52 protein-coding genes, 1 tRNA gene and 2 pseudogenes (1 of these 55 only partly in view) are annotated in these 48,192 nt (G+C 61.4%); 31 read left to right on the forward strand and 24 right to left on the reverse strand.

Going from position 1 to position 48,192, the window contains the following annotated elements; genetic code table 11:
- The 8 genes from NKJ17_RS15580 to NKJ17_RS15615 all read right to left on the reverse strand — a co-directional run.
- A protein-coding gene (locus tag NKJ17_RS15580) for a BMP family ABC transporter substrate-binding protein (protein ID WP_352508441.1) crosses the window boundary here: on the reverse strand, nt 1-59 show its start. The gene continues 1,009 nt to the left of window position 1, outside the view; 59 of the gene's 1,068 nt are visible here — the first part of the coding sequence; it begins with the start codon at nt 57-59; its stop codon lies beyond the left edge, outside the window.
- Nucleotides 60-106: 47 nt separating this feature from the next.
- Nucleotides 107-1,027, reverse strand: a complete 921-nt coding sequence (locus NKJ17_RS15585) for an ABC transporter permease (protein ID WP_352508440.1) — start codon at nt 1,025-1,027, stop codon at nt 107-109.
- The gene (locus NKJ17_RS15590; protein ID WP_352478850.1) at nt 1,027-2,139 is read right to left on the reverse strand and encodes an ABC transporter permease; all 1,113 of its coding nucleotides are present in this window, start codon (nt 2,137-2,139) and stop codon (nt 1,027-1,029) included. Before NKJ17_RS15590 ends, NKJ17_RS15585 begins: the two co-directional genes overlap by 1 nt.
- Nucleotides 2,136-3,728: an ABC transporter ATP-binding protein gene (locus tag NKJ17_RS15595; protein ID WP_502896087.1), complete on the reverse strand. Its 1,593-nt coding sequence runs from the start codon at nt 3,726-3,728 to the stop codon at nt 2,136-2,138. Before NKJ17_RS15595 ends, NKJ17_RS15590 begins: the two co-directional genes overlap by 4 nt.
- 152 nt (nt 3,729-3,880) lie before the next feature.
- Nucleotides 3,881-4,858 carry a quinone oxidoreductase family protein gene (locus tag NKJ17_RS15600; protein WP_352508438.1) on the reverse strand — a complete coding sequence of 326 codons (978 nt, stop codon included), beginning with the start codon at nt 4,856-4,858 and terminating at the stop codon, nt 3,881-3,883.
- Between the two features lie 18 nt (nt 4,859-4,876).
- Complete coding sequence (pcsA, locus tag NKJ17_RS15605) at nt 4,877-5,653, reverse strand: phosphatidylcholine synthase (RefSeq protein WP_502893794.1); 777 nt, start codon at nt 5,651-5,653, stop codon at nt 4,877-4,879.
- 35 nt (nt 5,654-5,688) lie between these two features.
- The gene (locus NKJ17_RS15610) at nt 5,689-6,303 is read right to left on the reverse strand and encodes a DUF1326 domain-containing protein (RefSeq protein WP_352508437.1); all 615 of its coding nucleotides are present in this window, start codon (nt 6,301-6,303) and stop codon (nt 5,689-5,691) included.
- 13 nt (nt 6,304-6,316) lie between these two features.
- Nucleotides 6,317-7,255 (reverse strand): DUF2182 domain-containing protein, encoded by a 939-nt coding sequence (locus NKJ17_RS15615; RefSeq protein WP_352689320.1) that lies wholly within the window; start codon nt 7,253-7,255, stop codon nt 6,317-6,319.
- Between the two features lie 61 nt (nt 7,256-7,316).
- Here NKJ17_RS15615 and NKJ17_RS15620 point away from each other — a divergent pair, with 61 nt between their 5' ends.
- Together NKJ17_RS15620 and hspQ are read left to right on the forward strand one after the other, a co-directional pair.
- On the forward strand, nt 7,317-8,525 hold the full coding sequence (locus NKJ17_RS15620) for a UbiH/UbiF family hydroxylase (RefSeq protein ID WP_352508435.1): 1,209 nt from the start codon (nt 7,317-7,319) through the stop codon (nt 8,523-8,525).
- A gap of 220 nt (nt 8,526-8,745) precedes the next feature.
- The gene (gene hspQ, locus NKJ17_RS15625; RefSeq protein WP_023675043.1) at nt 8,746-9,069 is read left to right on the forward strand and encodes a heat shock protein HspQ; all 324 of its coding nucleotides are present in this window, start codon (nt 8,746-8,748) and stop codon (nt 9,067-9,069) included.
- Nucleotides 9,070-9,190: 121 nt separating this feature from the next.
- Here hspQ and NKJ17_RS15630 read toward each other — a convergent pair whose 3' ends face one another.
- Nucleotides 9,191-9,820 (reverse strand): invasion associated locus B family protein, encoded by a 630-nt coding sequence (locus NKJ17_RS15630; RefSeq protein WP_352478856.1) that lies wholly within the window; start codon nt 9,818-9,820, stop codon nt 9,191-9,193.
- Nucleotides 9,821-10,051: 231 nt separating this feature from the next.
- Between NKJ17_RS15630 and NKJ17_RS15635 the strand changes: the two genes are divergently transcribed.
- The 4 genes from NKJ17_RS15635 (at nt 10,052) to mgtE (ending at nt 16,808) form a co-directional block, all read left to right on the forward strand.
- The gene (locus NKJ17_RS15635; RefSeq protein WP_352689322.1) at nt 10,052-11,872 is read left to right on the forward strand and encodes an extracellular solute-binding protein; all 1,821 of its coding nucleotides are present in this window, start codon (nt 10,052-10,054) and stop codon (nt 11,870-11,872) included.
- Between the two features lie 23 nt (nt 11,873-11,895).
- Nucleotides 11,896-12,573 carry a DsbA family oxidoreductase gene (locus NKJ17_RS15640; RefSeq protein ID WP_254817233.1) on the forward strand — a complete coding sequence of 226 codons (678 nt, stop codon included), beginning with the start codon at nt 11,896-11,898 and terminating at the stop codon, nt 12,571-12,573.
- 709 nt (nt 12,574-13,282) lie between these two features.
- Complete coding sequence (locus tag NKJ17_RS15645) at nt 13,283-15,172, forward strand: ABC transporter ATP-binding protein/permease (protein WP_352478859.1); 1,890 nt, start codon at nt 13,283-13,285, stop codon at nt 15,170-15,172.
- 271 nt (nt 15,173-15,443) lie between these two features.
- Nucleotides 15,444-16,808 carry a magnesium transporter gene (gene mgtE / locus NKJ17_RS15650; RefSeq protein ID WP_352689323.1) on the forward strand — a complete coding sequence of 455 codons (1,365 nt, stop codon included), beginning with the start codon at nt 15,444-15,446 and terminating at the stop codon, nt 16,806-16,808.
- Between the two features lie 57 nt (nt 16,809-16,865).
- On the opposite strand, the gene gor is transcribed toward mgtE, so the two are convergent.
- From gor to rpiA, 3 genes are all read right to left on the reverse strand, one after another.
- Nucleotides 16,866-18,254: a glutathione-disulfide reductase gene (gene gor, locus NKJ17_RS15655; RefSeq protein WP_352508432.1), complete on the reverse strand. Its 1,389-nt coding sequence runs from the start codon at nt 18,252-18,254 to the stop codon at nt 16,866-16,868.
- A 118-nt stretch (nt 18,255-18,372) separates the two neighbouring features.
- Nucleotides 18,373-18,951: a DUF2059 domain-containing protein gene (locus NKJ17_RS15660; protein ID WP_352508431.1), complete on the reverse strand. Its 579-nt coding sequence runs from the start codon at nt 18,949-18,951 to the stop codon at nt 18,373-18,375.
- The gene (rpiA, locus tag NKJ17_RS15665; protein ID WP_352689324.1) at nt 18,938-19,669 is read right to left on the reverse strand and encodes a ribose-5-phosphate isomerase RpiA; all 732 of its coding nucleotides are present in this window, start codon (nt 19,667-19,669) and stop codon (nt 18,938-18,940) included. Before rpiA ends, NKJ17_RS15660 begins: the two co-directional genes overlap by 14 nt.
- Before the next feature lie 144 nt (nt 19,670-19,813).
- Here rpiA and NKJ17_RS15670 point away from each other — a divergent pair, with 144 nt between their 5' ends.
- The 4 genes from NKJ17_RS15670 (at nt 19,814) to NKJ17_RS15685 (ending at nt 21,749) form a co-directional block, all read left to right on the forward strand.
- Nucleotides 19,814-20,497 (forward strand): phosphoglycolate phosphatase, encoded by a 684-nt coding sequence (locus tag NKJ17_RS15670; protein ID WP_352689325.1) that lies wholly within the window; start codon nt 19,814-19,816, stop codon nt 20,495-20,497.
- Between the two features lie 102 nt (nt 20,498-20,599).
- Nucleotides 20,600-20,674 (forward strand) — tRNA-Val (locus NKJ17_RS15675).
- Between the two features lie 219 nt (nt 20,675-20,893).
- Nucleotides 20,894-21,145 carry a PepSY domain-containing protein gene (locus tag NKJ17_RS15680; RefSeq protein ID WP_254817240.1) on the forward strand — a complete coding sequence of 84 codons (252 nt, stop codon included), beginning with the start codon at nt 20,894-20,896 and terminating at the stop codon, nt 21,143-21,145.
- 127 nt (nt 21,146-21,272) lie between these two features.
- Nucleotides 21,273-21,749 carry a hypothetical protein gene (locus NKJ17_RS15685; RefSeq protein ID WP_352689355.1) on the forward strand — a complete coding sequence of 159 codons (477 nt, stop codon included), beginning with the start codon at nt 21,273-21,275 and terminating at the stop codon, nt 21,747-21,749.
- 11 nt (nt 21,750-21,760) lie between these two features.
- On the opposite strand, the gene NKJ17_RS15690 is transcribed toward NKJ17_RS15685, so the two are convergent.
- Together NKJ17_RS15690 and NKJ17_RS15695 are read right to left on the reverse strand one after the other, a co-directional pair.
- Nucleotides 21,761-23,653: a L,D-transpeptidase family protein gene (locus NKJ17_RS15690; protein ID WP_352689327.1), complete on the reverse strand. Its 1,893-nt coding sequence runs from the start codon at nt 23,651-23,653 to the stop codon at nt 21,761-21,763.
- Between the two features lie 223 nt (nt 23,654-23,876).
- Nucleotides 23,877-24,623, reverse strand: a complete 747-nt coding sequence (locus NKJ17_RS15695) for a 3-oxoacyl-ACP reductase family protein (RefSeq protein ID WP_352689329.1) — start codon at nt 24,621-24,623, stop codon at nt 23,877-23,879.
- Between the two features lie 98 nt (nt 24,624-24,721).
- On the opposite strand from NKJ17_RS15695, the gene NKJ17_RS15700 reads away from it, so the two are divergent.
- On the forward strand, nt 24,722-25,339 hold the full coding sequence (locus NKJ17_RS15700; protein ID WP_352689330.1) for a TetR/AcrR family transcriptional regulator: 618 nt from the start codon (nt 24,722-24,724) through the stop codon (nt 25,337-25,339).
- 35 nt (nt 25,340-25,374) lie between these two features.
- On the opposite strand, the gene NKJ17_RS15705 is transcribed toward NKJ17_RS15700, so the two are convergent.
- Nucleotides 25,375-26,283: an alpha/beta hydrolase gene (locus NKJ17_RS15705; RefSeq protein WP_352508427.1), complete on the reverse strand. Its 909-nt coding sequence runs from the start codon at nt 26,281-26,283 to the stop codon at nt 25,375-25,377.
- A gap of 47 nt (nt 26,284-26,330) precedes the next feature.
- On the opposite strand from NKJ17_RS15705, the gene NKJ17_RS15710 reads away from it, so the two are divergent.
- Nucleotides 26,331-26,783, forward strand: coding sequence for a MarR family winged helix-turn-helix transcriptional regulator (locus NKJ17_RS15710; protein WP_352689332.1), 453 nt, complete (start codon nt 26,331-26,333; stop codon nt 26,781-26,783).
- A 27-nt stretch (nt 26,784-26,810) separates the two neighbouring features.
- Here the strand turns inward: NKJ17_RS15710 and NKJ17_RS15715 are convergent, their stop codons facing one another.
- Entirely contained in the window at nt 26,811-27,422 is a 612-nt protein-coding gene (locus tag NKJ17_RS15715; RefSeq protein WP_352689333.1) for a pyridoxamine 5'-phosphate oxidase family protein, read from the reverse strand.
- 161 nt (nt 27,423-27,583) lie between these two features.
- On the opposite strand from NKJ17_RS15715, the gene NKJ17_RS15720 reads away from it, so the two are divergent.
- Complete coding sequence (locus tag NKJ17_RS15720; RefSeq protein WP_352689335.1) at nt 27,584-28,012, forward strand: nuclear transport factor 2 family protein; 429 nt, start codon at nt 27,584-27,586, stop codon at nt 28,010-28,012.
- A gap of 17 nt (nt 28,013-28,029) precedes the next feature.
- Here NKJ17_RS15720 and NKJ17_RS15725 read toward each other — a convergent pair whose 3' ends face one another.
- Nucleotides 28,030-28,383, reverse strand: coding sequence for a gamma-butyrobetaine hydroxylase family protein (locus NKJ17_RS15725; protein ID WP_023717628.1), 354 nt, complete (start codon nt 28,381-28,383; stop codon nt 28,030-28,032).
- Between the two features lie 198 nt (nt 28,384-28,581).
- Between NKJ17_RS15725 and moaA the strand changes: the two genes are divergently transcribed.
- Both moaA and NKJ17_RS15735 read left to right on the forward strand, forming a co-directional pair.
- Nucleotides 28,582-29,577: a GTP 3',8-cyclase MoaA gene (gene moaA, locus NKJ17_RS15730; protein WP_352689336.1), complete on the forward strand. Its 996-nt coding sequence runs from the start codon at nt 28,582-28,584 to the stop codon at nt 29,575-29,577.
- Nucleotides 29,578-29,683: 106 nt separating this feature from the next.
- Nucleotides 29,684-30,106 (forward strand): hypothetical protein, encoded by a 423-nt coding sequence (locus NKJ17_RS15735; RefSeq protein ID WP_352689338.1) that lies wholly within the window; start codon nt 29,684-29,686, stop codon nt 30,104-30,106.
- A gap of 51 nt (nt 30,107-30,157) precedes the next feature.
- Here the strand turns inward: NKJ17_RS15735 and NKJ17_RS15740 are convergent, their stop codons facing one another.
- Nucleotides 30,158-30,703, reverse strand: a complete 546-nt coding sequence (locus NKJ17_RS15740; RefSeq protein WP_352689340.1) for a hypothetical protein — start codon at nt 30,701-30,703, stop codon at nt 30,158-30,160.
- A gap of 16 nt (nt 30,704-30,719) precedes the next feature.
- On the opposite strand from NKJ17_RS15740, the gene NKJ17_RS15745 reads away from it, so the two are divergent.
- From NKJ17_RS15745 to NKJ17_RS15800, 12 genes and pseudogenes are all read left to right on the forward strand, one after another.
- A complete protein-coding gene (locus tag NKJ17_RS15745; RefSeq protein WP_352689341.1) occupies nt 30,720-30,923 on the forward strand; it encodes a hypothetical protein in 204 nt (67 codons plus the stop codon).
- 153 nt (nt 30,924-31,076) lie between these two features.
- Nucleotides 31,077-31,433 carry a hypothetical protein gene (locus tag NKJ17_RS15750; protein ID WP_352689342.1) on the forward strand — a complete coding sequence of 119 codons (357 nt, stop codon included), beginning with the start codon at nt 31,077-31,079 and terminating at the stop codon, nt 31,431-31,433.
- Between the two features lie 123 nt (nt 31,434-31,556).
- A complete protein-coding gene (locus tag NKJ17_RS15755; RefSeq protein ID WP_352689344.1) occupies nt 31,557-32,477 on the forward strand; it encodes a DMT family transporter in 921 nt (306 codons plus the stop codon).
- Nucleotides 32,478-32,542: 65 nt separating this feature from the next.
- Entirely contained in the window at nt 32,543-33,172 is a 630-nt protein-coding gene (gene mobA / locus NKJ17_RS15760) for a molybdenum cofactor guanylyltransferase MobA (RefSeq protein ID WP_352689345.1), read from the forward strand.
- A complete protein-coding gene (gene mobB, locus NKJ17_RS15765; RefSeq protein WP_352689347.1) occupies nt 33,169-33,678 on the forward strand; it encodes a molybdopterin-guanine dinucleotide biosynthesis protein B in 510 nt (169 codons plus the stop codon). Before mobA ends, mobB begins: the two co-directional genes overlap by 4 nt.
- A gap of 212 nt (nt 33,679-33,890) precedes the next feature.
- Nucleotides 33,891-34,673, forward strand: coding sequence for an ABC transporter substrate-binding protein (locus NKJ17_RS15770; RefSeq protein ID WP_023717637.1), 783 nt, complete (start codon nt 33,891-33,893; stop codon nt 34,671-34,673).
- Between the two features lie 118 nt (nt 34,674-34,791).
- Nucleotides 34,792-35,505, forward strand: coding sequence for an ABC transporter permease (locus NKJ17_RS15775; protein ID WP_023675013.1), 714 nt, complete (start codon nt 34,792-34,794; stop codon nt 35,503-35,505).
- Nucleotides 35,502-36,329 carry an ABC transporter permease gene (locus NKJ17_RS15780; RefSeq protein WP_023675012.1) on the forward strand — a complete coding sequence of 276 codons (828 nt, stop codon included), beginning with the start codon at nt 35,502-35,504 and terminating at the stop codon, nt 36,327-36,329. The genes NKJ17_RS15775 and NKJ17_RS15780 overlap by 4 nt, the downstream gene beginning before the upstream one ends.
- A gap of 61 nt (nt 36,330-36,390) precedes the next feature.
- A pseudogene (locus tag NKJ17_RS15785) lies at nt 36,391-37,263 on the forward strand (NAD(P)-dependent oxidoreductase); the annotation flags it as partial.
- Nucleotides 37,264-37,272: 9 nt separating this feature from the next.
- Nucleotides 37,273-37,977 carry a DNA alkylation repair protein gene (locus NKJ17_RS15790; RefSeq protein ID WP_352508417.1) on the forward strand — a complete coding sequence of 235 codons (705 nt, stop codon included), beginning with the start codon at nt 37,273-37,275 and terminating at the stop codon, nt 37,975-37,977.
- A gap of 86 nt (nt 37,978-38,063) precedes the next feature.
- Complete coding sequence (locus NKJ17_RS15795) at nt 38,064-38,507, forward strand: GNAT family N-acetyltransferase (RefSeq protein WP_352508416.1); 444 nt, start codon at nt 38,064-38,066, stop codon at nt 38,505-38,507.
- A 68-nt stretch (nt 38,508-38,575) separates the two neighbouring features.
- Nucleotides 38,576-39,148: a DUF3299 domain-containing protein gene (locus NKJ17_RS15800; protein WP_023675008.1), complete on the forward strand. Its 573-nt coding sequence runs from the start codon at nt 38,576-38,578 to the stop codon at nt 39,146-39,148.
- An 11-nt stretch (nt 39,149-39,159) separates the two neighbouring features.
- Here the strand turns inward: NKJ17_RS15800 and NKJ17_RS15805 are convergent, their stop codons facing one another.
- From NKJ17_RS15805 to NKJ17_RS15820, 4 genes and pseudogenes are all read right to left on the reverse strand, one after another.
- A complete protein-coding gene (locus NKJ17_RS15805; RefSeq protein WP_023675006.1) occupies nt 39,160-39,651 on the reverse strand; it encodes an Lrp/AsnC family transcriptional regulator in 492 nt (163 codons plus the stop codon).
- A 201-nt stretch (nt 39,652-39,852) separates the two neighbouring features.
- Nucleotides 39,853-40,470, reverse strand: a pseudogene (locus NKJ17_RS15810) (uracil-DNA glycosylase family protein); the annotation flags it as partial.
- A gap of 13 nt (nt 40,471-40,483) precedes the next feature.
- Nucleotides 40,484-41,095 (reverse strand): glutathione S-transferase, encoded by a 612-nt coding sequence (locus NKJ17_RS15815; protein ID WP_352508415.1) that lies wholly within the window; start codon nt 41,093-41,095, stop codon nt 40,484-40,486.
- 42 nt (nt 41,096-41,137) lie between these two features.
- Nucleotides 41,138-41,761 carry a thermonuclease family protein gene (locus NKJ17_RS15820; protein WP_352508414.1) on the reverse strand — a complete coding sequence of 208 codons (624 nt, stop codon included), beginning with the start codon at nt 41,759-41,761 and terminating at the stop codon, nt 41,138-41,140.
- 75 nt (nt 41,762-41,836) lie between these two features.
- Here NKJ17_RS15820 and NKJ17_RS15825 point away from each other — a divergent pair, with 75 nt between their 5' ends.
- Complete coding sequence (locus NKJ17_RS15825) at nt 41,837-43,351, forward strand: sensor histidine kinase (protein ID WP_352508413.1); 1,515 nt, start codon at nt 41,837-41,839, stop codon at nt 43,349-43,351.
- Nucleotides 43,352-43,354: 3 nt separating this feature from the next.
- Here NKJ17_RS15825 and NKJ17_RS15830 read toward each other — a convergent pair whose 3' ends face one another.
- A complete protein-coding gene (locus NKJ17_RS15830) occupies nt 43,355-44,353 on the reverse strand; it encodes a nicotinate-nucleotide--dimethylbenzimidazole phosphoribosyltransferase (protein WP_352508412.1) in 999 nt (332 codons plus the stop codon).
- Between the two features lie 174 nt (nt 44,354-44,527).
- Between NKJ17_RS15830 and NKJ17_RS15835 the strand changes: the two genes are divergently transcribed.
- Together NKJ17_RS15835 and NKJ17_RS15840 are read left to right on the forward strand one after the other, a co-directional pair.
- Entirely contained in the window at nt 44,528-44,761 is a 234-nt protein-coding gene (locus tag NKJ17_RS15835; protein WP_031193575.1) for a DUF1289 domain-containing protein, read from the forward strand.
- 13 nt (nt 44,762-44,774) lie between these two features.
- Nucleotides 44,775-45,479 (forward strand): TIGR02281 family clan AA aspartic protease, encoded by a 705-nt coding sequence (locus NKJ17_RS15840; RefSeq protein ID WP_352478885.1) that lies wholly within the window; start codon nt 44,775-44,777, stop codon nt 45,477-45,479.
- A 6-nt stretch (nt 45,480-45,485) separates the two neighbouring features.
- On the opposite strand, the gene dusA is transcribed toward NKJ17_RS15840, so the two are convergent.
- Complete coding sequence (gene dusA, locus NKJ17_RS15845) at nt 45,486-46,499, reverse strand: tRNA dihydrouridine(20/20a) synthase DusA (protein WP_352689348.1); 1,014 nt, start codon at nt 46,497-46,499, stop codon at nt 45,486-45,488.
- A gap of 112 nt (nt 46,500-46,611) precedes the next feature.
- Between dusA and NKJ17_RS15850 the strand changes: the two genes are divergently transcribed.
- Nucleotides 46,612-47,796 (forward strand): tyrosine-type recombinase/integrase, encoded by a 1,185-nt coding sequence (locus NKJ17_RS15850; RefSeq protein WP_352689350.1) that lies wholly within the window; start codon nt 46,612-46,614, stop codon nt 47,794-47,796.
- Nucleotides 47,797-48,192: the final 396 nt, after the last annotated feature.

Below are 48,192 nucleotides of genomic sequence, written 5' to 3' on the forward strand. Positions count from 1 at the left end.
GAGGCCGCCAGCGACAATGCGGCCGTCGTCGCCAGCAGGGCAATAAGCAGTTTTTTCATTTTGTTACCTCTCTGAGTTAAGCCTTGGAGCTTCCGTCTTTTTGTTGTCAACGATCCGGAACGAATGGCTGGCCCAAGGAGGCCGGCGTGTTCATCATCGTCAAACGCTTGTTGCGTGAGATTAGAACGAGAACCACGACGGTTGCCAGATAGGGCAGCGAAGAAAGCAGTTGCGAGGGGACCGGAATGCCGAATGCCTGTGCATGAAGCTGGCCGATCCAGACCGCGCCGAAAATATAGGCGCCGGCCAGCACCCGCCACGGCCGCCAGGAAGCGAAGACGACCAGAGCCAGCGCGATCCAGCCGCGGCCGGCGGTCATGTTCTCCACCCATTGCGGCGTGTAGACCAGCGATAGGTGGCCGCCGGCTAGGCCGGCACAAGCGCCGCCGAAAATCACTGAGAGATAACGATAGCGGATGACATGGATACCAAGCGCATGGGCCGATGCGTGGCTGTCGCCGATCGAGCGCAGCGTGAGCCCGGTGCGGGTTCTGAACAGGAACCACATCACGGCAGCGGTCAGCGCGATCGAGATGTAGAAGATTGGATCCTGGCCGAACAGCAGCCTGCCGACGACCGGGATTGCGGTCAGGCCGGGAATGTCGAGGTTTGGCAGCCTCTCGCCAGGCTGGCCGACAAAATTCGTCCCCATCATGCCGGAAAGCCCGAGGCCGAGCAGTGTCAGCGACAGGCCGGTTGCCACCTGGTTGGTGGCCAGCGACAGCGTCATGACGGCGAACAGAAGCGAGAACACTGCCCCCATGGTGATTGCCGCCAACAGCCCTATCCAAGGCGAGCCGGTGAGATAGCCGGCGCCGAAACCGCCGACGGCACCCATGATCATCATTCCTTCGACGCCGAGATTGAGCACACCCGAACGTTCGACCACCAGTTCGCCGATCGCCGCGATCAGCAGCGGCGTCGCCGCCGTCGCGATCGTCAAGAGGATGTTGACGGTGACGTCCATCAGCGGGCTCCCTCCAGCTTCGGCGCTGCCTCGAGCTTCGGCGCGGAAAAGCCGATCAGGCGAATGCGGTAATGGATGAGCGTGTCGCAGCCGAGCACGAAGAACAAAAGCATGCCCTGGAACACGCGCGCCACCTTGTCGGAGATGCCGAGCGCGCTTTGCACTGCCTCGCCGCCCAGATAAGTCAGCGCCAGCACAAGGCCTGCGGCGACGATGCCGAGCGGATTGAGCCGGCCGAGGAATGCCACGATGATAGCGGTAAATCCGTAGCCGGGCGAAATCACCGGCTGCAATTGTCCGATGGCTCCCGAGACCTCCGAAATCCCGGCAAGTCCGGCCAGTGCGCCCGACAGCAGGAAGGCAAAGAAGACCATACGGTTAAGGCCAAACCCGGCGAAGCGCCCTGCCCTCGGGCTTGAGCCGAGCACGCGGACCTCGAAGCCTTTCAGCATACGGCTCATCAGGATCCAGATCAGTATCGCCGCGACCAACGCGAAGACAAATCCCCAGTTTGCCCGGCCGGATTCCGGGAGGAGTTCCGGCAGTATGGCCGAGTCGTTGAACTGGATGGTTTGCGGGAAACCGTGGCCCTGCGGATCGCGCCACGGCCCGCGTACGAGCCAATCCAGGAAGAGCTGGGCGACATAGACCAGCATCAGGCTGGTCAGGATCTCGTTGGTGTTGAAGCGCGTCTTCAGCAGTGCCGGGATTGCAGCATAGGCAGCCCCACCGACCATGCCGAAAAGAAGCATCAGCGGCAGCACCAATGGGCCTTCGAACTGCGGAAACAGCACAGGGAAGATCGAGCCGACAATGCCGCCCAGGATGAACTGACCTTCGGCGCCGATGTTCCAGATGTTGGCCTTGTAGCAGACCGACAGTCCGACCGCGATCAGGATCAGGGGGGCGGCCTTGATCGCCAGCTCATGCAACTGCCACACCTGGCTGATCGGTTCGATGAAGTAGATGCGGAACGCAGTCAACGGGTTGACGCCGAGCAGCGCGAACATGATGGCACCGGCTATGATCGTCAAAACGAAAGCGATGAAAGGCGAGAGTGCCGAAAACAGCATCGAGCGCTGCGGGCGTTTTACAAGTTCGAGGCGCATCAAGCCGTCTCCAGCGTATGTTCGGCATGACCGGGTTCGGCGCCGCCCATCAGCAGCCCGATTTTCTCGAATGTCGCTTCAGCTATCGGCAGCGGCTTCGACAGTTCGCCATTGTGCATGACCGTGATCGCATCGGAAATCTCGAACAGCTCGTCGAGGTCCTGGCTGATCACCAGCACCGCCGAGCCGCTGCGCGCCAGTTCGATCAGCGCCTGGCGGATGTGGGCCGCCGCACCCGCATCGACCCCCCAGGTCGGCTGATTGACCACCAAGACGCTTGGCCGGCGGTCGAGTTCGCGGCCGACGATGAATTTCTGCAGATTGCCGCCCGAAAGGGCCGCAGCCTCTGGGTCCGGCGCGCTCTTGCGCACGTCCATTGCCTTTATGATGCGTTGAGCAGCGGTATAGATCGCATCGCTCTTGACCATTCCACCGGCGCCGACAAACATCTTGCCGTCGGTGGCGTGGCGCGACAGAAGCAGGTTTTCCGAAAGCTTCATGCGCGGTGCTGCGCCGTGGCCGAGCCGCTCTTCCGGAACGAAGGCAGCGCCCATCAGGCGCCTGCCGGTGATGGCGAGGCCGCCGGCATCCTTGCCGCGGATGCGGACCGAGCCGGTATCCTCCTGCAGCACCTCGCCGGAAACGGATTCGAAGAATTCACCCTGGCCGTTGCCGGCCACACCGGCAATGCCGATCACCTCGCCGGCCCGGACTTCAAGATTGATGTTCCTGAGCGGGATCGAGAACGGGGTCGCCGGCTTGCGGGTGAGTTCGCGGATTTGAAGCAGCACCGGCGCGGTCTCGATACCCTCGGCCGGCGCCCGCACCACGGCCTGGACCTCGTTGCCGACCATCATCCGCGCCAACGAAGACGCGGTTTCCTGGCGCGGATTGCAATGGCCGACCACCTTGCCGTGACGCAGCACGGTGGCGCGGTCGCAGATGCGTTTGACTTCTTCCAGCCGGTGCGAAATGTAGAGGATGGACTTTCCTTCCGAACGCAACCGTTCGAGCGTTTCGAACAGCTTATCGGCTTCCTGCGGCGTCAGCACCGAAGTCGGCTCGTCGAGGATGATGAGTTGCGGCGTCTGCAGCAGGCAGCGGATGATTTCGATCCGCTGACGCTCGCCGACCGACAGATCACCGACCAGCGATAGCGGGTCGAGAGGCAGGCCGTAACTGTAGGAGAGCGCCCTCGCCTTGGCCGCGATCGTGCTGATCGGCGAGCCGTCATCCAGCGACAGCGCGATGTTCTCCGCCGCCGTCAGCGCTTCGAACAGGGAAAAATGCTGGAAAACCATGCCGATGCCGAGCTTTTTTGCGGTGCCTGGGCTGGTGATCCTGACCGCCTGGCCATTCCAGAAAATCTCGCCAGAATTCGGTTCCAGCGATCCAAAAAGCATTTTCACCAGCGTCGACTTGCCGGCGCCGTTCTCGCCAAGCAACGCATGGATCTCGCCCTTGGCGATGTTGAGATCGACATGGTCGCAGGCTGTCAGCGTGCCGAATATCTTTGTGAGGCCGCGAACCTCAAGCAGGTTTGCGCCGTCCTGATCTGCACTCACGGTGCCTCCATCTGGTTTGCCAGACATGTTCTGTGTTCCCGCAAGCATCGTATGCGCGCCCTGCTCTCTACGGTAAGCGCCTCACGACTTGAAAGAGCTTCAAGAATTTCAGCGGAAACTCAAGCGGTAAAGAGCAGTTCGCAAGAACGGCGGCGTCGGCGGGCCGAAACTGCGGGCGCTCAAGGGATAAGTATCGTTGTCCCGGTGGTCCTGCGCCCTTCGAGATCGGAATGCGCCTTGCCGGCCTCGCTGAGCGCGTAACGCTGGTTGATCTTGATCTTGACGGCGCCGCTGAGCACCACGTCGAACAATGCGGCGGCGGAAGCCTCGAGGTCTTCGCGCCTGGCATTGTAGACGAACAGCGTCGGCCGCGTTGCGAACAGCGAGCCCTTCTGCGCCAGCAACGAGATGCTGAAGGGCGGGATCGGCCCAGACGATTGACCGAAGCTGACGAACGTGCCGAGCGGCCGCAGGCAATCGAGCGAGGCTGGAAACGTGTCGTTGCCGACCGAATCATAGACGACGTCGCATTTCTTGCCACTGGTGATAGCCGCGACGCCGGCAACGAAATCCTGTTCGCGATAGTTGATCACGTGGTCGAAGCCATGCGCCTTCGCGAGTTCGATCTTGTCGGTCGAGCTCGCGGTGCCGATCACCGTCGCGCCGAGATGCTTGGCCCATTGACCGAGGATCAGCCCGACACCGCCGGCCGCCGCATGAAACAGGATCGTGTCGCCGGCTTTCACCTTGAATGTACGGCGCAACAGATATTGGGCCGTCATGCCCTTTAGCATCATCGCCGCGGCCTGTTCGTCGCTGATGCCGTCCGGCACCTTCACCACTCGGTCGGCAGCGATCACGCGCTGCTCGGCATAGGCGCCGGTGGTCACGGCATAGGCGACGCGATCGCCGGGTTTGAGCCAGTCGACATCCGAGCCGACCTTCAAGACCACGCCGGCCGCCTCGCCGCCGGGGATCAGCGGAAATCCGCCCTGCGGCGGATAGAGGCCCGAGCGATAATAGACGTCGATGAAATTGAGACCGATCGCGCTGTGCTTGACCAGGATCTGTCCCGAGCCTGGCTGCCCGGGATCGGCGTCCTCATAGGTCAGGACCTCCGGACCGCCATGGGCATGGATGCGGATCGTTTTGGACATTTTCAGGCTCTCTTGGGATCAGGCTTTCTTGTCCGGCTTGGCGCCGAGATTTGGAAAGAACTGCATGATAGCGCCGATGCAGGCGAGGTAAAGCCCGGTGACCGTAATCCCGATCTTGATGAAATCGCTGACCTGCTCGCCCAGCACGCCGATCTGGTCGTAGAAGGAGGCAAGTGCCGCCTGCGCCAGCGCCAGCGCGCCGAAAGCGCACCAAAGCAGCGTCATGCCGAGATTGATTGGCCGCAGCCGCTTCACCCGCACCGGATGGATGAAATTGATCGGCACGAAGGTGAGAATGCCGGCCACCACGACCACGGCGAAGGAAACCCATTGTCCTGGTTCGATGACGAACAGCGTGAACACCACCATGTTCCAGACGACCGGAAAGCCTTTGAAGAAATTCTCCTTCGTCTTCATGCCGGTATCGGCATAGTAGATCGCGCTCGACACCACGATTATCGCCGCAGACAGGAACGACAGGCGCTCGCCCATGAAGCCGCGCTGATAGAGCGCGAAGGCCGGAATCAACACGTAGGTCACGTAGTCGATGATGTTGTCGAGCAGTTCGCCCGACCATGTCGGCAGGATTTCCTTGACGTCGAGCTTCCTGGCGATCGGCCCGTCGATGCCGTCGACGAAAAGCGCCAGGCCCAGCCACCAGAACATCGCCGTCCAGCGCTGCTCGCTTGCCGCCACCAGCGACAGAAACGCCAGGAATGAGCCCGACGCGGTCAAGAGATGGACCGAGAACGCCCGCGCCTGAGGCCATGTGACTTTCTTCTTCGGCCGCGGAATCCGGTCGGCGATTTTCCTGGCCGTCGTCTTCTTGCTCACGGGCCCCGCCAATCCAGCTTGCAGATTTCGGCCGAGCGGCCAGCAAAGTTCCAGTTGCGGCCAAAGGCCCGCATCTTGCTCTTGTCGGATTTGGCGACGATGATTTCCGGCGCAATCCAGTATTCCGAATTGCTGATGACCGTATCCTTGTCGCGATCCTTGCCGGTGATCGGCGTCACCGCACCATCGATAATCTTCGGTATCTGGAAGATGCGTGTTTTCTCACGCGTCTCGTAGGTGATCGGCACCTGCTCGACGCCGAGGAACTGTCCGACCAGGATGGAGAGCAGCGATGTGGTTCCACCGGCCTTGCCGGTGAATATCTTCGTCAGTCCCTTCACAGCGTAAACCGAGGCGCGCTTGTCGATGAAAAGGCCGGCCGTCCAGTTGCCGCGGCTCATATAGCCGGAGATTTCCATAATCAACCCAAGATTGAGACCGGACAGGTCGACCTCGCCGAAATGGCCGGCATCGATGCGGAACCCCGCCCAGGTTTGGCAATAGCCTTCCGTAGGCGGATGGTTGCCGAGCGACAGAACGCAAGGGCAAAAAACCGTGCAATTGCAGGAGAGGACGAGTTCTCCCTTCATTGCCCAGTTTTGGTCTGTCATCGAATTGTCCCCCTCATGTCGAGACTACTAGTAGCGCTGCTGCCCAGACAAGCAGTATCGCACCGGCCAGCCGCGTCGGCAGATTGCCTGCCGTCTGTTTTTCGACCAGGCTGAACAAGCCGATCAGCGCCATCCAGAACACGTTCATCACACCGACGGCAAACATTACCAGCATTAGAGCCCAGCAGCATCCAAGGCACCACAGGCCCTGCTTCATGCCGAGCCGCAAAATACGAATGGGCCTGGCGCTCCAGTTGGCGAACAGGACCGAGAACGGATTTCTGCACTTGTCCAGACAGACTCCCTTCAGCCAGCTGAACTGATAGAGACCAGCGATCGACAGCGCGGCTGCCCCGGCAATTCCAACCAGCGGATCGAGCATCTGCCCGGATGAGGCGAATGCATGGATTGCGAGCGTCAGGGCAGCGAACATTGCCGAGGCGACAAGCCAGACGCTCAAATATCCAGCGACCAGGATCAGCGGATGGACGGCCGGCTCCCTCTTGATCCGGGCGGTATCCGCGATCTCGCAATAGGTGCGGATCATCGGCGCCGCGGAGGGCAGCATGGTCGCGATGGCCATCAACAGCCACATCGCGGTGAGTGCCCCGCCTTGCGCGCCTAGGCTTGCGCGAAGCGGCGCCGGCGCAAGGCAGAGGGCGAAGAAACGCGCAAGGAAATCCGGCAACGGCAGTAGCTGCAGGTATTCCAGCACGGCGTCGCCGGGTACGTCGGCGCCCGGGAGCCGGCTCACCGCCCCCCGAACTGCCATTGCGCCGAGAAAGAGCCAGGCAAGGGCAACGCCCATGCCGGCAACAACGCTCACGGTCAGTCGAGGGCTGCGCGCAACGCTCGCCATCGCGCGGCCGGTACCGTCGAGGTGGCTGAAATCGTCTTGTTGGCCGGTCATGGCAACCGAATGGGCCGAATCGCCGCGTTGATCAAGCGGCATCACCTGACCTATATGGACCAGCAGGTCGGACAGGCCTCACCTCGCAATCCGGAAGCCGAATTTGAACCACCGGGAAACAGCACGGATACTGGTCGCCGGCAGCGGCCCTGCGGGGCTGATCGCGGCGCTTGGCTTTGCCGAGGCGGGCTTTCCCGTGACGCTCGTCGGACCCGACGCTGCCGGCCCCGACGGCCGGACGACAGCCTTGATGAACCCTGCCCTAAAGATGTTCGAACGGCTAGGGATCTTCGACGGAATCAGGCCGCACGCAGCGCCGCTCAAGGTGATGCGTATCGTTGACGCAACCAACCGGCTGATCCGCAGCCCGACAGTGACCTTTCGCGCCAGCGAGATCAACGAAGAGCAATTCGGGCTGAACTTGCCCAACAGCGTTCTCAACCGCACGCTAGCCGAGGCTGTCGCGCATTCGGGCATCGAATGGCGAAAGTCGATGGTGGAGGCATGGCGCCTCGATGCCGACCATGCACATGCCGTTCTCGCCGACGGTAGCGAGATCGAGGCATCGTTGGCAGTTGCCGCCGATGGCCGTCAATCGCCGGCCCGCGAGGCAGCCGGCATCCGGACCTCGGTCCGATCCTTTCCGCAGGCGGCGCTGGTGCTCAATTTCGGTCACCGCAGCGACCATGCATTCACCTCGACCGAATTCCACACCGAGACCGGTCCGTTCACACAGGTTCCCCTGCCCGGCAACCGGTCCAGCCTTGTCTGGGTGCTCGAACCCGAAATCGCCAAGGATCTTGCAGCACTCGACGAGGCGGAGCTTTCGACGCGGGTCGAACAGCGGATGCAATCGATGCTGGGCCGCGTGTCGGTTGAGCCCGGCCGGCAGGTCTACCCACTTTCAGCGGTGAGCCCGTGGCGGTTTGCGCATCGCCGCGTGGCACTTGTCGGTGAAGCCGCCCACGTGTTTCCCCCAATCGGCGCGCAAGGGCTTAATCTCGGCATCCGGGACATTGACGACCTGATTGGTACCGCAAGCAGAAACCGCTCGGACCCGGGCGCCGCCCAGGCGCTTGCAGCCTATGATTTCAAGCGGCGGCCGGACATTCTGGCGCGCAGCAGCGCGGTCAACCTACTGAACATGTCGTTGCTTTCCGACATGCTGCCGGCCCAGCTGATGCGCAGCGCTGGTCTTGGCGCGCTTGAGGGGTTTGCGCCGTTGCGGGCGTTTTTCATGCGCGAGGGTCTTCGACCCGGCAGCGGTTTTGCGGCGTTTTTTGGCGGATTGCGAAAAGCGGCCGCGCGATAGCGATCGTGGCGCCGCCCTTGATCCGCATCTTGTGATGCTCAAACCGGCATCAGTTGATCGGGATTGAATTGACGCGGCGTCTGCGCCAAATAATGACGATGTCGACCGTAAGGTCTGGGCCGATCTTTGCCTGACCGGTGCGTAAGAATCTAAAGTCCTGGAGCGTTTCCTTGCGTGTTCCAGGATGCGTGGCGTTCAAGAAGTTCAAGTGGTGAGTGCGATGAAGACAGCCAAATTCTCGATCGGACAGGTGGTTCGCCACCGGCTGTTTCCGTTCCGCGGCGTCATTTTCGACGTCGATCCGCAATTCGCCAATACCGACGAATGGTACGAGGCGATCCCCGCTGACGTGCGGCCGCGCAAGGACCAGCCCTTTTATCATCTGCTCGCCGAGAATTCGGAGACGGAATACATCGCCTATGTGTCCGAGCAGAATTTACTCGAGGACCGGTCGGGCGAACCGGTCCGGCATCCGCAGATTGGTGAAATGTTCGACAAGAAGCCCGACGGGCGCTACGAGCCGAAGCACCAATTGAGACATTGACTTAGTCGGGATCTGGCTGGGCTCGGACAGGCTTGAGACAAGTCTGGACCCGATAATCAGCCGATTCAATAAAAAAGCGGGGCATGAACCCCGCTTTTTGTTTTGTTCGAAAACCCGTCGATCAGTTGGCGGCCTTCGCCTTTTCCTGTTCTTCCTTGAGCTTCTTGGCAAAATCCTGATTGTTCTTGGCGACGAACTCCTGGAGCTTCTTCTGTCGGTCCTCGATGTCCGACTGCTGCAGCGGCGGGCCGTCGAAGGCGCCGCTGAAGCCGGTCAGCGCGATCTTGATCGGGTTCGGCTGGTTCTGGAAATTGACCGAGGTCAGCGTCAGGTTCGAACCTTTCTTGAAGGACGCGACGAGCTGATCGGTCAGCGGCACTTCCGCCACGCAGCGATCCGGGAAACAGATCACGTACTCGAGCTTCTGCGCCTTGCCGGCGTCGATCTGGAGGCCGATGCCGGGAGGAACCAAACGGCCGGTCGGAACCGTCACCTGGAACACCTTGCGGTTCACCTTGCCCTTCAATTCGATCAGGCTGACGCCGGTGATGAGCTGACCATTGCCGGCGGTGGTGATGTTCTGGACATTGCAAATGTCGACATCTTCCTGCTTGGTGCAGGCCTTGAACCAGCCTTGCGGAATCTGCTGTTGCTGCTGCGCGACAGCAGCGGGAATCCCGGCGCCCAGAATGCCGACCACGCCAGCGGCCATGACCGACAGGCGGTACGCGTTGCTGTTCAGGCTCGTCATGTCGTGCATTCCTCTCAAATGATCCCGGGACCGGCTTTTTTCATGCCGTGTGGTCCAGCTACCTGTTGCCGAAATGAGGCAACAGAATGACTTCGGACGGCGTGTTACACTGCAAGCGACGCCGAATCCAGCCCGGGCCACGCGAATCTTGGCCGAGGGACTGGGTTGAGGGATTGGCCGGTGCACGACCGGCTCATGTATGCTGCGCATCGAATCGGGAAGGAGACGGTCATGGGCCGCGTTGTCGTTTGGCTGATCGCCACAATCTTGTTTGTCGGCCTTTCCCTGCAGCCGGCCCTGTCGGAACCGAAGCACGCGCTTGCCATGCAGGGCGAGCCGGCGCTGCCGGCCGACTATGATCATTTCAACTACGTCAATCCCGACGCGCCGAAAGGCGGCAGCATTACCTATTGTGTCATCGGCAGCTTCGACAATCTCAATCCGTTCATCCTGAGAAGTCTGCGCACCACCGCGCGCGGCATGATGGATCAAGCTTTTGGCAATCTTGTCTTCGAGCCGTTGATGCAGCGCAACTACGACGAGGCCTTCAGTCTCTACGGCCTGCTCGCCGATACCGCCGACATGGATCCCGAGCGCAAGAGCATCGAATTCCACCTCGATCCCAGGGCCAAATGGTCGGACGGCGAGCCGGTGACGCCGGAAGACGTGTTGTTCACCTATGATGTCTTCACCGAGAAGGGTCGGCCACCTTACAGCCAGCGAATGAAAGCGATCGCCAAGCTCGAAAAGACCGGCGACCGCAGTGTGCGCTTCACCTTCAACGAAAAGGCGGACCGCGAATTTCCCCTAATCATTGCGCTGACGCCGATCATCCCGAAACACGCGTTCAACAAGGACACTTTCGACAGGACGACGCTGAAGCCGGTGATCGGCAGCGGGCCTTACACGGTGGCGCAAGTCGTGCCCGGCCAGCGCATCGTGTTCAAGCGCAATCCGGACTATTGGGGCAAGGACGTGCCGTCCAAGCGCGGCTTCGACAATTACGACCAGATCACCATCGAGTATTTCCTCAACGCCAACGCCAAGCAGGAAGCGTTCAAGAAAGGCATCTGCGCCATCGACGACGACAGCGACCCGGTCAAACGCGAGCGCGATCTCGACTTTCCGGCCTTCCACAGGGGCGAGGTCATCGCCGAAACTTTCGATACCGGCATTCCGCCGGTGTTCAACGGTTTCCTGTTCAACACGCGGCTGCCGAAATTTTCCAATCCGATCGTACGGCGCGCGCTCGGCATGCTCTACGACTTCGAATGGGCCAACAAGAATCTGTTCGGCGGCAAATACACGCGCACGATGAGTTTTTGGCAGAATTCCGAGCTGTCCGCGCTCGGCCACCCGGCCAGCGAAAAGGAAAAGGCCCTGCTGGCCCCCTACCCCGGCCGCGTGCCCGCAGATGTCATGGACGGCACCTACAGGCCGCCCGTTACCGATGGCTCCGGCCAGGACCGCAAGGTGCTGAAGGCGGCATTCGAGCTGCTGAAGAGCGCGGGCTATACGGTGCAGGACGGCGCGATGCTCGATCCCCAGGGAAAGCCGTTCGGTTTCGAGATCCTGACCGCCTCGCAGGACGAAGAGCGACTTGCCGCTATCTATCAGCGCACGCTTGAGAAGCTCGGCATCGATGTCAGCATTCGCAGCCTCGACGGCGATCAGATCCAGTCGCGCAAGCAGCGTTTCGATTTCGAGGTGCTGGTCGGCTCGACCGGTTTCAACAACTCGCTGTCGCCCGGTATCGAGCAAGCCGGGCGCTGGGGATCCGCTGCCGCCAAGGCCGAAGGCTCGTTCAACCTAGCGGGTGTCGCCGACCCAGCAGTGGACGCGGCGATCGAGGCGATGTTGAGAGCTCGCTCGAAGGAGGACTATGTCGCTGCTGTCCGGGTCCTCGACCGGCTGCTGATCTCAGGCAATTACATGGTGCCGACCCAGCACAACAACCAGCAATGGCTCGCTTATTGGAACTATCTGGAACATCCGCAAAAGACGCCCATATACGGTTATCAGTTGCCGACCTGGTGGCGCAAACCGAAGTGACCTCTTCAGAACAGGAGATCAAGATGAACGACGAGAACTCGATTACCGTCGATGTGGTCTCCGACGTCGTGTGCCCCTGGTGCTTTATCGGCCAGAAACGGCTCGACAAGGCGATTGCCGCCGTCGACATCGACGTTCACATACGTTGGCGGCCCTTCCAGCTCGACCCGACGATTCCGCCCGAAGGCAAGAACCGCCGCGACTACATGGTAGCGAAATTCGGCAGCGAGCAACGCATCCGCGAGATCCATGCCCGGATCGAGCCGTTGGGCGAGGCTGAGGGGATTTCCTTTGCCTTCGACGCCATCAAGGTCGCGCCCAATACGCTGGATGCGCACCGGCTCATTCGCTGGGCCGGGACGGCCGGCGAGGCCGTTCAGAACCGGCTGGTGCGCCGGCTGTTCCAGCTGAATTTCGAAGAAGGCGCCAATCTCGGCGATCATGCCGTGCTGATCGAAGCCGCCCGCGAGGCCGGCATGGATGCCTCCGTCGTCGAAACGCTTCTGTCGACGGACGCCGATGTAGAGGCGGTGCGCACCGAAATCGCCACTGCTTCGCGCATGGGCATATCGGGCGTGCCGTGCTTTCTGCTTGAAGGCAAATATGCGGTGATGGGCGCCCAGGACGCCGATACGCTTGCCGATGCGCTGCGCCAGGTGGCTGCGGCCAAGGCACGCGGCGAACTGGAGACGGCGAACTGAGCCGGACTATTTTCGACTATTTCACCGTCACCTTGGCCTTGCTGACGAAAAGGCCATGGCCATGCTTGCCGGTTCAGGTCAATCCCTTGGTGGAGGACTGGCAGGAAAACAGCCCCTTGCTCCAGCTGTTGCCGTAGGCCTTGCTCGCCCGGGTTCGTGATCTGTGTCGGAATCGATGTCGGTCCGCATCCTGGACGTAGGGGCAACGTCGTTGCTTGGCTGATTACGGGCTCTCCCGACAAGGCGGCTTCACCCACGAATCATACAGGTCGCGTTCTGGCCGCCAACGAGGTCGGACCTGGCCGTAAGGGCGCGCTGAAGATCGGTTCAGGCTGTGAAGATCGACCGCTGGACGGCGCTTCTACGTTCACAAAGCTGTGTGAGGGCCTTCCCCAAGGGAAGGTCCCTACTTTCTCCGGCGTAGGCAAGTAACGTATTGAAATTGCATTGATATCAAGCGCCTAGAATTCCGACGGCACAGCCCCGTGATCATCCACTCTGTTGCTCCACTGCAACGGCCGGCGAGTTAAGCCGCCCGCGGCTGGTGAAAAGCTAATGGAAAATGATCAATTGGTGTTACTGTCCGTAATAAAAGAAAAATCGTTTGGGCGGGATAGTGATTCGGGTCGATAGACCAACGCGACATTCAATATCGGAAAAATGGCTCCGCGGTGCCGCAAGGCAGTCGCCCCTTACGCCCGTATCGTCGATGCGCAGCTTCTGGGGCCTGATGCGGGCCTACTGGTTTTCGGACAAGTGGGTGGAAGCCTGGACCTTGACGCTGGTGATCGCCCTGCTCACCGCGCTCTCCAGCAAGTCAGGCGTGTGGTTTGCCGTAGCATCCGGAGAGCTGGTCAACTCGATCGCCTTTTTCCATGATGCCGCGAACACCACCCCGCTTCAGACACTGCTGGCCAATGCCGGGATACTTGTCCTCCTGGTCTTGCTCAAGGATGCGGGTTTTACCGGTATCCGCAGCCTGGTGTCCGCAACGTTGCATCGCAAGTGGCGCGGCTGGCTGGACAGCCAGTTCAACGAAGCCCTGCTTGATTCCAATCACACCCATTTCCACGCTCAGCATGGCTCGTCAGGTGCCGCCGCTCCCGACAATATCGACCAGCGCATCCAGGAATCGATCAAGGATATGACGGGCGGCGCCATCGGCCTCGCGATGGGGGTTTTGGCCGTTGCTACTTCATTGTATTTCGTCGGCCAGCAACTGCTTGCACACTCGGCGGAGGTCAAAGGGCTGGAGTTCCTCGGCAGCTATGGCAGCGCCGTCCTCGCCTTTCTGGCAGTCGCCACCTACGTGCCGTTGAACACCTGGATCGCCGTCAAGCTGGGCAGGCTGCTGGAACGGCTCAATGTCAGGATGCAGCAGGCCGAAGGCAGCTATCGCGGCGAGCTGATCACCTTTCTGCGCCGCAGTTTTCATGTCGCCGCATCGCAAGGGGAGAACGTGCAGAAGGCAGTGCACAGCCAGCGCTATGTCGACATCGACCGCACCTGGGCGCGGCTGAACATCGTCAACACAGGCTACAATTCGTTCGAGCTGATCTACAATTTCATCGGTGCCCGCATTGTCGCCTACGGGCCAGGCTTGGTTCCCTTCATCCATAACGGGTTCGATCTCAAGGGCTACATAACCGGCTCCGAGATGGTCAACTCGCTGATCAGTCAATGCTCGTGGTTCATCCATGTCATGCCTGCCATCGCCGCGCTGCGGGCCAACAGCCAGCGCGTCACCGAACTCGCAAACGCGATCGAAAACGTTCAGCACCCGCAGGAATTTTATCAGCAGACCGGCCGCTCCGATTTTCGCTACGACCGCCAAAACCCTGTTTTCGGCCTGACCATCCAGAAACTAGAGCTGGCGCATCAGGGCGAGGACGCAACGCCCTTCCTGAGTGCCGCGAACTTGCGCTTCCGGCGTGGCGAATGGACTTTCCTGAAGGGCGAATCCGGTTGCGGCAAGACCTCGCTGATCAAGGCGATCAACGGCCTTTGGCCCTATGGCCGCGGCACCATCGTCTTCCCGGAAGGGGTCAGGAGTTTCTACGCCGCCCAGGAGGTGAAGCTGCAGCAGGTTTCGCTGAAGCAATTGGTCTGCCTGCCGGGTTCCGAGCATGATTATCCCGACGTGCAGGTCGCATCCGCCCTGCACAAGGCCGGCCTCGGCGATTTCATCGAGCATTTGGCCGATGAGAGCCGTGAAGGAAAGATCTGGGATCAGGTTCTCTCGGGTGGGCAGAAACAGAAGCTGGTTGTCGCCCGTATCGTGCTGCAGCAGCCGGGATTGCTGTTCCTCGATGAAGCCACTGGCGCTCTCGATCCCGATGGACGGATCGCCTTCCACCAGGCGATCAAGGACAATTGCCCTGATGCAACTGTGATCTCGATCATGCATGAGGCGACGCCGCCGAGATCGCTCGCGGGCACCGAATTCTACCACAGCGTCGTTGCGATCGCCGACGGCGTCGCCACCAAGAAGCCGCTGGTTCCGAGCTTGCCGGTCGAGCTCACCACCATCCTCACGCAGCCGACGCGGCCGGCCGAGGACAAGTGGCTGCGCTTTCCCCGCCGGCTTAAGCAGAGATAGCTGCGGCACCGTTGCCAGCATCCAGCCAGCCTGCCACGTAGCCCGATCACAGTCTCGCGATCCAGTCGGTTTGCCGCCGTTTTAACCCGCTCTCGCGATTGACTTGGCAAGGCGCGCTCCTATGTTGCGCCGGCTTGCAGAATCTCAATCCGAACTCGCGAGCAGAAAGGTCACCGCGCCATGCCTGGCGACAGTCACAGTCGAACGCAACCGCCGTCCGCTTGACGTGATCTGACAGGCTCACGTCCTGCCGGACGGCAAGGAGTGAGCCATGAACGAGTTTTCCCCCGTTGCGGGCGGCGACGCCGTCGCCATCGCCCGCGTACTTGCCAACGAACACGTCGCCGACATGGTCGAGGCGCTGAACCAGGAGCCCCGCGAGACGGCATCGGAGCTGCTTTGCGAAGTGCCGTTCGAGCGGCTGGTCGAGATCTTCGACCAGCCGAAGCTCAACGGCGCATCCGAACTCGTCGAGGCACTACCCCGCATCAAGGCAGGCAGACTGCTTGCCGCCATGTCGGTCGACCGCGCCGCCGACATACTGCGCGATCTGAACGAACCGGCTCGTTCCGAGCTGCTCGGCGGCCTGGCGCCACCGCTGCGCGCGACGTTGCTTGCTATTCTCGGCTACCCCGAGGGCAGCGCCGCCTCGCTCATGACGACTGAATATGTCAGCGTGCCGCCGGACTGGAGCGTTGCCCGCACGCTGGATTACATTCGCAAGGTCGAGCGGACGCGCGAAACCGTCTACGCGATCTACATCGTCGATCCGCAAACGCAGGTCCTGTTGCGCTCGACCAGCCTGCGTCGACTGATCGCTGGCGAACCCGACGAACTGATCATGGCAATAGCGCCGGATCGTGCGCCTATCACTGTTTCACCGCTGACCGATAGTGAAAAGGTTGCTCAGTTGATCTCCAAATATGATCTGCTCGCCGTCCCGGTCGTGGACAACGGCAAGCTCCTCGGCATCGTCACCATCGACGACATTATCGATACGATGATCTCGGAAACGACCGAGGACGTGCATCGTTTCGGCGGCATGGAGGCTCTCGACGAGCCCTATATGAAGATGGGTTTTCTGGCGATGATCCAGAAGCGCGCCGGGTGGCTGTGTGCGCTGTTTATCAGCGAGATGTTGACCGCCAACGCGATGCAGAGCTACGAGGGCGAGCTGGAAAAGGCGATCGTGCTGACCCTGTTCATTCCATTGATCATGAGCTCCGGCGGCAATTCCGGCTCGCAGGCGACCTCGCTCGTCATCCGAGCCCTGGCGCTGCGCGAGATCGGCCTTGGCGACTGGTGGCGGGTGGCCCTGCGGGAGCTGCCCACCGGCCTGGTGCTTGGCTCGATCCTTGGCGTAGTCGGCGTCTGCCGCATCGCGCTCTGGCAATATTTCGGCTTCTACGACTACGGCCCGCACTGGCCGCTGATCGCAATGACGATCGGCGCCACGCTGGTTGGCATCGTCACCTTCGGCTCGCTGTCTGGATCGATGTTGCCGTTCGCCCTGAAGCGCATCGGCTTCGACCCGGCCAGCGCATCAGCCCCGTTCGTCGCCACGCTGGTCGACGTCACCGGGCTGGTGATCTATTTTTCTGTGGCGCTGGTGATCCTGCGCGGAACGTTGCTGTAAGAAAACTCACGCACTTCCATCGCGGCAATCTTGTTGCCGCGATGGGTCGTCGTCGCGTCAGACGCGCTCACCATCTCTCACCCGGTAAGTCGGTTTGTACATGGTGACGAGTTCTTCCGCCGCGGTCGGATGCACCGCCATGGTGCGATCGAAATCATCTTTGGTCAGCCCGGCCTTCAGCGGTATGCCGAGAAGCTGCGCCATTTCGCCGGCGTCCGGCCCGAGGATATGGGCGCCGAGGACTCTTTTCGACGCGCCGTCGACGACCAGCTTCATCAGCATCTTTTCGTCGCGGCCGGAAAGCGTGTGCCGCATCGGCCGGAAGGTGGCGCGGTAGATTTCAAGATCCGAAAAGCGCTTTGCCGCCTCATCCTCCGACAGGCCGACCGTGCCGATCTCGGGCTGTGAAAAGACTGCGGTAGCGATCGTGTCATGGTCGGGCGCCATCGGATTGTCCTTGAAGGCGGTCTCGACGAAGCACATCGCCTCGTGGATCGCCACCGGCGTCAATTGCACGCGGTGGGTGACGTCACCGATCGCCCAGATGTTGTCGATGTTCGTGCGGGAGTATTCGTCGACCTGGATTGCCCCGGTTTTGGTCATCTCGATGCCGACCCCCTCCAGGCCCATGTTCTCGGTGTTGGGAATGCGGCCGATGGCGAGCATGACCTGATCGACCGTCAACACGGTGCCGCCGGTGACAAGCGCGTCGAGCCGGCCGTCAGGGCGCTTCCTGACCCACTCGGACACGGCGTGGCAGAGGATTTTTATCCCCTTCTTTTCCATCGTCTCGTGCAGCATGCGTCTGAGGTCCATGTCGAAACGGCTGAGGATCTCCTTGCCGCGATAGACCAGAGTCGTGTCGACGCCCAGCCCATGAAAGATATTGGCGAATTCGACGGCGATATAGCCGCCGCCCTCGATCATGATTGCCTTCGGCAGCTCCTTGAGGTCGAAGGCTTCGTTGGAAAAGATGCAGTGCTCATGGCCGGGCAATGCCGGATGCGGCGCCGGGCGCCCGCCGGTAGCGATCAGGATCTGGTCGGCGGTAACGGTGCGATCCTCACCGAGAAGATGCACCACATGCGGATCGACCAGGGTGGCGCGCGAATGAAAGACCTCACCGCCGGCGCCCTGCACGTTCTTCTTGTAGACGGCCTCCAGCCGGCTGATTTCGCGGTCCTTGTTGGCGACCAGCTTCTGCCAGTCGAAATGCGCCTCAGGCACCGTCCAGCCAAAACCGGCAGCGTCGGCGAAATGCTCGGGGAATTGCGAGGCGTAGACATAAAGCTTCTTCGGCACGCAGCCGCGGATCACGCAGGTGCCGCCGTAGCGAAATTCCTCGGCAATGCCGACACGCTTGCCGAGTAGAGCCGCGACGCGCGCCGCCCTCACCCCGCCGGAGCCGCCGCCGATGACGAAAAGATCGTAGTCGTAACCGGCCATGGCTGAACTCCTTGCCCCTCAAACATCGAGACAGGTAGGCTGCCGACTATCAAAAGAAAAGCCCGGACTTGCCGGGCTTTCTGGTCCAGTGGCGGTCAGGCCACTCGGAAGTCCGCGATCAATTCGGCGTGGCGTCCGCGGGAGCAGCGCCGTCTGCCGGGGCGGCACCCTCGGCAGGTGCAGCCTGCGCCTTGGCATTCGCCGCTGCACCCAGGGTCTCGCCGACCTGCTGGGCGAGATCGCGAGCCAAGCCGTTCTGCCAGATCTCGGCAGCCTTCACCAGTTCGCGCGTCACGATCGGGCCGTTGTCGAGCAGCTTCTTGCCGGACTCGGAATTGTAGAAGGCGGCGATTTCATTGAGTTCCTTTTCCGAGAACACCTTTGCATAGGCAAGCGCTGCTTCCTTTTCCAGGTCGGCGCGGCGCGATGCCAAGGCCATCGCCTTCTCGTTGATCGTCTTGGCGATCAGTTCCTGCATGTCCGGGTTCTTCTGGATCAGCTGCTGCTCGAGCGCCGCGGCCGCTTGCGGCAGGATGTTGTCGAACGTATCCGTCGCATGGATCGCCGCGACCGCGGCACGCGCCGCCTTCAGATGCGCATCAGTGACGTCCTGCGAAAACGCCGGCGACGAAAACGCGAAAACGGCCGAGGCCGCCAGAATGGCAAAAAAGCGGCCAACCCGGTTATGCAACATCATGATCGGTAAAACTCCTTGGTTTTCGGGCGGCATGGACGGTTTGGATGCCGTCGCCGCCGGCTATGATGGCCGTTGTCGCCAGCCCGATGAAAAGACCATGCTCGACCACGCCGGGAATGGAGTGGAGAGCATTCGAAAGCGCTCTTGTATCCGGAATGCGGCCAAAAGATGCATCGAGGATAAAATGGCCGCCGTCTGTAACAAATGGCTGGGTCCCCGTCATCCTCAATGTAACAGGGCCGGAAAGGCCCAGGTTTGCAGCCGCCACGCCAACCGCAATTTCGGTGGCGCGCAGGCCAAACCGGTTGACTTCGATGGGCAGCGGAAAGCGGCCGATCATCTCGACCATCTTGGAGCTGTCGGCGATGACGATCATGCGGACGGAGGCCGCCGCGACAATCTTCTCGCGCAGCAGCGCGCCACCGCCGCCCTTGACCAATGTCAGCGCCGGATCGATCTCGTCGGCGCCGTCGATGGTGAGGTCGAGCTCCGGTGTTTCCTCGAGGGTCGACAGCGGCACACCAAGCTGGGTGCAAAGGACGGCGGTGCGCTCCGAGGTCGGCACGCCGATGACAGTCAGGCCGGTGGCGACCTTGTCGGCGAGCAGCCGCACGAACTCATCCGCTGTCGTGCCGGTGCCGATGCCGAGCCGCATGCCATCCGTCACATGGGCCAGCGCTGTCCGCGCGGCCTCAACCTTCAATTGCCTCGCATCCATGCCGGGCCCCAAGATTTGTTTAGGCGCTCGTAGCATTTTTGCCGAGCTGGTCAAAGGACCTTGCCCGCGGTGGATAAGCCGGCTTGCCTGAACGGGCGGCAGCGGTTATCGCCTGCCGGCAATCGAATCGTCACAGGACAGGCCATGACCCGACCGACCATCGTGTTCGACCTCGACGGGACGCTGATCGACACGGCGCCGGACCTGCTCGACAGTCTCAACCACAGCCTTGCCGCCAGCCAGCTCGCGGCCGTCGACGAAGTCGGCTTCAAGCGTTTCGTCGGCCATGGCGGCCGCGTGATGATCGAGCGCGCCCATGCAGCGCAACACAGGTCGCTGGCCGTGGAGGAGCACGATCGCCTGCTAAAGCTGTTTCTGGACCATTACACCGTTAACATTCCCGGCAAATCGCGCCCCTACCCGGGCGTTCCCGAGGCGATCGCACGGTTCGAGGCAGCCGGTTACCTGCTGGCCATCTGCACCAATAAATATGAGGCCAATTCGGTGGCGCTGATCGAGGCGCTCGGTATGACCAGGCATTTCGCGGCGATCTGCGGCCAGGACAGTTTTCCGTTCCGCAAGCCCGACCCGCGCCATCTCACGCAGACCATCGCGCGTGCCGGCGGCGATCCGCACCGTGCACTGATGGTCGGTGATTCGCAGACCGACATCGACACGGCAAAGGCCGCCGGCATTCCGGTAGTGGCAGTCGATTTCGGCTACACCGATCGTCATGTGCGGGAGTTCGAACCATCGGCGGTGATCTCGCATTTCGATTCGTTAACGCTCGATCTGGTACAAGGGCTGATGGCCGCGGCAGAAGGCTGAAGCCGGTCATAGTCCAGACGGCCAGATGACGGCCGACAAGTGGTTGACTTCGCAGGCCGGCCTCCCTTATATCGCGGCGCGCTTGGCCTTCGGGCAACGAGCGGGCGATTAGCTCAGCGGGAGAGCACACCCTTCACACGGGTGGGGTCGCAGGTTCAATCCCTGCATCGCCCACCATCTTTTCAAGCACTTAGCCATCACCGACGGGGAATGCTGCCGTGATCGAGAACCAGCGCATGATCGCATTGGTTTTCCGTGCGCTTTTCCGCAAGCTATAAGACTGACAGGCACACTTACGCTTGGCACAATTGCCGGTCTGGACGATCCGCAAGCCCGAGTCCGGGAACAAACCCGTATGTAGATGAGTTTCTGCTCATCGAAATGTGAGGGAAAGCCATGTCCAGACTTGTTTTGGCGGCCGCCGTGCTGCTTGTCGGCGGATCGGCCTTTGCCGCGGACGAAAATCCGGTGCCGCCGCAGAATGCCAAGAAGCTGTCGGAAATCATCGCCAAGGTCGAGCAGCGCGACGACTTCCGCTACATCAAGGAAATCGATTGGGACAGCGGCGCCTACACCGTCATTTATTACACGAACGACAAGGCGAAAGTTGAAATCACCTATGATCCGGTGACAGCCGCGCCGAAATGAGGCTGGCCGCCAACGGTCCAGATTCTAAAAAATGCCGCTCCTCGAAGGCCCGCGGCCTTCGGCACACCCTTGCGTAGATATGACTTTGATGGCTGACTGGGTGCTATCATTGCGCGCGGGGGTGGGCATGGCGACGGTAAAGCACGTATTGAAACGCTTTTTGATGGTGCTCGCGGGTTATTTCATAGCGGTACTGGTTGGGCTGATCGCGGTGGCGGCGATCTATGGCGGGCTGAGTTCGCTGCCAAATGCGCCGAATTATTTCGACGTCATGGGTGTCACCCCCGTTGCGGTGCTGCTGTTGCCGCCGCTCGGCATGTTCATCTATTTTCTGACGATTGTGATGACCGGCCTGCAGACGCTGATCTTCGCACTGATTGCCGAGTTTTTCTCGCTGCGCAGTTTTTGGCTGCACATGGTCTTCGGCGCGGCGGCCGCGGTTGGCGGCTTCGCCTTGATCTGGCCCAGTGTACCGGACGACACGAACCCGGAGCGCTGGGCCGATATCGGCATCATTGCCGCGGCAGGCGTTGTCGCGGGCTTGGTCTACTGGCTCATCGCCGGACGCGATGCGGGTTTCCGGCGCCCACTGTTTCAGCGCTAGAACCGTATCTCTCAGCTGGCCGGCGAACGCACCGCTTCCGTGCTGTCGAGCGCCTGCTGCAGCCTTGTGTCGCGGCCGTAGACGTCATTGAAATATTCGACGGTACCGGACAGGTCCGGCCATGCGGTGAAATAGGCGACATAGACCGGGATCTTGCGTGTCACGTCCTCGGTCGAATGTCCGTGTTTCAGTCTGTCCTCGATGTAGTCGACCGAGGTACCGAGCACGGCAGCCGCCATGCCGCGCGGATCCTGCAAGCGAACGCAACCATGGCTGAGCGCGCGCATGTCGCGCTGGAAAAATGACTTCTGTGGTGTGTCGTGCATGTAGATGGCGTGCTTGTTGGGAAACAGTATCTTCAGCTCGCCCAGCGCATTGGCCTCGCTCGGCAACTGGCGCACGCCGTAGGGTATCTTTGCGCCATAGGCACCCCAATCGACTGAGGATGAGGGAATGCGCTTGCCGCGGGCATTGACCACCTCATAGCCGGCGCGGTCGAGATAGCCAGGATCGCGCCGCAGCCGCGGCAACATCTCGTTGACCAGGATCGACTGCGGCACGCCCCAATAGGGATGAAAGTCGACCTGCTCGATCTGATCATAGAAGAAAGCAGTCTGGTTGGTGGGCCTGCCGACCACGGCGCGGGTCTTCAGCTTTTCCTCGCCGTCGTCGATATAGCTCGCGGTAAAAGCCGGCTGGTTGATGAAGACGCGCGGGCTGCCGAGGTCGGAAGGCAGCCAGCGCAACTCTTCGAGCGCAACCCGAACTTTCTGAATTTTGTCGGCCTTGGACGTTCCGGCCAACGATGCAACGGTACGCGGGCCGATGACGCCGTCGCCTTTCATGCCGGCCCGTTTCTGCACCGCCTTGATCACCGGCACCAGCTCCGGATCGTAGACCTCGCTGGTGGCGAGCCTCGCCAGCACCTCGCCATAGGCACCGCCCATCTCGTCATCGAGATTGCGCGCGATCCTTGTCAAAAGCTTCGGCAGCTCGGGGCTGGTCTGCCCCGGTTTCAACAGCAGATTGGGATCGACGACGATCTCGTCCTCGGCGCTGGCCTGTAGCGATTCCAGTTCGACGCGCAGCGCCTGATACTCGGAATTCTGTGGATGCCGTGATTCGAGATAAGTGCGCACTTGCTGGGTATGGGCCAGCGTCTTCAGTACCCCTTCCATGTCGAGCGGCTTCGGCGGAAAATCGTAGTAGCCGGTGATGCGGTTGGGATCGACGCGGCCGCTTTGTGCGTCGCGGGCGTAGCGCAGGACACGGGCCGACATCGCCATCTCAAAGCGAACCAGCTCTTTCAGGCGCTCATCGGCATTGCCCGCCGATGCGCCTGCTGCCGGAACTTCGACGGTGTAGTCGGCGGGCGTCAGGCCGTAGCTCGCGGCCTCGCCCAGCACCCGCACAGCATCCTCGGCACGGCTGTTGGGACTGGTTCCCGTCACCCAGAGGAAATCCGGATTGGCTGAGTAGTACGCGATCAGCGCCTTGGCGATGTCCTTCTCGGCGTAGAGATCATAGCCGTCGAGCCCGGCAATGGCTTCGCGGAATGCAGCCCCGGTGGCCGTCGGCTCGAATGCAGCATCCTGAGGCGTTGCCGGTTCAGGCGCTGCCGACAGTGCCGAAAAATCGACGCGCACCAGCGGATCGCTCTTGTAGGTGTAATAGGACGGGCTGCTGATTTGCGCACCACCACCCCCACCGGAAGCGGCTGGCGCCTTGGGCTTGTATTTTGACGGTGGCGGCGGAAAGTTACCTTTCGGCGGTGCGTGTTTGACGCCGCCGCCGAAAAGCATGTCGAAGAACCCTTGCGCTTCAACCTGCGGCGTCCCGAAGGCCAGCATTGCCGCGGCCACCGCGAACGGCAGCACGGTTGCTTTGTTTCCAAGGAGTTTCATGGATCACCCGCTCCGGTTGAACCGGATCCCGTTCCGCACCGCTTTCACGGTCTCGCCCACCCCATGGCGGATGTAAGGCGTGACTACACTGATTCATACTGATTTCGTTAAGCTTCCATAAATTTCGGAACGTCTGTTGCAGAACGGTTTCACAAGGTCGTGACGGGTCAAGCGAATCCGTCGCCGTCCTCGGCCAGAACGGCAACCGTCCAATGACCAAGTCTCACGCGTTTGCGCCGCCGTCGATGATCAATGCCGCGCCTGTCACGAAGCGTCCTTCGGGACCGGCAAGCCAGGCGACCATGCCGGCGATCTCGTCGGCCGTTCCGAAGCGAGGCATCGCCATCTTCTGGCGCTGATGCTCGGCGTGCGGGCCGGCTGCCGGATTCATGTCGGTATCGGTCGACCCCGGATGGACGACATTGGCGGTGATGCCGCGCGGACCGAGATCGCGGGCAAAGGCCTTGGTCAGGCCAACCAAGGCAGCCTTGCTGGCCGAATAAGCGCTCAGGCCGGCGTCGGTGGCACGCTCGGCCAGATTGCTGCCGATCGAGATGATCCGGCCACCCTCGCCCATATGTGCTGCTGCCGCCTTGACGGCGACGAACGGGGCCCTGAGGTTGACCGCCATCGTCTCATCGAAGTCGGCAAGCGACAGAGCATCGATCGGCGCAGCGCGCCAGATGCCGGCGCTGTTGACGAGGATGTCGAGCCGTCCGAAGGCTTTTGCTGCCTCATCGACTGCCGCCTCGATCGCCGCAGCATCGCGATTGTCGGCCTTGATGGCAAAGCCCCGGCCGCCGGCCGCCTCGATTTCCCTGACCACCGCGAGTGCCCTTTCCTCACCATTCACATAGGTGATCGCCACGCCTGCGCCGTCGGCCGCGAGCCTTCTTGCGATCGCCGCACCAATGCCGCGGCTGCCGCCGGTGACGAGGGCGGCCTTGCCGTTCAAGCTTCTGGATGACATCTGCTTCTCCATTTTGTAGTGATTGATACATAAATATCTGCCAGCCTTGCTGAACCACGTCAACTGAATTATGTATCGATCAATACAGAAAGGATACCATGCCGGAACGAGGCCGCCCCCGCACCTTCGATCGAGCCGCCGCCTTGCGGCGCGCAATGGAAGTGTTTTGGCTCAAGGGTTATGAGGGCGCGTCGATAAGCGATCTGACCGCTGCAATGGGCATCAACTCACCCAGCCTCTATGCCGCCTTCGGCAGCAAGGAAGCGCTATTTCTCGAGGCAACCGAGCTTTACACGCGGGTCGAGGGAACCGAGATCTGGTCCGCGCTGGAAAAGGCGCCGACCGCGCGCCAGGCCGTCGAGCGGTTCCTGCGGCAGACTGCCAGGGCCTATTCACAGACCGGTCGTCCGCAAGGCTGCCTTATCGCGCTCGCCGCATTGCACCAGGACTCAAGCCGCGGCGCCATCTGTGATGATCTGCGCCGTCGCCGCGCCGAAAACCGCGAAGCCTTGCTGAGACGCTTCGAGCGTGGCGTGGCCGAAGGAGAGTTGCCGGCCGATTTCGACTGCGGTACGGCCGCGACCTTCTACGCCACCGTGCAGCACGGCATGTCGATCCAGGCGCGCGACGGCGCGTCGCGCTCGGCCCTTCTGGCGACGGTGGCCGGGGCAATGGCGGCTTGGATAGCGATGGCCGGCACCGGGGTGGCGGCGTGACGATCGAACCCGGCAGACAAGACCAGACATTCAGATCACTGCAGAGACGGCTCCAGCCTGCCGGCAACGAAGCCAACGGCACGCTCCACCACACCCCTGTCGGCGAGAATGCGGCGGTGGCCGAGCCCGTCGGCCCAGTACAGCCGCACATGGTCTCCGGCGCGCGCGTAGAGCCTTGCATGATCGGCGGACACTTCGCGGTCGTCCGGCGCGTGGATCACCAGCGTCGGCAGCAGCGTGCTTGCCAGCTGGCGATCACCGGTAAACTCGTGCAACGGCCGGCCGGCGATACGCTCGACCCGGTCGGCCATGGCGACCTGCGAGCGCGAGCCGACATTCAGCATGCGACTGAAATCAGCAAAGATTGCCGGCAGTGAGCTCGGCGCAGCGATAAGCACCAGTCGCCCGGCCGCCAATCGCGGGATGTTCCTGATTGAACCGGCAACTGCATTGGCGGCAACGGCACCACCAAAGGAATGGCCGACGATCGCGGCAAACGGCCCGAACCATTCGCCGGCAACCCGTGCCGCGTCGACCGCACTGACCAGGGTAAGCCGGCGGCCCTGCGACTGGCCGTGGCCCGGCAGGTCGAGCGAGACGACCTTATAGCCAGCATCGCGATAGGCTTCGATCAGCGTGCGCATGTATTCGGTGCGCGAACGCCAACCATGGATGACGAGCACGGTGCCGGCAGTGGCCCTGCCCGGCTCGGGCCGGAATTCATGCACCATGACGCAGCCGGTTCTGGTCTTTAGCCGGTGATGTCGTGCCTGGGTCATGAAATCGGCGGCGCGATCGATTGCGCGGCGCTCGCCTTCACTCAAGCTCTTCTCATGCGGCGTGCGGCAGAACAGCTCGAATGCAGCGCGCCCGGTGAGTCGCGGTGCCACATGCTCAGCCACTCCGAACGTGCCGCGGATGACCTTCAGTCCAAATGATGCCATAGTGGCGATCCATTCATTGGTTCAAGCATGAACATAATAGTTCAAACATGAACATTAAGCAAGACCTGCCCTGGGACAATCCGCGCTTTCGCAACTGGGTGGCAGTGGCGCGCGCATGCCACGTGCTGGAACGCACCCTGGCGGTGAAGCTGGCGCCGCTCGACCTGAAGCCGGCGCAGCTCGACGTGCTGATGAACCTCTACCGTCATCCCGGCATGTCGCAGCACGACCTCGCTCGCCGGCTGCTGGTCGGTCGCTCCAACATCACCATGCTTTTGCCGCAGCTGGAGACTCGTGGCCTGCTGCGCCGCGAGGGCGACGAGAAGGACAAGCGCGTGCTGCGGCTGACGTTGACCGAGACCGGCGAGGCACTGCTGATGCAGGCGCTGAAGGTCCATATGGCGCTGATCGAGAAGGCGATGAGCCAGTCGACGCCGGAGCAATGCGACATGATCGGCGAACAGATGCGTAGGGTTGCCGAGGTTTTGAAGACCGCCTGACAGCCCAGCGCTCCACCAACAAGTGCTTCACCACATCGATTTTTTCGCGCGCTCCGGCCATTCCTTGTCGTAGACCTCGCCGTCGATGTTCTTGCGGCTGGTGATTTCCAGAATTTGGCCGGGAGTCGGCAGCGATCTCGGGTCGACATGCCTTGCCGGATTCCACAACTCCGACCGGTGGATGGCGCGGGCGCACTGGAAATAGACCGCATCGACCTCGATGACCGTCACCGAGCGCGCCGGCTTGCCTTCGACTGCGAACGAGTCGCAGAGCGCGGCATCGGTGGTGATGTGGGCGCGGCCATTGACGCGCAGCGTCGTGCCGGAACCCGGCACCAGGAACAGGAGCGCGACGCGCGGATCGCGAAGGATGTTCCTTAGCGAATCGGCACGGTTGTTGCCGCGCCGGTCTGGCATCATCACCGTTTTCGGATCGTGGATGCGGACGAAGCCGGCGAGATCGCCGCGCGGCGAGCAGTCCAGCCCTTCAGGCCCGCAGGTTGCGAGCACGGCGAACGGCGAAGCCTCGATGATAGCTGCGTATTCGGGAATCAGCTGATCGAGTTCTTTGACCACCGACGCCTCGCCAGGCAGGCCATAGAGCGTTTCGAGCTGTTCGACGCTGGTGATCATGGACATGTTTTCGTCTCCAAAGCTTTGCCGGCGCTACTCCAGATGCATGACGTTTTCACGACATCGTGCCCGCTTGCCGGTCATCAGGAAACGGGTGTCGAGGCAACGCGAAGAAGGGCAAACCGCTTTCACCTACACAATCGCACCGACGGATACGGAGACCGAAAATGGATAAACCGCTCGACCGGCGACGCACCGCCATGGAACTTATTGAAAACATGTTCAATGTTGAAATGCGTTTCCTGCAATCAGGGTCGGAAAGGCTCGATGTGCTTGCCAGCGCATTCCATGCCGAGATTGTGGTGCATGAGCCGCAGTCCCTGCCCTATGCCGGTGACTGGAATGGCCTCGACGGCGTTGGCGCTCTTTTCCGCAACATGCGGGAAATCTGGAGCGACGTGGCGGTGGAGGATCTTCAAACCGCCCGGAACGATAACGTGGTGTTCATGAGCTGCATGCTTTCGCTGACGTCGCGAGCCACTGGTGCAACAATCATACAGCCGTTTGCCGAAGTCTTGCGCTTCAAGGATGACCGACTGATCGAAGGCACGCCGTTTTACTATGACACCGGCGAGATACTGGCGATCCTGCGCTGAGCATACCGCGAAACCATTCAGCGGTCGCGGCTCAGCCCCTTCTCTTCCAACTCGGCGAGATAGGCGGCCCAGCGTGCGTCCTTCTCATGACCCAGCGTATGCAGGTAGTTCCAGGTGAAGATACCGGTGTCGTGGAAATCGTCGAAGGTGATGCGCACGGCATAGTTGCCGACCGGCTCGATCTTCAGGATCGCCACATTGCGCTTGCCGGGAACGGTGACGCGCTGTTCGGGCGAATGGCCCTGCACCTCGGCCGATGGCGAGGCGACCCGCAGAAGCTCGGCCGGCAACTCGAACGGCTGATGTCCCGGAAAGGTCACGGAAAGCAGCTTGCGATCTTTCGAGACCCTGAGTTCCTTCGGCGCTGTCATGGTGGTGGATCCTGCGGAGAACCGCCCTTCCCTACGCCGCTTCGTGTCGAGGGAAAAGGCCGCATCGAAAGTTCCGACATGATCTGTCGGCGTCGGAATGTTACCGGAGATCGCGAGCTGATATCTTGAATGGCAAGTTGGCTCGTATCACATAGCTATATATAACGAAGCCGTTCACGGCCACGGGAAGCGTACAGCATGGATATGATCGATCCTTTCGGTCGCACGATCACCTACCTGCGCGTGTCGGTTACGGACCGCTGCGATTTTCGCTGCACTTATTGCATGGCCGAGGACATGACGTTCCTGCCCAAGAAGGACCTGCTGTCGCTGGAAGAGCTCGACCGGCTCTGCACGGTCTTCGTCGAAAAGGGCGTACGCAAGCTCCGCCTCACCGGCGGTGAGCCGCTGGTGCGCAAGAACATCATGCATCTGGTGCGCCAGCTTTCGCGGCATCTCGAGAGCGGTGCGCTGGACGAGCTGACGCTGACCACCAATGGATCGCAGCTTTCCCGCTTTGCCGCCGAGCTCGCCGACTGCGGCGTCAAACGCATTAACGTCTCGCTCGATACTCTCGATGCCGACAAATTTCGACAGATCACCCGCTGGGGCAATCTGGACAAGGTCATGGATGGCATCGACGCCGCGCAGGCGGCCGGGCTGAAGGTAAAGCTCAACGCTGTGGCGTTGAAGGACTTCAATGACGCCGAATTGCCGGACATGCTACGCTGGGCGCATGGCCGCGGCATGGATCTGACGGTCATCGAAACCATGCCGATGGGCGAGATCGATGCCGACCGCACCGATCAGTATTTGCCGCTGTCGCTGCTGCGTGCAGCACTCGAGCGCCAATTCACGCTGAGCGATATTCCCTACAAGACCGGTGGCCCGGCCCGCTACGTCCATGTCGCCGAGACCGGCGGGCGGCTGGGCTTCATCACGCCGATGACGCATAATTTCTGCGAAAGCTGCAACCGGGTCCGGCTGACCTGTACCGGCACCCTTTACATGTGCCTCGGCCAGGAAGATGCCGCAGACCTGCGCGCGCCACTGCGCGCGTCGGAAGGCAACGAGCTGGTCGCCGATGCCATCGACGAAGCAATCGACCGCAAGCCCAAAGGCCATGACTTCATCATCGATCGCCGCACCAACCGTCCGTCGGTGTCGCGGCATATGAGCGTCACCGGCGGCTGATTTTTAGCCGATTTCGTGCAAGAACAATCGCCTTGGTATCAGCGCGAGGCAAGGCGTGCAGCGGTTTCTTGCAGTCCTGACGTTTTTCGGAGTGATGGCGGGGACCATGGCAGTTGCCGCGTCATTTACCTATACGAACGAGCGCTTCGGTACCGTCTGCACCTTTCCGGATGAAATCTTCACTCTTCGCCAGCCTGAGCCGGATAATGGCGATGGACAGCAATGGCTCACCGCCGATGGCGCCAGCCTGATCTGTTCGGGTATCCTCAATATCGATGATGACACCCCGAAAGCCTTCCTCTCCGCCGAGAGGGCCAGCAAGGAACCTGGCTACAGGATCACCTACAGCAAGACCGGCAAGGACTGGGCGGTGCTGTCGGGCATCAAAGGCGGGAACATCTTCTACGAACGCCGCCTGTTCGGAAAAGATGGTGTCATCCGCACGGTCTGGATCGACTATCCGCCAGCCCTGAAATCGAAATACGACCCGCTCGTCGGTGCCATCGCCGGCAGCCTCAGGGGGCCGTGAGCATCCGGCCCGTCTCGACGTATTCGCAGCCTATTGTTTTTTGCTGATGAATTAAGGCTGACGCGTGTAGACGTACTGCACGGCGAGCCATTTCCTGCCGCTGCCATTGGCCTGGAGGAAGTGTTGCTCGGCCACTTCGTGATTGTCGCCGTCCCTGGAAATGATGAAATCGGAGGCCGTGAATCGCCCTTCGACCTCGGGCCCGAAGCCGACGAAACCAAGCGGCTCGAAAAGCAGTGAAATCTTGCCGTCCTCCTCGCCACCAAAACTCCAGGCGGGCATGATCCCTGCCGGGAAACGGGTGTCCATGGAGACATACTTCCAGCGGCCCTCCACCCGGTCATAGCTCAAATAGGCTATCCGCTGGAAGTCCGGGATTTTCGACCCGGGCGCCGGGCGCATCACCTCCTGCATGAAGGGGCCGATCATCGTACGTTCGGCCACCAGCCCGGTCATCACGATCGGCTGCGCACCGGGGGTTGGCCAGATCGTGTTGACGACGTTCCATTTCCCGATGCGGCGAGCGAGCTCATTCGCTTCGTGACCCGGCGTGGACATCCGTTCGACTGCCGACGCCGAAGCGCCGTTCTCGGCCAACGCAGACGCTATCGCCATGAAGATGACCGCCAGTGCAGAAGAGAACCGGAAAGCCGACGAAACGTGCCGCCTGCTTCCTGTGCCAAGCCTGTCCGCATTGCCTCGTGCATTCGTCATGGACCACCTCCCCAGACAAGATCAGAAGCCTACAATGACCAATTTGGCGACTCTTGCCGAGCAAATTGATCTCGTCGAGAATTCTCCTCGAGCGGCAGTGTGATCGATTTGCCATCCGAACCGAACCTTTAAAAGGGCACCTTTCGGGGTCACACCAGAAAAGGTCTTGTCCGCAAACGGTCACCGGATTACCGCAAGCCCATTCGGGCCTAGCCTCTGCTCTGGAGCGGTTCTTCGCCCAGTGGGGGAATACGATATGCGCAAACTCATTCTTTCTCTTGCATTGCTCAGCCTCGCGGCCCTGCCCGCGGCGGCCCAGTCGATCGGCGGCACCTATGCCGTGGCCGGCACCAATTTCGATGGGTCGTCCTATGGTGGCGACGCGACGATCACGCTGACCAGCGAGACGACCTGCACAATCCATTGGGAGACAGGCGGCTCGTCCTCGGACGGCATCTGCATGCGCAACGACGATGCCTTCTCCGCCAGTTATGTCATGGGCAAGGCGGTCGGTCTTGTCGTCTACAGAGTGCAGGACGACGGCTCGCTGCGTGGCCTGTGGACGATTGCCGGCAAGGAAGGCAACGGCACCGAGGTACTGACGCCCAAATAAGCCCTGCCGCTCTTGCGCGACAGATGTTACGGGCCATAGAAAGGCTGTGGCCCAGCCCTTTGACGTTGCTGTTTTGCGGGTGCCTGATAGACGCTTGCTGCAGGACTCACCCGGTAATCTGCCTTGCCTCTTTCGCCAAACCTGCGCGGCGCGTTGTTCATGATGGTGGCCATGGCTGGTTTCACCGTCAACGACGCTATCACGAAATTCTCGTCGGAATCGATGAACATGGCGCAGGTCATGCTGATCCGCGGCGCCTTCGCTTCGCTTTTCGTTGGCCTGCTTGCGTGGCAACGCGGCGCGCTTGCCCGGCCAGGCTCGATGCTGCAGCCGACCGTTGCGCTGCGCGTTGCCAGCGAGGCCGGCGCCACGGTGTCGTTCCTGGTTGCTCTGGCGCAGCTTCCGATCGCCAATGTCTCCGCCGTGCTGCAGGCGCTGCCGCTGGCAGTGACGATGGGCGCAGCGCTTGTGTTCAACGAGGGCGTCGGCTGGCGGCGCTGGCTGGCTATTGCCGTCGGTTTTGCCGGCGTGCTGATCATCGTGCGGCCGGGCTTCGAAGGGTTCAGCGTCTTTTCTCTGCTGGCGCTGGCCAGCGTGGCATGCTGTGCGGTGCGCGATCTCGCCACCAAGCGGATACCGCAGGCAATTCCGACATTGCTGGTGTCGAGCGCCACCGCCCTTGCCATGACGTTTCTGGGCGCGGCATTGCTTTCACCGATGGGCGGTTGGACACCGATGACAGGACAAAGCACGGCGTTCCTGGCGCTGGCGGCAGTGCTCGTGCTCATCGGCTACCACTTCATCATCACGGCGATGCGGGTGGGCGATATCTCCTTCATCGCGCCGTTCCGCTACACCGCCCTGCTCTGGTCGATCCTGCTTGGCTTCACGATCTTCGGCGATGTCCCGGATCTGCCGATGATCGTCGGTGCCACGATCATCATCGCCTCAGGCCTCTATGCACTCTACCGCGAACGGATCGTCGGCCGGCGAAAAACAGCCGCCGAAAGCACTGGACCGGACATGGCGCCGGACGGCATATAGGGTGACTGTCGACGACCGTCCGATTTGAAAACTGGATTTTGGTCATTGGGTCTAGGCAGCAAACGATGGGCCGACATATCGCAGGGATCATTCTGGCCGGCGGCCGATCGAGCCGGATGGGTGGCGGCGACAAGACCCTGCTTGCGCTTGGCGACGGCACCCTGCTCGACCGTGTCGTTTCGCGCCTTGGCCCGCAGGTCGGCCCGCTTGCGCTAAACGCCAATGGCGATCCGACACGATTTGCCGCGACGGGGCTTCCGGTGCTTGCCGATACCGTCAAAGGTTATGCCGGACCGCTTGCCGGGATACTGACCGGCCTCGAATGGGCTTCCGACGCGGCCTGCCAAGCGCTGGTCACGGCTGCCGGCGATACGCCTTTCCTGCCCAAGGACATGGTCGAGCGGCTGCTCGCGGCAGCCTATGCGCGCCCGGGCTCTATCGCGGTCTCCTGTTCCGGCGGAAAACGGCATCCGACCTTTGCACTCTGGCCGCTAGGGTTAGATCAGGCCTTGCGACAATTTCTCGTCGAGGAAGACAACCGGCGCGTTGCGGCGTTCATCGACCGGCACGGTTTTGTCGAGGTGGAATTTCCCATCCTGAAATTCGGCGGAGCCGAGATCGATCCGTTCTTCAACATCAACACTCCCGACGACCTTGCCCAGGCCGCACATCTGTTGCAGAGCATCGAGCCATGAAAAGACGTATCTTTGGCATCACCGGCTGGAAGAACTCCGGCAAGACGACATTGACCGAAAAGCTGGTGGCCGAGCTCGTCCGGCGCGGCTGGAAAGTGTCGACGGTAAAACACGCCCATCATGATTTCGACATCGACAAACCCGGAGCGGACAGCTTTCGCCACCGGCAGGCGGGAGCGATGGAGGTCGCGGTCGTGTCGGGCAGGCGCTGGGCGCTGATGCACGAATTGCGCGGCGAGGACGAGCCGACGCTGGACGCGATCCTGTCACGGCTGGCACCCTCCGACATCGTGCTGGTCGAGGGTTACAAGCGCGAGGCGCACAAGAAAATCGAGACGCGACGGCTCGAGGCCAAGGACCAGACACCGCTCTCTGCAGCCGATCCACACATTGTCGCTATCGCGTCCGACTTCCACATTGTCGGCGAAGACCTGCCGGCCTTCGATCTCGACGACACGAATTCGATCGCTGACTTCATCGAGCGCGCCACCGGCCTGACGCGCTGAGATCGCGGCCGCAGGGGGTTCCGGCCACTTTCTCTCCATTTAGGCGTTTGACCCAGCGTCACCGTTTTCTGAACATGACCTTCCCTCAAGCGACGGTTTTTGCAGTTGCTTTTTCTTGGGAAACAATGGGAGTATCGCGCCAGCGGGCGGTCAAAAGCACCGCCCACAGAGCCGTTCGGGAACGACGGCCGGGACCAACAGAGAGGACCATTATGCGTATTGCACTGCGTATCGCGCTCGCCGCTTCGGCTGCGCTGCTGACGCTTGGCGTTGCCCAGGCCCAGGAAAAAACCTTGAGGATCGGTACCGAGGGAGCGTATCCGCCATTCAACAACCTCACCGCCGACGGCCAACTCGTGGGCTTTGATATCGACATCGCCAAGGCGCTGTGCGACGAGATGAAGGTGAAGTGCACCTTCGTCGCGCAGGACTGGGACGGCATCATTCCAGCCCTTCAGGCAGGCAAGTTCGACGCCATCGTCGCGTCGATGTCGATCACGCCGGAACGCGCCGAGAAGGTCGACTTCACCCACAAATATTACAATACGCCGCCGGCGATCGCCGCGCCCAAGGACACCGACATCAAGGGTGTCACCAAGGAAGATTTGGCCGGCAAGACGATCGGCGTGCAGGCGTCCACCACGCATTTCAACTATTCGACCAAGACTTATACCGACAGCACCGTCAAGCCGTACCCGACCGCACAGGAATACCAGCTCGATCTGGCCAATGGCCGGCTCGATGCCGCCAATGACGACATCGTCGTGCTGCAGCAATGGCTGGATTCGCCGGACGGCGCCTGCTGCAAGCTGGTCGGCACAATCAAGCCGGTCATCGAAATCCACGGTCCGGGCGCCGGCATTGCCGTGCGCAAGGGCGAGACCGACCTGGTCAACCAGTTCAATGCGGCAATCGACGCCATCCGAGCAAACGGAAAGTACAAGGAAATCAACGACAAATACTTCAAATATGACGTTTATGGCGGCGAGTCCTGATCGACCGACATACGAGGACTTGAACGGCGGGAGATTCCCGCCGTTCTTATAAGGATGCCGCGCACGAGGGGTGACGCGGCACGGGTCTCAAAGAGCCTCAAGGAGAACAGGCAGGCGGATGCAGAGCGCACTGACGCTTCTCAGTTGGGGACCCGAAGGCTGGCTCGACGACATCGCCGCGGGTGTGTTTGTCACAGTATGTCTTGCGCTGGCCACTCTGCCCTTCGGGCTGACGCTCGGCTTTTTCGTGGCGCTGGCCAAACAGTCGGAAGAGCCGTCGCTGAGACTGGCCGGGAACATCTACACCACGATTTTTCGCGGAATACCCGAGCTGCTCACGCTGTTTCTGATCTTCTTCGGCATCCCATTGATCCTGCAGTACATTGTCCGCCTAGTGAGCCCTGGAACGTCCGCCGACGTCAACAGTTTCGTCGCCGGCATGATCGCGCTCTGCTTCATTTTCTCCTCTTATTCCAGCGAGGTGTTTTTATCCGCCTTCCGCGCCATTCCAAAAGGGCAATATGAGGGAGGCTATTCGGTTGGCCTGTCCAGCGGCCAGACGATGCGGCTGATCGTGCTGCCGCAGTTGATCCGCATCGCATTACCCGGACTTGCCAATCTCTGGCTTATCCTGCTCAAGGACACCGCGCTCGTCTCGGCCGTTGGCCTCAACGAGATCCTCAGGCAGAGCGGGGTTGCCGCGCGCGTCACCAAGCATGCCTTCCTGTTTTACGGTTTTGCCGGCCTGATCTATCTCCTGCTGGCGATCGTCTCCTCCTTCGGCATCAATGCGATCGAACGAGCGGTCGGCGGCAGCGAGGTCAAGAGATGAGCCTGGCCACCGACACGCTGAAGGTCGACCGGCCGCCGCCGCCCGCACGCGGCTGGTCGCGTCAACGCATCCTCGGCCATGTCCTGGTCGGCCTGTGGATCGCTCTCGGCATTGGCATGGTCGTCTACCTGGTCGCTGCGTGGAACCCGGAGTTCTTCCAGAAATATGCACCCGGCTACATATCCGGCCTCGGCATCACCCTGTTGCTGGTTGCCATCTCGATTGTGCTTGGCGCGATCCTGTCGGTGCCGATCGCCTATGCACGCATGTCGAAGAACCCGATCCTTTCGGGGTTCGCCTATGCCTATGTCTATTTCTTTCGCGGCACGCCGCTGTTGGCGCAGACCTTCCTGGTCTACTATGGGGTCGGCTCCTTCCGGCCGGAGCTCGAGATGGTCGGACTGTGGGGCTTCTTCCGCGAAGCGTTCAACTGCGCGATCTTCGCCTTTTCGCTGAATACGGCCGCGTACCAGGCCGAGATTTTGCGTGGCGCAATCGAGAGCGTGCCGAGGGGCCAGTGGGAAGGTGCCGCCTCGCTCGGCCTGCACAAACTGCAGACGATGTGGAAGATCATCCTGCCGCAGGCGCTGATCGTCGCGTTGCGCCCGTATGGCAACGAGATCATCCTGATGATCAAGGGCTCGGCAATCGTCGCCATCATCACGGTCTACGATTTGATGGGCATCACCCGGCTCACCTATGCGCGCACCTTCGACTTTCAGTCGTACATCTGGGCGGCGATCATCTATCTGATCATCGTGGAAACATTGCGCCACGGCGTCGAGTGGATCGAACGGCGCATCACCATCCATCTGCACCGCTGACTCCCATCGCCTTGCCTGATCCGGTAAGAAGACCGCAAAGCAGGCTACTAAGGGATTCGAAAACATGGCTTCGGTGGCATTTCTTGGTCTTGGCGTCATGGGCTATTCGATGGCCGGACATCTCAAGAACAAGGGCGGTCACGACGTCACCGTCTACAACCGCACCAGGGCCAAGGCCGAGCAGTGGGTTGCCCAGCATGGTGGCAGCTTCGCCGCGACACCAGCCGAGGCGGCCGCGGGCAAGGACTTCGTCTTTTCCTGCGTCGGCAATGACGACGATCTGCGCTCGGTGACGACCGGTGCCGAAGGCGCCTTCAATTCCGTGAAGAAAGGCGCCATCTTCATCGACAACACCACGGCATCGGCGGAGGTCGCGCGCGAACTGGCGCAGCAGTCGCAAGCGCTCGGGTTTGCGTTCCTCGACGCCCCGGTCTCCGGCGGCCAGGCAGGCGCCGAGAACGGCATGCTGACCGTGATGGTCGGCGGCGAGCCCGACGCCTTCGACAGGGCCAAGCCAGTCATAGATGCTTATGCCCGCATGGTCGGATTGATGGGACCGGCCGGGGCTGGCCAGCTCACCAAGATGATCAACCAGATCTGCATCGCCGGCCTCGTTCAGGGCCTGGCCGAGGGCATCCATTTCGGCAAGAAGGCAGGGCTCGACATCGAAAAGGTCATCGAGGTGATTTCCAAGGGTGCGGCCGGTTCCTGGCAGATGGAGAACCGGCACAAGACGATGAATGCCGGCAAATATGATTTCGGCTTCGCCGTCGACTGGATGCGCAAGGATCTTGGCATCTGCCTCGCCGAGGCCGACCGCAACGGCGCCAAACTGCCGGTGACGGCACTTGTCGACCAGTTCTACAAGGACGTGCAGGCGATGGGCGGCAAGCGCTGGGACACGTCCTCGCTGCTGGCGCGGCTGGAGAAATAGGACTTCACCGTGGCCGAGCTTTCGCCTCAATCCAGCGCCGATGAAATCGTTGCTCATCTGCGCTCGATCGCCTCGGAGGAAAATCGGCTTGGCATGCTGCGCTACGGCATCAAGATCGAACGTGCGCTCGGTATCTCGCATGGCGTGCAGCGGCAGATTGCCAAGAAAATCAAGCGCAACCATGAGCGTGCCTTTGAGCTTTGGCAGACAGGCATCATGGAGGCGCAGTTCATCGCTTCCGTGACAGCCGATCCGGAGCGGTTCTCCGCCGCGGATGCAAGACGATGGGCGGCGACTTTCGACTCGTGGGATATCGTCGACGGGGTCTCCGATCTCTTTGTCGATACGGATTGCTGGAAGGAATTGATCGCCGAATTCGCGGTCGACGAACGGGAATTCGTTCGACGCACGGCTTTTGCGATGATGGCCTGGTCGGTAGTCCACCGGAAGAAGGAACCCAAGACGACCTTCCTCGAATTCCTGTCGATCATCGAAGCGCATGCGACCGACGGCCGCAATTTTGTGAAGAAGGCCGTGAACTGGGCGCTTCGTTCGATCGGCAAGCGATCGATGAATTTGCACGGCCCTGCCCTTGCCGTGGCGCTAAAACTGGCGGCCTCGACAGACAGGACCGCACGCTGGATCGGCAAGGACGCCGTGAAGGAACTTTCCGATGCCAAGACGCTCGAGCGGCTCGCCGCCAGAAAAGCTTGACCTGAGCGAAGTGCGCTTCACGGAGGTGAAGCAATCGACGCGCGCCGATTTCGAAAACCTGTTCGAGCAACCCGGCGGGCTGGTGTATGGCTTGGCGCAATCTCGACCGCCGCGAGCATGTCGAGAACGACGAGAAGAAACGCGCGATGATGACGCTGATCGACGCCGGCACGCCGGTCGGCATTGTCGCCCAGATCGATGGCCGGACCGTCGGCTGGTGCTCGATTGCGCCGCGCGAGACCTACCGCAAGCTGTCACGGCAGCAGGACGATAGCGAGATGGGCATCTGGTCGATCGTCTGCTTCTATGTACCGAGAGCGCTGCGCGGCGGCGGGCTGGCAAGCGCATTGCTCGACGCGGCCATCGATCACGCCTTTGCCAAAGGCGCCAGGACGATCGAAGCCTATCCGGTCGACCAGGCGTCGCCGAGCTACAGCTTTATGGGTTTTCGGGACACGTTCGCCGCCCGCGGCTTTCGCGAGATCGGCATGACCGGCTCGCGCCGGCATGTGATGCGGCTTGAACGTTGACCTGTGGGCAGCGGCGGTTTTACTTGATGTCACCGGCAGCAAGGTCAAGGCTCAACAGTGGAGCAGCAATGAGCAACCGTCTCAAATCAGGAGCGATCCTGGCGGCCGCGGTGTTCGTGTCCATTGTGGCAGACAGCGCTTGCGCCGGGACGATGCATATTTTCTGGAAGGATCTGCGCCCGGCGACCCAGGCAGCCGCCGAAAGCGTCGGACTGCCAATGATTGCGGCCAAAATGCCGGATCATGGCGAGACGCTCTCACTCAACTTGCAGGACAAGACCGTGCAGCTCGCGGGCTATGCGCTGCCGGTCGATCGCGACGGTGATCTCGTCTACCAATTCCTGCTGGTGCCGTGGACGGGAGCCTGCAGCCACATGCCGACGCCGCCGCCCAACCAGATCGTCCTCGTCACGCCTGCACACCCTTACAGGATGTCCGAGGCCTACCAGCCGGTTTCGGTGACCGGCGCATTACGGCCGGGCATGGAGAAGAGCCAGCTTTTCATCCTTGACGGCGTCAGCGTCATCCAGTCGGGCTACACCGTGCGCAAGGCCGAGGTGGTCAATGTCGACACCGTGCCGGACACGATCACGCTGCCGGTCAACTCGCCCTGGAGTTTCCTCAACAAAAAGAAGAACTAAACAGAAGAATCTCAGGCGGCGTTCGCGCCGGACTCCTTGTCGAGCATCATGTAATCCAGCGGCATCTCGGTCGTGTATTTGATCTGCTCCATGGCGAAGGAAGACGACACGTCGCGGATCTCGATCTTGGCGATCAGCCGCTTGTAGAAGGCGTCGTAGGCGGCGATATCGGGCACCACGACGCGCAAGAGATAGTCGACGTCGCCGCTCATGCGATAGAATTCGACCACTTCCGGGAATTCCTGGATGACCTCCGAAAAGCGCCGCAGCCATTCATGGCTGTGCGAATTGGTGCGGATCGAGACGAACACCGTGACCCGCACATTGACCTTTTCATGATCGAGGATGGCGACGCGCCGCTTGATGACGCCCTCTTCCTCGAGCTTCTGGATGCGCCGCCAGCACGGCGTCGTCGACAGGCCCACCTTCTTGGCGACGTCGGCGACTGCAAGCGTCGCATCCTCCTGCAGGAGGCGGAGAATTTTTCTATCAAGGCGGTCCATTGGGTGCTCCCCTGATGCAAGTCGTCCAAGTGCGCAGCGGCCTTGGCACAACGACATGCATAAAAACAAGAATTTAACGCGCGTCCCCTCATGCGCGACGCGCTTCGAGGAATGGATTACCATAATCCCTCTTGTTCGAGCCTATTACAAGAAAGAAATTCTGCCGCACAGTACGAAAGCGAGTGATTTCTTGCTGGATGCCTAGCCGAGGCGATAGCGGATTTCCGATCTCAGAAATGGCAGCAAATCCATTTCAAACCATGGATTGCGCTTCAGCCAGCCGGTGTTGCGCCAGGACGGGTGCGGCAGCGGCAGGACTTTCGGGTCGGTCGCCGCCGCCCAGATGGCACGCCAATCCATGACCGTTTCCGTCAGCGAGGGACGGCGCGCCGCGCCCATATGCCAGCTTTGCGCGTAGATGCCGATCGTCAGCACCATATCGACTTGCGGCATCAGCGCCATCAGCGATGTGCGCCATGCCGGCGCACATTCGCGGCGCGGCGGCAGGTCGGCGCCCCTGGCGTCCTGACCGGGAAAGCAAAAGCCCATCGGCACGATGGCGAATTTGTCCGTGTCGTAAAATTCCTCGCTGCCGACGCCCAGCCAGCTTCGCAGCCGGTCGCCGGAGGCGTCGGTGAACGGCATCCCTGTAATGTGAACCTTGGTACCCGGCGCCTGGCTGGCGATCAGGATACGCGCACTCGAAGATGGCCTGAGCACGGGCCGCGGTTGGTGCGGCAGCGGCCTGGCGGCCGGGTTATCGACGCAGATGCGGCAGGCGCGTACCCTCGCCGCCAAGGCTTCCAGCTCTTCGCTCATTCGGAACTCGTTGTCAGGCGGCGGCACTCGGCCGGCTGGAGATTTCCCGATGCCAGCGCAGCACGTTGGTGCACTCTTCGGGTACCTTGATGCGAGCCGGCTTCATGAAGTCGATGGCGACCAGCCCGGTGATGTCGGCGATCGAATAGGCATCGCCGGCGATGAATTCCCTGCCGGCGAGCTCAGTGTCCAGAAATCTCAGGAATTCGATCGCCTTCGGCTTGTTGGCCTCGCCCCATTCGGGGATTTGCGGGATCTCCCATTCCCTCATTGCGGGGTGGATGTGCCGGAACGCCGCGGCGACGCAGCCGAACAGATTGAACTCCACACGTCTTTGCCACATCTCGACGATCGCCTTGCCGAGCGCGCCACGCCCGAACAAAGCCGGCTCGGGGTGCAGTTCCTCGAAGTAACGACAGATTGCGACGGATTCGGTGATGACTGTGCCGTCGTCGAGCTCGAGCACCGGCAGACGCTTCAGCGGATTGCGCGAGCTGACCGGCTGCTCTTTGTGCTCCAGCGCGCCCATGTCGACGGGCATCAGCGGAACCTGAAGTCCCTTTTCGGCCAGAAAAATCCGAACCCGACGTGGATTGGGCGCGCGCCCGCCGTCGAACAGCTTCATCTCTATCCTCCTCGTCCGTCTCGACGAACTATAGGCGACAGCTCACCAGAAGCGAAAAATTTCGCGCAAGGCGTCGCCGATCGACGCCAAGGTACCGTGCTTTCTTTCGACCAGCTCATGGCCGTGGCTCTCGCGCCAGTTCTTCGGCTCGTCGAAAGTTCCGCCCCAGATGCCGGCTTTGCCCGCGCGCGCAGCAGCTTCCTCGGTCTCGAAATCGCCAAAGGCGACCGCCCAGCCGGCCTCGACCTGCGCGCGGTTGAGATCCTTGCCGCCGGCCTTGCAGTCGCCGAGCAGCCTGCCGTAGCGGTCGCGCTGCCAGCCGCTGCAGGAGACGGCTTTGCCGGCGATCAACCGCACCAGGGACTGCCGCGCGAGCTTGCCGCAGGGATAGTCGGCACCGTCCTTGCGGCAGATCTGCGAATATTCCGGCGCATCGATGCCGCGCATGCGGATACGCTCGCCGCCGAGCGTGATGCTATCGCCGTCATTGACGGTGGCCGCGCCCTCCGTCTTGCGCGTCTCGATCCGGTCGAGGCGCGCCGCCAGGAGGATCGCCAGGCCGAGCACGATGAGTGTCAGCCCATAGTCCATTAGTCGGCGCCACAGGCTTCGCGGACGTGGCGCATAGTATCGCTGGCGCGGCCATCGCGACCACGAACGGCTCATATGGCAAACCGTTGGTTAATCATTCGAACGTAGCTTAACGATTTGAAATTGCTGCCCGTGTAAATTGAAGACTTCATGCCCCTGCAACGCTCGACCACGGCGGACAAGTTTATTGTGGACCGCAGGAAACGCCATCGCAACAGCGATGTCGCGCGCGCGGTGCGCAAGACGCGCGACCGTCTTTCGCAGCAAGCCGGAAATCCCGACTTCGACCGCGAGCTGTTGAAGCTCCACGCGCTTTCGATGACCGGCGGCGTGATCGTCCTTCCGCTGCTCGTTCTGGCAACGGCCGCGGCAGGCTTGCTCGCGGGCATCGGCAAGGAGATCGGCGTCTGGGCGCTGTTCACATTCATCTGCTATACCATCGTTGCATTCATGGCCAAACGCGTCACTCAAGCGTCCGAGCTCAACCCGCTGGAAACGCATAGGGATTTCCTGATCGGCCATTTTCTGTGCGGGCTTGGCTGGGCTTGGTTCGCATGGCTCGGCTGCGAAACTTGCCAAATGGATCAGTTCCAGGTCGCCAAGGCGGTGGTGCTGCTGCTCGCCATGTCGGCAACCGCGATCCTGGCATCGTCCCTTCGCGGTGCGCTGTTGGCGACCTTCGCCCTCCCGGTCGCCATCTATGCCTATGCCAGTGCAAAATTATGGATGCCGGTCGAAGTGATCATGGCCGGGTTGCTGATCTCGTCGCTGCCGTTCTTCGCCTATGTGGCGCGCCAGCTCAACCGTTCCTCGCTGATGCTGTTTTCGTTCCGCTCCGAAAAGGATGCGCTGATCGCCGAAGTGGAGACGGCGAAATCGATGTCGGACGAGGCACGGCGGCGGGCGGAAGACGCCAATCTGGCGAAATCGCGTTTCCTGGCCTCGATGAGCCACGAACTGCGCACGCCGCTCAACGCCATTCTCGGCTTTTCCGAAGTAATGGCCAACGAGGTGCTCGGCCCGATGAGCAACCCGACATATCGCGACTATGCCCGTGACGTGCACGACTCCGGACAGCATCTGCTCGACCTGATCAACGAAATCCTCGACCTGTCGCGCATCGAAGCGGGCCGTTATCAGCTCAATGAGGAGCCGATGATGCTGCTTTCCGTCGTCGAGGATTGCTGCCACATGATGGAGTTGAAGGCGCGCAACAAGGACATCCGCATCGTCCAGGATTTCGAAAACGCCTTGCCGCGCCTGTTTGCCGACGAACGCGCGGTGCGGCAGATTGTGCTCAACCTCTTGTCCAATGCCATCAAGTTCACCGCGACCGGCGGCGAAATCCGCGTGCGCGTCGGCTGGACGGCGGGCGGCGGGCAATATCTCTCCGTCAAGGACAATGGGCCGGGCATACCGGAAGACGAGATTCCGATCGTGCTCTCGGCCTTCGGCCAGGGCTCGATCGCCATCAAGAGCGCCGAACAGGGTACAGGGCTTGGCCTGCCGATCGTGCAAGGCCTGCTGGCCATGCATGGCGGCGAATTCCAGCTCCATTCCAGGCTGCGCGAAGGGACCGAGGCGATCGCCATCTTCCCGCTGAGCCGGGTGATGGAGGAACTGCCGGCGCTGCCGACCAAGGCGGTTGCTTCACGCCGCCGCTGAATGCTACCCGCCGACCGCGGCTGCCATGCCGGAGCTGGTCAGCGCGGCCGCCTTGACCAGGCCGGCGGCAAGCGCCGCCCCTACCCCCTCCCCTTGACTGACGCCCAGATCGAGCAGCGGGCGAAGGCCGAGGCGCTCGGCGGCCTTGGAATGACCAGGCTCCGGCGACAGGCTTGCGAGCAGACAATGATCGAGCGCGGCGGGGTTGGCGGTATGTAGGACGCCAGCGGCCGCAGTTACCGCAAACCCATCGAGCAGCACCGGGATCTTCTGCATCCGCGCCGCCAGAATGGCGCCGCAGATCGCTGCGAATTCCCGTCCACCGACCCGGCGCAGCGCTTCCAGCGGGTCCTTGAGGCTCGCGCCGTGAAACGCGATCGCGGCATCGACTAGCTCCGCCTTGCACCTTTGCATCGCCGTGTCGGCCCCTGATCCAGGGCCGACCCAGTCGGCGCCGGTGCCGCCGAACAGTGCCGTGCAAAGGGCCGCGGCGACAGTCGAATTGCCAACGCCGAGATCGCCAAGGCAAAGCAGGTCGGTGCCGCCGGCAATCGCCTCCATGCCGAAGGCCATGGTGGCGGCGCAACCGCGCTCGTCCAGTGCCGCATCCTCGGTGATGTCGGCTGTCGGAATGTGCAGAGCCAGATCGAACACCTTCAAGCCGAGATCGTTGGCGATGCAGATCTGGTTGATCGCTGCGCCGCCGGCGGCGCAGAGCTCGACTGCATTTGCCGTAGCGGCGGCGGGGCGCGGCGAAATGCCGTGGCGGGTGACGCCATGATTGCCGGCAAAGATCGCCACCAATGGTCGCGTCACCGCCGGCGGCGCGCGACCGCTCCAGCCGGCGAGCCAGGCGGCGATGTCCTCGATGCGGCCAAGCGAGCCTTCGGGCTTGTCTGCCTTGGCAAACAACTGGCGCACCCGGGTGTTGGCAGCCATATCTGCCGGCGGCAGGCTCACCAGGAGGTCGCGAAAATCGTCGAAGGGCAGTGCGCTGGTCATGTCGATGGCAATCGTCCTTGTGAATTGGTGAGCGGCATAGCCGCCTTGGCGGGCCGACACAACCTCGGCACAACTTCGAGGTATTGACGCGAAAGCACCTGCTGGCGGCGCATCCCGGAGGGCTTGCATTGACTTTGTCGTTGCACCATGTGGAGGCTAGCCAAGGAAATCCTTATGACGGCCATTGAATCCCCGTGCATCCTGGTCTGCTCGATCGATATGAAAACCGGCTTCTGTTTCGGTTGCGGCCGCACGCGCGAGGAAATCGCAGCCTGGATCGACATGACCCCGCAAACCCGCCGCAGCGTCATGGCCGAGCTCCCGGCAAGGCTGGAAACGGTCGAGCGACGCCCCCGCCGGGAAACCCGTCGCAGCCGCATGGCACGCGAACGCGACGCCCTCTCGTGAACCGGCCGCACAGATGAACCGACTGCTGTGGATTCTGATCGTCGCGATCGGGGCAGGTGTACTCCTGCTCATGCTCAACGATTCCGCCGGCAGTACATTCGGCATTGAGAATTACGATTTCAGCCAGTTGATCTGGCTTGGCGCTTTAGCGGCACTCGTCGGCGCCGGCCTGCTCAGATCGGGCAGGCCGTTGGGCACCATGGCCCGCAGCCTCGGCGCCTGGGGCGCCATCGTGCTGGCGCTGATCGCCGGCTATCAGTACCGCTATGAGTTGCAGGATTTCGCCAGCCGCGTCACCGCGGGCCTTGTTCCCGGCAGTCCGCTGGCGCTGGGCGTGGAAGAAGGCCATGCCACCGTCACCCTGGACAAGGCCGGCAGCGGCCATTTCGAAGCGCGCGTCACGATCAACGGCACGCCGATCCTGACGGTTGTCGATACCGGCGCGACCAGCACAGTGCTGACCGCCGAGGACGCTCTGGCGGCCGGGTTCAATTCGGCGGCTCTCCACTTCACCATCCCGATCTCGACCGCCAACGGCATGACGCGCGCAGCGTCGGTGCGAAGCGACGAACTGTCGATCGGCGGCATCGTGCGCAAGGACATGCCCATCATGATCGCCGCACCCGGCACCCTCGGTCAGAGCCTGCTCGGCATGAATTTCATTAGCTCGCTGTCGGGTTTCGACGTGCGCGGCGACCGCATGATCTTGCGGGATTGAGTTTGCTCAGGCCGCCTCTGCGGTCCTGCCGAAATCGACCTCGGCGAAGGCTGACTTCAGCACCTCCGGTCCGGCACCCGGCCGTGTCGCCTCGGTGGAGAGGATCTGCCGGTAGCGGCGTGCACCAGGCAGGCCGTGAAACAGCCCGACCATGTGCCGGGTGACATGCCCGAGCCGTCCACCCTGTTCGATATGGCGTGCTGCATAGTTCGCCATGGCGTCGATCAGCGCGGCAAAGTCGAACAACTCAGCTGTGCTGCCGTAAAACGCGGCATCCATGCCGGTCAGTATCCCTGGCGTGTGATAGGCAGCGCGGCCGAGCATGGCGCCATCGACATGGTCGAGATGCGTCAGCGCTTCTGCGAGAGATTGAATGCCGCCGTTGATGCCGATGAATTTGTTTTGTTTTCTGGCTTTCAGCCGATAGACGCGGTCATAGTCGAGCGGGGGGATGTCACGATTTTCCTTTGGGCTCAGTCCTTCCAGCCAGGCCTTGCGGGCGTGCACCCACAGCGCGTCGGCGCCAGTCGCGAAAACACCATCGGCCAACGCATCGAGTGCCGGTTCCGGATCCTGCTCATCGACGCCGATGCGGCACTTGACGGTAACCGGTATTTTCACCGCCGCCTTCATCGCCGCAACGCAATCTGCGACGAGCACAGGCGCCTTCATCAGGCAGGCTCCGAAGGTGCCCGACTGGACGCGGTCGGACGGGCAGCCGACATTGAGGTTGATTTCATCATAGCCGAAGGCTTCGCCGATGCGCGCCGCCTCGGCCAGCTTTCCCGGATCGGCGCCGCCGAGTTGCAGCGCCACCGGATGTTCGCTGTCGTCGAAGCCAAGCAGCCGCTCGCGTGCGCCGTGGATGACCGCATCGGCCACCACCATCTCGGTGTAGAGCAGCGCCTCGCGCGTCAGCTGGCGATGGAAGAACCGGCAGTGCCGGTCCGTCCAGTCCATCATCGGCGCAATAGCGAAGCGCCGAGATACGCCAATCTGCGATTTCCTTACTTTTTCCACTACTTAGGCCTTCTCAATCATTTTTACGCTTGTCTCGTTTCATCCGATTTTGTATCGTTTCTCGCGAAAGGTACAACAAATGTTGTACCGTCAAAGGGCATGTTGTACCGATATGGGCACCATTGTGAAGCGCTCACGCAAGGATGGCTCTGTAGCATGGCTCGCACAGATTGTCATAAAGCGCGGCGGCAAGATCATTCTGCGTGAGAACAAAACCTTCGAACGCCGATTAACCGCTTCCGCCTGGCTCAGCCAACGTGAAGAGCATCTTGGGCAGCCCGAAGCCTTGGAATCGGAACTGCAAACCAAGTCGAACGGCAACCGGGTACCAACACTCGCGGACGCGATAGATCGCTACATTCGCGAAAGCAACAAGAAGATCGGCCGCACGAAGGGCCAGGTACTCAAGAGCATCAAGGGCTTCGATATCGCCGACAAGGCGTGCGCCTCGATCACGAGCACCGACATAGTCGCATTCGCGCGCGCGAAGCTCGAGACGGGCGTTCAGCCGCAGACCGTCTCCAACTATCTTTCCCATCTGGGCGCGGTATTCGCCATAGCGCGTCCTGCCTGGAACTACCCGCTTGACCGGCAAGCCATGCAAGACGCCTGGATCGTTGCGGACAGGCTCGGGCTAACAACAAAAAGCCGAGAACGCGACCGTCGTCCAACACTCGTCGAACTCGAAAAGCTCATGAAGCATTTCGAGGAGCGGTCAACCGCGAGACCGTCGTCCATTCCAATGCACCGGATCATTGCCTTCGCCATCTTCTCAACCCGCCGGCAAGAGGAGATCATTCGGATAGCCTGGAAAGATCTGGACAAGGAGGGTCATCGCGTCCTCGTACGCGACATGAAAAATCCGGGTCAGAAAATTGGGAACGATGTTTGGTGCGACCTGCAGGAGGAAGCATTGGCGATAGTCGAAGCCATGCCCAAGGTTGCGGAACAAATCTTCCCGTACACGACCGACGCGATCGGCGCATCTTTCACGCTGGCCTGCAAGCTCCTGGAGATCGAGGACCTTCGTTTTCATGACTTGCGGCACGACGGCGTTTCAAGATTGTTCGAGCTCGGCCTAAACATCCCAAGGGTCGCCTCAAATTCCGGACACCGATCTTGGACATCCCTCAAGCGCTACACGCACTTGCGGCAAACAGGAGATAAGTACGACGGTTGGAAATGGCTGGCAGAGGTGACGAAGAAGGACCCCACCCTGAAACTCGTGCGACACGGCCAAATCCCACGCCGACGGCGTTCCGACCGGAACAACGGTAGCGGTCAGCAACAGCGATGAAGGCCGATAAGACGCCCAATCAGGCTCTGCTTGCGGCCTGGGCGCCATGTCAGCGACCCTGCCGAGCGAGACACCACCCTACGACTATTGTGGATCACGGTTGGTCACGCTTCGATCCAATTTCCCCTGAATGATAGATTTGCAAGTTTGCCGCCGTCGCACGACGGATGATAGATCGCAAATATAGCCAGCGACCTCCGAGGGCGTGTCGGCGAGACATTCGCCCTTCCCTGCCCCACCACCGCGCCCTCGATTTCGCGTCATTGCATAATTTGACGACCTGCTGAGCGCCGGAGATATCGGCAATCGCCGCTAGGGTCAGGACCCATTAATTTGTTGAGTTGATCTCTGTTGGGTGATTCAAGGTGGCAGGAGGTGCCGCCTTGAGTGATTTGC

The sequence above is a fragment of the Mesorhizobium sp. M0208 genome, assembly GCF_040322015.1.
GTDB lineage: Bacteria > Pseudomonadota > Alphaproteobacteria > Rhizobiales > Rhizobiaceae > Mesorhizobium.

Excerpts from the sequence above, each read along its gene's own strand:
- NKJ17_RS15770 (WP_023717637.1), top strand. The coding sequence starts at position 33,891 with ATGCGTATTGCACTGCGTATCGCGCTCGCCGCTTCGGCTGCGCTGCTG.
- NKJ17_RS15725 (WP_023717628.1), bottom strand. The coding sequence starts at position 28,383 with ATGACAGCGCCGAAGGAACTCAGGGTCTCGAAAGATCGCAAGCTGCTT.
- moaA (WP_352689336.1), top strand. The coding sequence starts at position 28,582 with ATGGATATGATCGATCCTTTCGGTCGCACGATCACCTACCTGCGCGTG.
- NKJ17_RS15715 (WP_352689333.1), bottom strand. The coding sequence starts at position 27,422 with ATGTCCATGATCACCAGCGTCGAACAGCTCGAAACGCTCTATGGCCTG.
- NKJ17_RS15695 (WP_352689329.1), bottom strand. The coding sequence starts at position 24,623 with ATGTCATCCAGAAGCTTGAACGGCAAGGCCGCCCTCGTCACCGGCGGC.
- NKJ17_RS15630 (WP_352478856.1), bottom strand. The coding sequence starts at position 9,820 with ATGACGAGCCTGAACAGCAACGCGTACCGCCTGTCGGTCATGGCCGCT.
- NKJ17_RS15825 (WP_352508413.1), top strand. The coding sequence starts at position 41,837 with ATGCCCCTGCAACGCTCGACCACGGCGGACAAGTTTATTGTGGACCGC.
- NKJ17_RS15670 (WP_352689325.1), top strand. The coding sequence starts at position 19,814 with ATGACCCGACCGACCATCGTGTTCGACCTCGACGGGACGCTGATCGAC.
- NKJ17_RS15660 (WP_352508431.1), bottom strand. The coding sequence starts at position 18,951 with ATGATGTTGCATAACCGGGTTGGCCGCTTTTTTGCCATTCTGGCGGCC.
- mobB (WP_352689347.1), top strand. The coding sequence starts at position 33,169 with ATGAAAAGACGTATCTTTGGCATCACCGGCTGGAAGAACTCCGGCAAG.
- NKJ17_RS15690 (WP_352689327.1), bottom strand. The coding sequence starts at position 23,653 with ATGAAACTCCTTGGAAACAAAGCAACCGTGCTGCCGTTCGCGGTGGCC.
- NKJ17_RS15680 (WP_254817240.1), top strand. The coding sequence starts at position 20,894 with ATGTCCAGACTTGTTTTGGCGGCCGCCGTGCTGCTTGTCGGCGGATCG.
- NKJ17_RS15815 (WP_352508415.1), bottom strand. The coding sequence starts at position 41,095 with ATGAAGCTGTTCGACGGCGGGCGCGCGCCCAATCCACGTCGGGTTCGG.
- NKJ17_RS15750 (WP_352689342.1), top strand. The coding sequence starts at position 31,077 with ATGCGCAAACTCATTCTTTCTCTTGCATTGCTCAGCCTCGCGGCCCTG.
- NKJ17_RS15745 (WP_352689341.1), top strand. The coding sequence starts at position 30,720 with ATGAAGATGACCGCCAGTGCAGAAGAGAACCGGAAAGCCGACGAAACG.
- NKJ17_RS15735 (WP_352689338.1), top strand. The coding sequence starts at position 29,684 with ATGGCAGTTGCCGCGTCATTTACCTATACGAACGAGCGCTTCGGTACC.
- NKJ17_RS15795 (WP_352508416.1), top strand. The coding sequence starts at position 38,064 with ATGGCTTGGCGCAATCTCGACCGCCGCGAGCATGTCGAGAACGACGAG.
- NKJ17_RS15710 (WP_352689332.1), top strand. The coding sequence starts at position 26,331 with ATGAACATTAAGCAAGACCTGCCCTGGGACAATCCGCGCTTTCGCAAC.
- NKJ17_RS15595 (WP_502896087.1), bottom strand. The coding sequence starts at position 3,728 with ATGTCTGGCAAACCAGATGGAGGCACCGTGAGTGCAGATCAGGACGGC.
- NKJ17_RS15700 (WP_352689330.1), top strand. The coding sequence starts at position 24,722 with ATGCCGGAACGAGGCCGCCCCCGCACCTTCGATCGAGCCGCCGCCTTG.
- NKJ17_RS15705 (WP_352508427.1), bottom strand. The coding sequence starts at position 26,283 with ATGGCATCATTTGGACTGAAGGTCATCCGCGGCACGTTCGGAGTGGCT.
- NKJ17_RS15640 (WP_254817233.1), top strand. The coding sequence starts at position 11,896 with ATGAACGACGAGAACTCGATTACCGTCGATGTGGTCTCCGACGTCGTG.
- NKJ17_RS15775 (WP_023675013.1), top strand. The coding sequence starts at position 34,792 with ATGCAGAGCGCACTGACGCTTCTCAGTTGGGGACCCGAAGGCTGGCTC.
- NKJ17_RS15800 (WP_023675008.1), top strand. The coding sequence starts at position 38,576 with ATGAGCAACCGTCTCAAATCAGGAGCGATCCTGGCGGCCGCGGTGTTC.
- NKJ17_RS15830 (WP_352508412.1), bottom strand. The coding sequence starts at position 44,353 with ATGACCAGCGCACTGCCCTTCGACGATTTTCGCGACCTCCTGGTGAGC.
- NKJ17_RS15835 (WP_031193575.1), top strand. The coding sequence starts at position 44,528 with ATGACGGCCATTGAATCCCCGTGCATCCTGGTCTGCTCGATCGATATG.
- NKJ17_RS15615 (WP_352689320.1), bottom strand. The coding sequence starts at position 7,255 with ATGCCGCTTGATCAACGCGGCGATTCGGCCCATTCGGTTGCCATGACC.
- NKJ17_RS15585 (WP_352508440.1), bottom strand. The coding sequence starts at position 1,027 with ATGGACGTCACCGTCAACATCCTCTTGACGATCGCGACGGCGGCGACG.
- NKJ17_RS15850 (WP_352689350.1), top strand. The coding sequence starts at position 46,612 with ATGGGCACCATTGTGAAGCGCTCACGCAAGGATGGCTCTGTAGCATGG.
- mgtE (WP_352689323.1), top strand. The coding sequence starts at position 15,444 with ATGAACGAGTTTTCCCCCGTTGCGGGCGGCGACGCCGTCGCCATCGCC.
- NKJ17_RS15780 (WP_023675012.1), top strand. The coding sequence starts at position 35,502 with ATGAGCCTGGCCACCGACACGCTGAAGGTCGACCGGCCGCCGCCGCCC.
- NKJ17_RS15635 (WP_352689322.1), top strand. The coding sequence starts at position 10,052 with ATGGGCCGCGTTGTCGTTTGGCTGATCGCCACAATCTTGTTTGTCGGC.
- NKJ17_RS15840 (WP_352478885.1), top strand. The coding sequence starts at position 44,775 with ATGAACCGACTGCTGTGGATTCTGATCGTCGCGATCGGGGCAGGTGTA.
- NKJ17_RS15720 (WP_352689335.1), top strand. The coding sequence starts at position 27,584 with ATGGATAAACCGCTCGACCGGCGACGCACCGCCATGGAACTTATTGAA.
- mobA (WP_352689345.1), top strand. The coding sequence starts at position 32,543 with ATGGGCCGACATATCGCAGGGATCATTCTGGCCGGCGGCCGATCGAGC.
- NKJ17_RS15600 (WP_352508438.1), bottom strand. The coding sequence starts at position 4,858 with ATGTCCAAAACGATCCGCATCCATGCCCATGGCGGTCCGGAGGTCCTG.
- rpiA (WP_352689324.1), bottom strand. The coding sequence starts at position 19,669 with ATGGATGCGAGGCAATTGAAGGTTGAGGCCGCGCGGACAGCGCTGGCC.
- NKJ17_RS15645 (WP_352478859.1), top strand. The coding sequence starts at position 13,283 with ATGCGCAGCTTCTGGGGCCTGATGCGGGCCTACTGGTTTTCGGACAAG.
- NKJ17_RS15820 (WP_352508414.1), bottom strand. The coding sequence starts at position 41,761 with ATGAGCCGTTCGTGGTCGCGATGGCCGCGCCAGCGATACTATGCGCCA.
- gor (WP_352508432.1), bottom strand. The coding sequence starts at position 18,254 with ATGGCCGGTTACGACTACGATCTTTTCGTCATCGGCGGCGGCTCCGGC.
- NKJ17_RS15805 (WP_023675006.1), bottom strand. The coding sequence starts at position 39,651 with ATGGACCGCCTTGATAGAAAAATTCTCCGCCTCCTGCAGGAGGATGCG.
- NKJ17_RS15685 (WP_352689355.1), top strand. The coding sequence starts at position 21,273 with ATGGCGACGGTAAAGCACGTATTGAAACGCTTTTTGATGGTGCTCGCG.
- hspQ (WP_023675043.1), top strand. The coding sequence starts at position 8,746 with ATGAAGACAGCCAAATTCTCGATCGGACAGGTGGTTCGCCACCGGCTG.
- NKJ17_RS15610 (WP_352508437.1), bottom strand. The coding sequence starts at position 6,303 with ATGACAGACCAAAACTGGGCAATGAAGGGAGAACTCGTCCTCTCCTGC.